Here is a 42,651-nt window from a genome sequence, read left to right on the forward strand (position 1 = left end):
TCAGCTTCACACCCCGCTGTTACCGGCGACGCATGTGAGCGCGGGAACGGATATGGACACTAATCCGGGGTCAGCACATCTCTCCTTCCTTCGCGGCTTTCCCACTTAACGTGTGCGACTTCGTGTCGCACTTTGAGGCGGTTGATGCACCGCTCGACGGTGTTGCGCGGCTTGTAGGCATCGCGGTCGAAGGCCGGTGGCCTGCCGCCCTGGCAACATCTTGGCAGCCGGTGCCCACGTTGGTCCGCCCGGGCGCCGCCGCGCTCCCCCAGCGGGTCCACCGCGCCACCTGGGACGTGATGGTCACGGGTGGGGGGGTACCCGGCCCCCCACCCGCGACGACAGCCCTGCGCACGGTCCCTGGCGGCGGTTGGCCACGCGGACCTGAAGAGACGACGGAAGCGGCACCGACGCTCAAACGCCTCGCCCAGGCTCCGGCGAAGGCGCCATGACCGTCACCGCTGCCGACCCCAGGCGAGTCTTGTCGTGACCTTTACGGAAAGAACCGCCACCAAGAACGCATCACCTTTGGACAATTGGTCCCATGGTCTTCTCAGCTCCCGTACGACTGTGGCTACTTCCCAACGCCGCGCTGCTCGCTGCACTGACCCTCTGGGGCATCGTCCGCTATCCGCACCTGCCGAGCCGGATACCGCAGCACATCGGCACCGACGGGGTGGACGCCTGGACGGACCGGTCGATCGGCAGCGCGTTTGTGCTGGTGTTCGTGTACCTCGGGGTGACGGCACTGCTGACCGCCTGCGCCGAGCTGACCCTGCGGGTGACCCCGCATGCCGAGCTGCCGAAAGAGGTCGCCCCGTTCGGCAACGGACTGGTGAGCGCCTCGCTCAACCGGCCTCGCACCCGCGCCTCGGCGCTTCGCACTGCGCGGGCCGTGCTCGTGCTCAACGCCTGCGTGGGCACTTCGCTCCTGATCGGCTGTAGCGTGCTGTGGCGCTCCACGGCCAATCCGGGGGTCCCCGGCTGGCTGTTCGCCGCGATGCTCCTCCCCGTCCTCGCCGGGACCGCTGTGACAGTGGCGGCCGCGGTACGCGACCGGCAAACGCCCATGGCCTGAGTACGCTGCACGTCCTGCTCGCCGCGCTCACCATCGTCTTCCTCCTCGTGGTCGTCACCGTGCAGCCGATGGCGGCCTATGCTCGACAAGACCGGCACCATCACCCTCGGCAAACGCGAGGCCGTCGCCTTCGTCCGGCTCCTGAACATCGACGAACTCCAGCTCGCGGACACCGCCCAGGTGTCCCCACATGCCGACGAGCCCCCGGAGGCCGCTCCATCGTCGTCCTCGCAAAGGACACCTACGGGCTCCGGGCACCTTCCCAAGGGCAGCTCCAGCACGCCCGGTTCGTGGACTTCAGCGCGCATACCCGGATGAGCGGCGTCGATCCGCGCCGGCCCAGGCGGACGCTCGTGATCTTCGCGCAGGCGAGCGGTCTTGCTGGGATCTCCAGCCTGGGCCGTGCGAACACGCTCAACGAAGTACTGTCGGGGACGCTCGGCATCGTCGTACCAGCCCTGCCGTTCGACGCCGGGTACGTGCTGATCGGACGGCTCAACATCTCACGGGGGATCCGTGGCTGACTCTGCCGAAATCGTCGAACCGACCGCGCCGGCGTCCGGCGCCGCGAGCCCCGGCGGATCCGCCCGATCCGCCGGGCCCGACCGGCCGGCCGCCGTCACCATCGGCGGCGAGGATGTCACCGGCATCAACCCCGTGGCGCCCCGCCGCATCATCGGCTACGCCATCCAGGCCACGGGTCTCTTCCCGCACATGACCGTCACCGAGAACATCGGCTTCGTACCGAAGAGGGCCGGCCGGCCCCGCGCGAAGGTGCGGGACCGGGTCGAGGAGATGAGCAACACGGTGGCCGGCCCGGGGGTCGCCGACCGCCCTCGTGGAGGCGGCGCGCGGCATCGGGAGGTCTCCGCTGCTGATGCTGGGCCGGGTCGAACTGCCCCTGACCGTCCCGCTGATCCTGGCGGGCGTACGGACCGCGCTCAGGCTGAACCTCGGCACCGCGACGTCGGCCGCCTTCGGCGTAGGAGGAGGACTCGCGGACCCGGTCTCCTCCTGCATCACCAACCGGCGGATACCGGTGCCGGTGCTCGGCTCCGCACTGACGGTCGCCGTGGCTCTGATCACGGACTCGCTGGGGACGCTCGTCGAGTTGCCGCTAGGCCCACGCGGCCAGGAGGTGGACGGGTGCGCCTGGCCCAGGTACGGACGGCCCTTGCGGGCGCGGGCGCCCTGCTGCTCGCTGTTGCAGGGCTGAGCGGCTGCGGACTGACCAGCGGCAGCCCGCTGGCCGACTCGGTGCAGCCCGGCTCGATCGGGAAGGGACGACCACTGAAGGGCGCCCAACTGACAGTGACCTCAAAGGAGTTCACCGAGCAGATCATCCTGGGCCAGATCATGGGGCTGGTCTTCAAAGCGGCCGGCGCGGAAGTCCTGGACCGGACGAACATCCAGGGCTCGATCGGCGCCCGCGAGGCGGTCAAGTCCGGTGCGGCGGACGGGATGTACGAGTACACCGGCACGGCCTGGATCACCTACCTCGGTCACACCAAGAGGGTCGTCGACCCGTACGAGCAGTGGGAGGCCGTACGCGAGGAGGACCGCCGCAACGGCGTCACCTGGCTGCCCGCCGCGCCGCTCAACAACACCTACGCGCTGGTCGCGAACCAGGCGAATGCGCAGAAGTACCGGCTGCGCACGCTCTCCGACGTGGCACGTCTGACGAAGAAAGACCCGGGCGCGGCGACGATCTGCGGCGGAAGCGAGTTCTCGGTGCGCGAGGACGGCCTGCCGGGCGTGGCGAAGACGTACGGATTCGCCCTCCGGCGCGGGAACTTCAAAAAGATGGACGACGGCGTCGTCTACGCCCAGGTCGCCGAGGGCGCGGCCTGCGCCCTCGGTGTGGCGGCCACCACCGACGGCCGCATTCCCGAACTCAAGCTGAAGGTGCTGGAGGACGACCGGCACTTCTTCCCCAACTACAACGCGGCACCCGAGATGAACAGCGCCACCATGAGGAAGTACCCCGCCATCGCCGGTCTCCTCGCCCCGATCACCAAGCGGCTGACGGGGGCGGAGGCCCAGCGCCTGAACGCGCGGGTGGACGTGGACGGGGAGGACCCGCACGAGGTGGCGAAGGACTGGCTGGTGCGGGAGGGCTTCATCCGGGACGCGTAGCGGGCCGGCGACACCCACAACCGGCGGAGAGCGACTCTGCATTCACGATAGGGCGAATCCGGACGCTTTTCTCCGGGTAGGTCACCACCCCAGTTCTGGAACGGGGACCCCCACTTCGTCGCGGTCGGCCCGGAAGGCACGGTGCCGGCTGGCCGCGATCTTCAGCGCCTCGGCAGAGGCCTTTGCGGCCTCGATGGCAGCCTTGTTCGCTACCCGGGCCGAGATTCCTGCCTGGTACGCGTAGGTGCCGGCCCGCGAACCAAAGACGACCCTCGGCACCACCCCGCCGGCCACGCCAGCGGTCGCAGCCCGCCCCGCTGCGAGCCGTTCGCGCTGATCACCAGTACAGCAGCGCGGGGCGACATGGTTCGCAAGGGTTGGTGTGGCACGGCAGGGCCGTGCCACACCGGTGTTTCCTTGGCACTTGGCGTGGTGCGTGGCGGTTTTCGCCCTCAGACCGGCGCACCCGTGGTCGTCGCTTGGGGCGAGTTCGCGACCCGGGCGTTCCGTCGGCCGTAGAGGAGGTAGACGGCCAGCCCGATGACCAGCCAGATGCCGAAGCGCAGCCATGTCATGACGTTGAGGTTCATCATCAGGTAGAGGCATCCCACCGCGGTGAGGAGGGGCAGCCACGGAGACAGCGGCACCCGGAACGGCCGGGAGAGCTGCGGTTTGCGGCGCCGTAGCACCGGTACGGCAACCGCGACGATGACGAAGCCGGACAGTGCTCCGATGCTGACCATGTCGGCGAGTGCGGACAGGGGCACGAACCCGGCGAACACCATGATGATCACGGCGCCCGCGATGGTCATACGGTGCGGGGTACCCCACCGAGGATGCACCTTCGACAAAGGTGCCGGCAGCAACCCGTCGCGGCTCATGGCGAAGCCGATGCGGCCGATCGTGACCAGTTGGACCATCATCACCGACGTGAGCCCGGTGACCGCGCTCAGCGAGATGAGCGCGGCGATCCAGGGCGCGCCCACCGACTGGAAGGCGGCGGCAAGCGGGGCTCCCTCGTCGATGTGCCGGTAGTCGACCATCCCGATCAGGACCAGGGCGACGGCTATGTAGAGCACCGTGCAGAGGATGAGGCTGCCGAGGAGACCGACCGGCAGGTCGCGCTTGGGCCGTTTGGTTTCCTCGCCGAGGTTGGCCAGGGCCTCGAACCCGGTGTAGGCGAAGAACACGACCGCCGCAGCAGTGAGTATCCCGCCGACGCCGTACACCGACTGCCCCATGCCCAGCAGTGCCTGCACCAGGGGTTGTTCTGTGACGCTCGCACTGCTCTCGGAGGGCTGTGCGGGCGGTACGAACGGGTGGAGGTTGGCTGCCTTGAAGTAGTACAGACCAGCCACGATGACCAGCACGCAGACCGTGAGCTTCACGACGACCAGTACGTTGGTCACGCGGGACGATTCGCGGATACCGGCCACGGCGACGACGGTGAGTACCGCAACGATGAGGATGGCGCCGACGTTGACGGTGGAGGTCTCACCGAACCACTCGCCAGGAAGGCCGAGCAAATTCGCGAGGTAGCCCGACCAGCCGCGCGCCACCACAGCCGTGCCGAGCACGAACTCCAACAGCAGATCCCAGCCGATCATCCAGGCGAAGACTTCGCCGAGGGTGGCATAGGCGTAGGTGTAGGCGCTGCCCGCCGTGGGCACCGCCGAGGCCAGCTCGGCGTAGCACATCGCGGCCAAGGCCGCGACGATGCCGCCGATGACGAACGAGACAATGACGGCGGGCCCGGCGTGATTCTTGGCCTCGATACCGGTCAGTGTGAAGACGCCGGTGCCGATGATGATGCCGATGCCGAACCCGATCAGGTCCATACCCGAGAGTCTCCGGTTGAGCCCACCACGTTCGCCGCGGGCGAGCACCTCCTCCACCGGCATCGTTCGGAATAGGTTCTTCATTGATACTCCTCTGGCACAGGCCCGAGGGAGCGGGCCGTCGGTGGGGAAGCAGCTGGATGGCTGGACTTGGTGATGCGCGTGCCGGTGAGATGTGGCCGCGCTGTACGGATCGGAATCGAGACCGTCGAAGTGACGGCGCTCAGTTGCGCCGGGAACCGGCCGGACGGCCAGCCGTTGTGGTGAGGGGTTCGCGGATCAGCCGGTCGATCAGTCCGGCCAGCAGGGCCGCGCGGCGGGGCATCGCGGCGATCACGGCGTACTCACCCTCGGCATGGGCATGCGCACCCACCGCGCCCAGCCCGTCGAGGGTCGGCACCCCGATGCTCGCGGTGAGGTTGCCGTCCGATCCGCCGCCGACGCACACCCCGCGCAGCTCGCCGAGTCCGCATGCGGCGGCGACCTCCCGGGCCGCCGCGAGTACCGGCTGTGCCTGGGCGGCCTCCATGGGTGGTGAAGTGGGCCCGCCGTCGACCTCCACCCGCGCACCGGGCAACACCGGGTTCAGGGCAGTGATCCGGGCATGCAGGTCGTCCTGCTGCATACGGGTCGCGGCGCGGACGTCCACCACGAACGACGCCTCGGCGGGCACCGTGTTGGCGGTGGTGCCGGCGGCGGCGACAGTGGGCGTGACGGTCAGCTCACCGGAGCCGAACGAGGCGACGACGCGCACCTGCTCGGCCAGTTCACACAGCGCGTTCACACCGTGTTCCGGCTCCAACCCGGCGTGCGCGGCCTTTCCGTGGATGCGGACGGTGTAGCGGCCGGCGCCTTTCCGGCCGATCTTCAGCGCACCGTCCGCACTGGCCTCCAGCACCAGCACCGTGCCCGCGTCGGCGGCGACTCGTTCGACGACCGGCCGGAACACCGGTGACCCGAGTTCCTCATCGGTGGTCAGCAGCATCCCGCACGCTGCCGGGGAACCGATCGCCGCCATGGCATGGAACCCTTGCACCACGCCGGCTTTCATGTCGAACACGCCCGGCGCGCTGATCACCTCGTCGGTACGCTGCGGATGCACCCAGCCGGCAAGCGTGCCCAGCGGCCACACCGTGTCCAGGTGGCCGAGCAGCAGCACACCACCAGGCGCGGGCTCCCACAGCAGCGCCGGCCGGCCCTGCTCGACGATCCGGACCGGTGCCCGCCCGATGAGCCGCTCGCCGAGTTCGGCCGCTGCGTCAGTGACAGCGGCCAGCGAGGGCACGTCGTCCGACGGCGACTCGATCCGACACAGCGCCAAGGTCTGTTCGACGATCTCATCGGTCCGCCCGACGAGGGTGTCCAGCGGCTTCATGGCTTCACCACCTCACGTCGCACCGCGAGTTCGGCCAGCACATCCGGGATCGGGGTCACGCCGATGCCGGGCCCGGTGGGCACCGGAATCAGCCCGTCCACGACCGTGAACGGCTCGGTGAGATCCTGCTGGTAGTACCGGTCGGAGCCGGAGATGTCCGAGGGCAGGGTGAAATTGGGCAACCCGGCCAGAGCCAGGTTCGCCGCCCGGCCGATCCCGGTCTCCAGCATCCCGCCCGCCCATACCGGCACCCCGACGGCCTGACACACGTCGTGCACCCGGCGGGCCTCCAGGTAGCCGCCGACCCGGCCTGGCTTGATGTTCACGATCGAGCAGGCGCCGAGCCGGATCGCCTCGGCCGCGGCCTGCGCGGAGACCACCGACTCGTCCAGGCAGATCGGGGTATCGAGGGCGGCCGCCCACTGCGCGTGCCCGGCGACATCCTCTTCCGGCAGCGGCTGCTCGATCAGCAGCAGCCCGAACACGTCCAGCGCCCGCAGCCGGCGGAAGTCCGCGCGCGTGTACGCGCAATTGGCGTCCACCTGGAGCGCGATGTGGTCACCGAACCGCTCCCGTACCGCGGCGACCGGCGCGACGTCCCAACCCGGTTCGATCTTCAGCTTGATCCGGGCATACCCGGCGTCCAGGTAGCCGCCGACGGTGTCGAGCAGTTCCGGGATGCTGTCATGGATGCCTACCGACACCCCGGACACGATCTCGCTCCGGGTGGCGCCCAGGTAGTGGGCCAGCGACATGCCGGCCGCACGGAGTTGTGCGTCCAGCACAGCGGTCTCCACCGCCGCCTTCGCCATCCGGTGGCCCTGCACCCCGGACAGCGCCGGCATCACCGACGCGGCGGTGACGTCGCCGCCGAGAAGCCGGGGCAGCAGTTCGTCCGCGACGACCCGGTGCGCGCCCTCGGTGTACTCGCTGGAGTACACCGGGTGCTTGCCTGCCACGCACTCCGCCCAGCCCTCCGCCTCAGGGGTCAGCACCCGGACGAGCAGCACGTCCCGCCGGGTTTGGGTGCCGAACGAGGTGCGGAACGGTGTCACCAGCGGCAGTTCCACTCGCACCAGTTCAACGGACTCGATCTTCATCGGTTCTCCTCCATGGGAAGTTCCGGCAGCTCCTGCGGCTGCCCTTGTGCTCCGGGACGTGGCTCAGCATCCGGCCGTGTCAGCACGCACCAGCCGCCGTCGGACACGGCGGTCCAGCGATGTCCGGCGTCCAGCAGCGGGGCCAGCACCGCGCGCAACGCGTGCCGCCAGGGCACCGCCTGCGCCGGGGGCACCCGTTCGGGCAGCTGCAGCCATACCGGACCCCCGTCGTCCGGGGTGACGCCGTGCCGGGGCTCGCCGTCCGGGCCGACGTCGAGCACCGCGGCTGCGCGCGGGCCGGGCGCCTCCGGACGGCGGTCGGTGCTGAGGTCCCAGCGCAGCAGCATCCGGTCCGTCGGCGGTTCGGCGTCGGAGCCGGCCATCGGCCCATAGAAGTCCGGCAGATACTTCACGCCGATCGCGCCGATCCGGTCGATGTTGAACACCGCGTTGCGCCACGCCAACGGATCGAAAGTCCAGGTGATCTCGGTGATGCCGCGCCGCAGACACCAGTCCCGCTGATACAGCTTCACCGCCCGGCCGACCCCCTTGCCCTGGTGGTCCGGGTCGACCCCGACGATGTGCGAGTGCAGGGACGGCGCGTCCGGGTTGCGGAAGCCGACCGCACCTCCGACCATCCGGTCGCCGACGTACGCCCCGAGCACCATGCCGCCGGCGTGGGACAGCGCGCGCAGCACCGGGAAGGAGATCAGTGGCTCGGGCGAGTTCCAGATCCTGGCCAACAAAGCACGGAGTTCCTCCAGCTCGTCCCGCTGGTCGAGATCACGCACCGTTACTGTTCTGTCCATGGGCGGCAGCGTGCCGGAGCCGATCAGCGGACCGCGTCGTTGCAAACGTCAAGAACGGCACCCGCGGATTGTCGCCACCAACAACCCGATTCGCTTAGCCTGCCGAAATGAACCGTGAGCTGACCGCCCGCACACTGGTGGAGGACCTGGGCAGCACAGTGCTGCGGCTGGCGATCGAGCGCGGCGACCCGGACCAGCCGCTGACCGGGGTGGCCATCCATGACGGCGCGAGCGCCGACCAGCTCGAACCGGGCAGCGTGGTGCTCGGGGTCGGCGTGCACGGGGATACCGCGTTGCGCGAGTTCGCTGCCGACATGGCTGCCGCCGGGGCGCGCGCGGTCGTGGTCAAGGGTCCGCTGCCGGCTGCCTTCGACGACTGTCCGCTGCCGGTGGTCGAAGTCAACCCCGGCGCGTCCTGGCTGCACATCGCGGCCACCGTCCGAGAACGGCTGCTGGACCGGGCCCGCGCGCAACTGCGGTCGGACGACACGGGCGACCTGTTCAGCGTGGCCAACACGATCAGCGACCTGCTCGGCGCCCCGGTCACCATCGAGGACCGCTCCTCGGCGGTGCTGGCCTGGTCGGCCGGTCAGGACCGGACCGACGAGGCTCGGGTGGAAACCATCCTCGGCCGAGCGGTCACACCCCGCGGGCTCGCCGCACTGGAAGCCCGCGGGGTGTTCGCCAGGCTGCACGCCGACCCGGACCCGGTATATGTCGAACCGACCGGCTCGGGGCTGCTGCCACGCGTGGCCATCGCGGTCCGGGCCGGATCGGACGTCCTCGGCTACGTATGGGCCGTGGTCACCGGCCCGCTGTCCGCCGAGCGCTCCCGGGAGCTGCGCGAGCTGATGCCGCTGGTGGCGTTGCACCTGGTCAATGCGCGGATCGACGACACCCGGGCGCGCCAGCACCGCCGGGGGCTGGCGACCGCAGTGCTCGGCGGCGGACCGGCGGGGCTGGAGGCAGCCGGCCAACTGCCACTCGGCGACGGGCCGTTGTGCGTACTGGCCGCCGGCCGCCGCGGGGCTTCTCCGCCGGCTGGGGACGCCGACACGGCGATCGAGCTGCGCCGTTTCGAGGACGCGCTGGAACGCTATCTGGCTGCGGTGCACCCGACCGCGGTGGCGGTGGCGGGCGACTGCGTCGTCTACGGCGTGCTGAGCTGGCCGCGCCGCACCCCGAAGCAGGCGGTGGAGGCGTCCCGCGCACTGGCCCGGGACTTCCTCGGCCGGTCAGCGATCGGACGGGAATACGTGATCGCGCTCGGCGGGCCGGGACGGTCGCTGGCGCAGGTGCCGGCGATCCGCAAGCAGGCCGATGCCACGGTGCGCGCATTGCGGCTGACCGGCGACGGCGAACCAGCGGTCGGCACCCTGGAGGACGCCGCGCTGCCGGTGCTGCTGCTCGGGCTCGCCGACATCGCCGGCAGCCTGGGGCTGCCGGCCGCCACCGGGGCCTTGCGCCGGCTGGACGAGAAGGACGGGCCCCAGGGACTGCTGCGTACCAGCCTGTCCGCCTACCTCGACACCGGCGGGAGCACCGAGGCCGCAGCGGCGAAACTGCAGATCCACGTGAACACCATGCGCTACCGCTTGCGGCGGATCAGGGAAGTCTCCGGATTGGACTTCGCCAACGCCGATGCCGTGCTGCTCGCCCACCTCCAGCTGCGGCTGGCCGCGATGCGGGGCGCTGTGGCCGACGCCCACGACACCGCGCACCACCCCGGATCGTGATCGCACACCACCGCGGGATCCGGTGGGCTCGTCCACCGTCCGTCAGGGCCGTGTGCCCCGCCACTCCAAGGCGATGATCACAGCGGCCGCGTCATAGGGACGCTGTATGTCGAGGCCGGTGTACTTCTCGAAGGCGTTCAGCCGGTTCAGCACGGTGTTGCGGTGACACTTCAGCACGCGGCCCGTGTCGCCCAGGCTTCCCGTCTCCAGATACGTGCTGACGGTTTCCAGGATCTTCCTGCGCTCCAGCTCGGTGCACCGCTCAAGGTACGGAAAGACGATCTGGCCCAGGTCGCATCCCACCCCGGCCAGAAGATGCCGGGTCACCGACCGCCAGCGGTCCGACAAGGTGGCCACGTCCGACGTGTCCATCGGCAGATCGATCATGATCTCCCTGGCGGCCGCCGCGGACTCCCGGACCCGCGCCAGCCCTCTGGCCACCGGTGCGACCGCGACCGCCACGTCGGCGAAGAGGTCCTTCACGGGAGGCGAGAGCCGGCCCAGGGCCACCTCGTCCGTCGGCCAGATGAACAGCGTGTGGTGGCCCATGTCGTAGGCGAAGAAGGTATGGGCGCACCGGGCATCGCCCCGGATCCGCCGGTGCACCACGACTCCGTCGTCCCGGGAGACCGCGGCCACGCAGAAGTTGCCGGACCGGGAGACGCGCAGCGCGCCGGCTATGCGTTCCAGGGCGGCTTCGGTCGGCCTCGTCGGCGCGAACAGCTGGGACAGATACTGGCGTTGGAGATCGGCGTCGGCCAGCTCGATGGCCAGTTGCTCGGCGCGATAGTGCTCCTGCACATGCGCCGCGAACTCGTCCACCGTGCTCCACACGCGCCCGGCGTTGCGCACCAGCAGGGCCGGGTCCGCCCCGCAGGACGGTTCCGCCAGGTGCGCCCACAGCACCGTGAAGTCCAGACGGACGGCCCGCAGAAGACTCTCCAGCGGAACGGCCTGCCGGGCGCGCCGGGTGCCCACCGACTCGGCGATGGAGATCAGTCTGCTGGTGCTCCCGTCCGAGCGCAGACTGTCCAGCAGTGCCGTGAACGACTCTGCGCTGGCCCGCCGCAAATCTTCCGCGGTGAGGCCGGAAGCGGCGTAGGAAGGGTCCGCCATCGTGCGGGCGAGGAATTGTTCCACCATCGCCCCCAAACGACCGCGCGTCCGCTCGATGAGGTCGTCCCACCGCCGTTCCTGCTCATCGGACACGCGTGGCTCCTTCCTTCCCTCGCATGCTCCGGAATTCTACGTCGTCCGCAGGCACCGGGCATCGCCCTCCCTTACCCCGCCTCGTGGGCGCGGCGTTGTGCAGACGCCAAATTTTTGGCTCCGTACGCAGTGCAACTTTTCATTGTCCGTTCACCCGGCCGCTGACAGCCTTCCGGTTGTGCACCTCGCCGCTGGCAAAGGGAGGAAATCGTGACTGTGGAAACGGGCACGGAAAGAACACACCCGGGCGATTCCGATGTGGAATTTCCCGAATACCGTAAGAAGCTTTCCCATCGCCAGATACAGATGATCGGTATCGGCGGCGCCATTGGTACCGGTCTCCTTCTCGGTGCGGGTGGCCGGCTTTCGTCGGCAGGCCCGGCGCTGGCAATTGTCTATGCCTTCTGCGGCGTCTTCGCCTTCTTCATTCTCCGGGCGCTCGGCGAACTTGTTCTGCACCGGCCGGATTCCGGCTCCTTCGTCTCCTACGCACGTGAATTCTTCGGGGAAAAGGCCGCTTTTGTGGCCGGCTGGGTGTACTCGGTCTCCTGGGCGCTCACCGCCATCGTCGACATCACCGCGGTCGCCACGTACTTCCACTACTGGCCGGCGCTCACCAATGTGCCGCAGTGGCTGCTGGCCCTCGCCGCGCTTCTCGTCGTCACGTGCGCCAATCTCGTCTCCGTCCGGCTCTTCGGCGAGATGGAGTTCTGGTTCGCCCTGGTCAAGGTCGCCGCGATCGTGGTCTTCCTCCTCGTCGGGGGCGTCTTCCTCGCCGCCGGATTCCCGGTGGACGGCCACGAAGCGGGCCTGTCGCTGGTGACCGAACACGGCGGCCTCCTGCCGAACGGGCTGCTCCCCGCAGTGATCATCGTGCAGGGCGTCGTCTTCGCCTATGCCGGCATCGACCTGATCGGCGTCGCGGCCGGCGAGACGGCGGACCCGGCCAAGGTGATGCCGCGGGCCGTCAACGCCGTCATCGTGCGCATCGCGGTGTTCTACGTCGGCTCGACCGCCCTGCTGGCCCTGCTGCTTCCGTACGACTCCTACCGGGCCGGTGAGTCACCGTTCGTGACGTTCTTCACCAAGATCGGCGTCCCCGGAGCCGGCGGGGTGATGAACCTGGTGGTGCTGACGGCGGCGCTGTCCAGTCTCAACGCGGGTCTGTACTCCACGGGACGCATCTACCGTTCGATGGCCCGCACCGGGGCCGCGCCCCGGTTCATGAACCGCCTCAGCCGCCACGGTGTGCCGTACGGCGGTGTCCTCTTCACGGCCGCGCTGGCACTGGTCGGCGTGGGGCTCAACGCCGTCGTCCCCGAGAGCGCCTTCGAGATCGCGATCAACGCGACGGCGCTGGCGATCCTCTGCACCTGGGCGACCATCGTGCTCTGCCAGCTGCGCCTCTACCGCTGGTCACAGGAGGGCAGGGTGCCCCGACCCGCGTTCCGCCTGTTCGGCGCCCCCTGGACGTCGTACCTCACGCTCCTCTTCCTGTTCGGCGTCGTCGTCCTCATGCTCTTCGACTACCCCGTCGGGACCTGGACGGTCGGCACGCTCGTCCTCATCGTCCCGGCACTCGTCATCGGCTGGTACGGCGTCCGCGGCCGGGTTCGCACGCTCACGGACGACCGCGCCGCGGCCGGGGCGGCTCTTTCCCCCTCCCCCCATGACTGATTCAACTACTCAGGAGAGAACACACATGCGCAGCGAACACTGCACCACGGGATCCGACGCGGACCTGTTCCTGCGGGACTTCCGCTCATTGAGCGGGATCGGCGAGACGCCTGGTGGAGGCGTCGACCGGCAGGCCGCAACCGTCGCCGACGCCCAGGCGCGGGCCTGGTTCACGACCCTGCTGGGCCAGTACGGCTTCACCGTCGAGACCGACACGATCGGCAACATCTTCGGCCTCCTGGAGTGGAACCCCGGAGCACCCTACGTACTGGTCGGCTCCCACCTCGACAGCCAGCCCCTGGCCGGCAAGTTCGACGGAGCGTACGGTGTCGCGGCCGCCCTGCACGCGGGCCGTCGCCTGGCCCTGGCCCACGGCGCCGGGCACCGGCCCCGGTACAACCTGGCGGTGGTGGACTGGTTCAACGAGGAAGGGTCCCGGTTCGCCCCGTCCATGATGGGCAGCTCCGTCTTCACCGGGAAGATGACGGCGGCGGACGCTCTCGCCACCCGCGACGTGGACGGGGTGACGGTCGCCGAGGCGCTGGGCGCCATCGGGCACACCGGCTCGGGGACCGGGCCGGTGGCCGCTGCGTGCGCCGAGATCCACATCGAGCAGGGACGGTCCCTGGAGGACTCCGGCACGACGATCGGCCTCGTCCACTCCTGCTGGGCGGCGGAGAAGTTCACGGTCACCGTGCACGGCGAGCAGGCACACACCGGATCCACCGTCATCGCCGACCGCCGCGACGCCCTCCTCGGTGCGTCCCGGCTGGTGGTCCTGCTGCGCGAGCTGGCCGACCGTTACCCCGACGGCGCGCTGCACACCTCCGTCGGACAGCTCACCGTGCTGCCCAACTCCCCCGTCGTCGTACCCCGCCAGGTCGACCTGACGATGGATCTTCGCTCCGCCGACGAGGAGGTCCTCGCCGAGTCCAAGCGGTTGCTGGAGCAGGGCATCAAGGTGATCGAGGACGAGGTGAATGTCCGAATCGACGTCGGCGGTTCCCACTCATGGGGTATCCGTCCGTACCCGCCCGCCGGCGTGGACCTGGCCCGCGCGTGCGCGGACTCCCTCGGGCTGAGCAGCCGGCCGGTGCACACGCTGGCCGGACACGACTCCATCAACGTCAACGACGTCGTGCCGACGGTCATGCTGTTCGTCCCGAGCCGCGAGGGGATCAGCCACAATGAGGGCGAGTTCACCGAGGACGCCGACCTGTGTGCCGGCGTTGACGTACTGACCGAGGTGGTACGACGGCTGTGCGAGGGCACGCTCGATGACTGAGCCGGGACGTCTGACGGTGGCGGTCCTGCAGGCCACCGGCGTGGCCGGGGACGCCACCGGCAACCTCTCGACCGTCGAGAGGTTCGCCCAGCAGGCCGCCGCGCGCGGGGCTCAGCTTCTGGTGACGCCGGAGCTGTTCGTCAGCGGTTACGACCCCGCGGCCGTCGCCGAGGACGACGGAGCCCGGCACCGCGAGCGGCTCGCCGACCTCGCCCGGTCCATCGGGGTGGCGCTCGTCGCCTCGACCGTCGACCACGAGGATGGCGAACGCTTCATCAGTGCCTCGCTCTTCGCCCGCACCGGACGTGAACTGACCAGGTACCACAAGACACATCTCTTCGGCGCGGTGGAGAACGCGTACTTCACGCCTGGCCGGCAACGCCCCCGGGTCGTTCCGCTGCACGGTGTCGGGGTGGCGCTCGGCATCTGCTTCGACGTGGAGTTCCCCGAATTCACCCGCACAGTGGCGCTGTCCGGCGCCGAGCTGCTGTGCGTGCCCACCGCGGTTCCGCTCCGCGGACCTGTCGGCGGGCGGCCCGCGCCGTTCGACACCCGTCTCATCCCCGGCATGGTGGTGCCCACCCGGGCGCTGGAGAGCCAGCTCTTCATCGCCTACGCCAACCACGCCGGCCCCGGATTCGCCGGACTGAGCTGCCTCAGCGATCCCTACGGCCGGCGCATCGCGGCGGATGAGACATCCGAGGAACTGGTGGTGGGCGACGTCAGCCGCTCCGTCCTGCGCGCGGCGCGCCGCGACACCGACTACCTCGCCCGGCGCGTCTGACCGGACCGCCTCGAAGCACCACCCCTCACTTCCGTACCACCGACCCGCGCCGGGCCCACTCGGCACGAGCCTTCAGGACATCCCGTGAACACCACCCCGCAGAGCGGCATCAGCATGCTGATGCCGGACTTCCCCTTCCCCTACGACGAGTACCTGGCCCACCCCGACGGGCTCGGCTCGATCCCGGCCCAGCACCACGGTACGGAGGTCGCCGTCGTCGGCGCCGGCATGTCCGGTCTGGTCGCTGCTTACGAGCTGATGAAGCTGGGGCTGAAGCCGGTCGTGTACGAGTCCGCCCAGCTCGGCGGCAGACTGCGTGGTGCCGGCCGGCCCGGCACCGGCCACCCGGTGGCCGACCTCGGCGGCATGCGGTTCCCCCTGTCCAGCCGTGCTCTCTTCCACTACATCGACCTGCTCGGCCTCGACACCAAGCCGTTCCCCAACCCCCTCACCCCGGCGTCCGACAGCACCGTCATCGAGATCGCCGGACGCAAGCACTATGCCGAGACCCCTGCCGACCTGCCGCAGTTGTTCCACGATGTCGCCGCGGCCTGGCAGGACTGCCTTGAGGAACGCTCCCACTTCAGCGCGATGCAGCAGGCGATCGCGGCCCGCGACTACGCCACGGTCAAGAAGCTCTGGAACGAGCTGGTGCCTCGCCTGGACGACATGTCCTTCTCGCACTACCTCGCCACCTCCAAGGCGTTCTCCGCCCTCCCCTTCGCATACCGCGAGGCGTTCGGGCTCGTCGGCTTCGGCACGGGTGGCTGGGACACCAACTTCCCCGACTCGATGCTGGAGATCCTGCGGGTGGTCTACGTAGGCGCCGAGGACGACCAGCAACGCATACTCGGCGGTGCCCAGCGCCTCCCCCAGCTGCTGTGGCAGCACGCTCCGGAGCGGCTCGCGCACTGGCCCGCCGGAACGAGTCTCGCCTCTCTGCACGGCGGCTCGCCCCGCGGCGCGGTGCGGAGCATACGACGGGCCGACGGTGGGAGCAGCCATATCGAGGTCACGGACCGGTGGGGCAGGACCTCGTCCTACCCCGCGGTTGTCGCCACCTGCCAGTCGTGGCTGCTGTCCGCCCGGATCGACACGGACGAATCACTGTTCAGCCACCAGTTGTGGACGGCCATCGAGCGGATGCACTACATGCAGTCGTCCAAGACGTTCGTCGTCGTCGACCGGCCCTTCTGGAAGGACGTCGACCCCGAGACCGGTCAGCATGTGCTCAGCACCACGCTCACGGACCGGCTCACGCGCGGCACGTACCTGCTGGACGACGGGCCCGACAAGCCGGCGCTGATCTGCCTGTCGTACACCTGGAACGACGATGCCCTGAAGTGGCTGCCGCTCGATGTCGACGAACGCGTGCGGCTGATGCTGCACTCCCTGAAGCAGATCTACCCGAACGTCGACATCGCGTCGCACATCATCGGCGAGCCCGTCACCATCTCCTGGGAGGACGACCCGGACTTCATGGGCGCCTTCAGCGACAACCTGCCCGGCCACTACCGCTACCAGGAGCGTCTCTACACCCACTTCATGCAGGACCGCTTCGACCCGGCCCACCGCGGCATCTTCCTCGCGGGCGACGACGTGTCCTGGACCGGCGGCTGGGCCGAAGGTGCGGTCACGACCGGCCTGAACGCCGTCTGGGGTGTCATGACCCAGCTGGGCGGCAAGACCAGCGCGGCCAACCCTGGACCGGGCGACCGCTTCGACGAGCTGAAGCCGATCAGGCTTGCGTAGAGGCTCCGGCCAGGGCGCACCGTGCCCCCTCACCACCGACATGCCGCTGCCCACGGACCTGCACGCCCTCGTCGTCACCACCCGGGACCGGCCTGCCGGGCAGGCGGACAGCGACGCGGCGGTCGTCACGCCCGCCGCGTGCGCGCATGTCGTCGGCTACGCGGCGGTGGTGAGTTCGGCGCGACCGAACAGCAGGGCGTAGCCGGTGGGGAGCTGATGGAGGATGCGGGTGATCAGGTCAGCGCCGGCGTAGGCGGCGACGGCGGAGAAGACGGATCCGGTGTCCCAACGGGTGGTGGCCAGGGAGGCGCCGGTGCGGGCCGCGAGGGCCTTGACGAAGGCCCAGCCGGTCCGCGGCTGGGTGTCAGGGATCTGCGCAGTCAGCACGCGTGCGGCTTCCAAGGGCAGGCAGGCGGCCAGCGCGACGCGTTCGTCGCCGACCACCTGGCGCCCCAGCCCGGCAAGGACCAGGCGGACGGCTTCGTCGGCTCTCTCGCGGGTGGGGTAGGCGCCCTCGTAGCGCACCTTCTCCAGCATCTGCTCGTATGCCGTCCCGTACGGCTGCTGGTGCGGTGCGTGCCGGTCGGAGATCACTGGGGTGGTTGCCTTTCTTGCTGGGGCCGGTGTTCAGCCACCGGGGTGCGGGTTGGTCAGGTGGGCTGGGGACGGCCGAAGAGCAGGCCGTAGCCGGAGCAAGATCTGGCCCAGCAGGTTCTCGCCACGGCGTCGGCGACGGTGGACGCGCAGAGTCGTCTCGGCCGCCACGCGTTCTTCTCCGGACTGCCAAAGGGGTGCGGAGGGCGGGGTGAGGGGGTCAGGTGCCCGTCCTCCGCACCCGTCCGGCGGTGTCAGCCGGAGATCTCCTTGCGGCCGGAGCCGACGCCGATGGAAATCTTGCGGGGCTTGGCGCGCTCGGCGATCGGGATGCGCAGGGTGAGCACGCCCGCGTCGTAGTCGGCCTGGATGTGCTCGGTGTCGAGGGTGTCGGCGAGCACGATCTGGCGGGAGAAGACGCCCAGCGGCCGCTCGGACAGCTCCATCTGCACGTCATCGGCCTTTGTCATCGGCCGCCGCTCGGCCTTGACGGTGAGCATGTTCCGCTCGACGTCGATGTCGATCGCGTCCGCGGCAACACCGGGAAGGTCGAAGGCCACCACGTACTCGTCGCCCTCACGGTAGGCGTCCATCGGCATCGCCGACGGCTTCGACCAGGTACCCGGGCCCATCAGCTGCTGCGCCAGCCGGTCCAGCTCACGGAAAGGGTCAGTGCGCATCAACATTGTGAAAACACCTCCAGCAGGTTCAGGCAGTTGCTGCCAATGCGCCTCACTGACACCGTTGTAACATGTCATCCAATGGATGACAAACATGATGTCGTCGAAATGATGACAACCCGAGGGAGGTGCCCGTGACCGCAGCCGACCCATCGCCCGCGGCCAGCACGAACGCCCACAGTCCGGCGTCGTTCCTCGCCGCCGCGGCGGCCCTCACCGCCATAGACGACGCCCTGCGCAACGCCCAGCGAGACTCCCCGGACGCGCCCGGCGGTCCCAGTCCCGGGCCGGAGCAGGCGCTGGCCTCCCTGTTGCTGCTGCGGCAGGTGCGCGAGCAGCTCGCCGGGTGGGAGACCGGCCTGATCGAAACCGCCCGCGACGCGGGCGCCAGCTGGGCCGACCTCGCCGATCCCCTCGGTGTCGCCAGCCGCCAGGCAGCCGAACGCCGCTATCTGCGCGGCCGGCCCGGCCCCGCCGGGACCACCGGCGAGCAACGCGTCACGGCCACGCGCCAGGCCCGGGCCGCCGAGCGCACCACCGCCACCTGGGCCCGGGCCAACGCCGCCGAACTGCGCCGCCTCGCCGGACAGATCACCGCCCTCACCGACCTCCCCGCCGCTGCCCGCCGCCCGCTCAACAAGCTCCATGCGGCCCTCGCCCACGACGATCCCGCCGACCTCATCGCCCCCCTGACCGCTACCCGCCCCCACCTGGCCGCCGCCCACCCCGGCCTCGCCGCCCGGCTCGACACCCTCGCACCCCCCTGAACCCACCCGTTCCTCCCGGCGCGTGCACGAGATCCCCCTGCGGCACCGGGTCTTCGTGGTGGCGCTCGTGGCGATGCGGTGGGGGCTCAGCGTGCCGTGCCGGAGCACGCGGGCACGCCGGACAGCCATGCGCGCCGGACCCGGGTGATGCGAGGCGGCATTAAAGGCACGTAAAGATTGCCGGAAACCGGCAATGTTTCGAACCGGTCATGCGTGCAACGATCCTTCCTGTTCAAGCGATTTGAGGGAACGGGGAGGGCGTCCAAGATGGCCTGGCTTCTTGGCCTCGGCATAGCAGGCATCGTGCTGCTCGTGCTCTCGCTGGTCTTTGACGGTGTCCTCGAAGGGGCCTTCGGGGGAGTTCTGGACGGGCTCTTCGACGGTCTGCTGTCGCTTCCGGTGATCGCGGGTTTCCTGTCGATGTTCGGTTTCAGCGGCGCGATCTTGCTGGGCGGCACCGGCCTCGGTGCCGGTGCCGCCGCGGGACTCGGCATCGTCGCCGGAGCCGCAGCGGGCTGGCTCGCGTGGAAGTTCAGCCGGGTGCTGATGCGCGATCAGACCGACGCCACCCCGCGCCAAGAGGACCTGATCGGCACGGCAGGGTCGGTAGTGACCGCCATTCCCACCGACGGCTACGGCGAAGTGCTGATTCGTCTCGGGGGCCACCCCGTGAAGCTGGCGGCCAAGAGCGCGGTACCCGTGGCCCGAGGCGCCGAGATCTGGGTGGAGGAGCCGCTCTCGTCCACCTCGGTGGCCGTCCGGCCCGTCGAGCGCTGACCGACCGACACCGCCTCTCAGCCCGCCCTCCTCAACAGGTGACCGGGAACCATAACCGGCCACCGAATACCGACCACCACTCGATCTGCCGACCCCTGGGAAGGCAGGGGGGATCCGATATGAGTCCAGTTATTGCCGCCGTCGTGGGAGTCGTCGTACTCCTCTTCCTGCTCGCCCTCGTCGTCATCACCCGCTACAAGGTCGCAGGGCCCAACGAGGCGTTCATCATCACCGGACGGCGGGGCAAGAAGTCCATCGACCCGGAGACCGGCCAGGTCAGCATCGACAACAGCGGCCAGAAGGTCGTGGTCGGTGGCGGCGTCTTCGTGGTCCCGTTCGTCCAGCAGAAGTTCTCCCTGGATCTGTCCAGCCGGCACATCCCGGTCGCCGTCCGGGGTGCCGTCACCCTGCGCGGGGTGAAGGCCAACCTCGAAGGCGTCGCGATCGTGAAGGTCGGCGGCAGCGAGGACGCGATCCGGGCCGCGGCCCAGCGCTTCCTGCAACAGCAGGACGGCATCGTCGGCTTCACCCAGGAGGTACTCTCCGGCGCGCTGCGGGCCATCGTCGGCCGGATGTCGGTCGAGGACATCATCCGCGACCGGGCCGCCTTCGCCGGGCAGGTCGCGGAGGAGGCCGAGGCGAGCCTGTCCGGACAGGGCCTGATCCTGGACGCGTTCCAGATCCAGGACATCACCACCGAGGGCTCCTATCTGGAGGACCTGGGCCGGCCGGAGGCCGCCCGCGCCCGCCAGGAGGCCGACATCGCCGAGGCGAACGCCAAGCGCGCCTCGGAGCAGGCCCGGCTCAAGGCGGCCGAGGAGATCGCCGTCGCCGAGCGGACGTTCAATCTGAAGCAGGCCGAGATCCGGGTCGAGACCGAGGCCGCGGCCGCCCGGGCCAATGCGGCGGGTCCGCTCGCCGAGGCCGCACGTCAGCAGGAAGTTCTTTCCGAGCAGGAGAAGGTCGCCGAGCGGCAGGCCGCGCTGACCGACCGGGAACTGGACACCAAGGTTCGCAAGCCGGCCGACGCCGCCCGCTACCAGGCCGAGCAGGAGGCCGAGGCCCGGCGCATCGCCCGGGTAAAGGAGGCCGAGGCGGAGGCCCAGCGTGCCCGGCTGACCGGTGAGGGCGAGAAGCTGCACCGTGCGGCGCTCGCCGAGGCGGTGCGGATCGAGGGCGAGGCCGACGCGGCGGCGATCGCGGCGAAGGGCTCGGCGGAGGCCGAAGCGATGCAGAGGAAGGCCGACGCGTTCGCGCAGTACGGCGATGCGGCCATGCTCCAGATGCTGGTCGAGGCGCTGCCGCAGGTCGTGGCCAAGGCCTCCGAACCGCTCAGCGCCGTGGACAAGATGACCGTGATCTCGACGGACGGTGCGAGCCAGCTGTCCCGTACGGTCGCCGACAACGTCGCCCAGGGCATGGAACTGCTCAGCTCCACCACGGGCGTCGACCTCGCCGGGATGCTCAAGGGCCTCACTCACCGCGGCACGGCCACGAAGGCAACCGCATCCGTCCCCCAGCCAGCCGCCGCCAACGGGCAGATCCCGATCACCGACTGACCATCCAACAGGGGAAGGCAGGAGCCCGCCGGCAGATTGCTGTCGGCGGGCTCCTGCCTGTCTCCCCGCCGGTCTCCGCATCGGCGCGCAGCCTCTCCGGCCTGTGTGTTAAGAAAGCGCAAGCAATACGCCAAGGGGTGGGACGAGTGGCACGGCGGGAGATACCCGAGGAGTTCCTGGACGGATACGACCGGATCCTCGACGAAGTGGCACGGACCGGGCGCCTGCTGAACCGTGACGAACTCGCCTCGCGGCGCACGGCCGGTGAGCAGGCGGCCGAGGCGGGCCACAGCTTGCGCTCCCTGATCAACAGCCACCTCACGGTCGCCCGCGGCGCCTGGCCACGCCATGCGTCGGCTCACGCCGACAGTGCCCTCGCCGTCGTCGCGCAGGTCGTCGATGCCCTCGCCGAGGGCTTTGAGCGCGCCCAGCACCTCGCCGTACGTCAAGAAGAGGCCGAACGCCGCGAATTCATCGACGACCTGCTCCATGGAAGCGCCGATCTGGGGCGCCTGGCCGAACGTGCCGAACGCTTCGGTCTGCGCTTCTCCCACGCCCACGCCGTCGCCGTCGCCGAGGGCACCGCCGCCTACTCCGAGGCCGACCCCGTCGCACGCCGCGTGGAACTCGCCCTCCTGGGGCGCTTCGGCGACCGCCAGATACTGCTCACCACCAAGGACGGCCGTCTGATCTGCATCGCGCCCGGGGACCAGACGGACGTCCTGACCTCCTTCGCCAAGCAGGCCCACGCCGCCACGGACGGAGGCCGGGTCGCGGTGGGCCGTACCCACCCCGGCGCCGGCGGCGTCGTCCAGTCCTACCAAGAGGCCCTCAACGCCCTCGGACTGGCGGAGCGCATGAACCTCGACGATCCGGTCCTCCACGCCGCGGACCTCCTCGTCTACCCCGTTCTCACCCGGGACCGCGAGGCCATGGCGGACCTCGTCCGCAGCGCCCTCGGCCCGCTCCGGCAGGCCCGCGGCGGCGCCGAACCCCTGCTGGAGACGCTGACCGCGTACTTCGACTCGGGATGCGTATCCGCGGAAGCCGCCCGGCGCCTGTCCTTGAGCGTCCGGGCGCTGACCTACCGCCTGGGCCGCATCCACCAGCTCACCGGCTCCAATCCGGCCGACCCCGTGCACCGCTACACCCTCCACACCGCCGTCATCGGCGCCCGCCTGCTCGACTGGCCGGCGAAGGAGCTGTAGGCGAGACGGCCGCCGCGTGCCAGCGCGCCGACAGAGGAGCCCAGAATGCCGCTCTCGCCGCCGGTGACGGATACGAGCTGGGCGAAGCTCTGGTTGACCTGGAAGAGGTTGCCGCCGAAGAGGCCAGTCGCAGCGAGCGAGATCGCTCCGTTACGCAGAACCGCCTCCCCAAGATCGAAAGCTCCCGCGACTTCCCTGCCGGGCTCCGGCAACGACAGCGCGCCAGGGATGCGCGCTGGAGACCTGTCAAAATCGCGTAAAGAGCAGGTATGGTTCCCCGCGGTGTGCCGGGAAGTCTGGTCGGCGAGTTGGAGAGAGCTCTCTTACCGATCGGGGACACCATGGTGCTCGTTGCCGTCTTCGGAGTCGCGCTGCTCATCGCGGTGCTGCTCTCCGGGCTCGCCGCCCGTACGGTCCTGTCCACCTCATTGCTCTTCCTCGTCAGCGGAGCGCTGGTCAGCGACGGCTTCCTCGGCCTGATCCACATCACCCCGGACAGCGGCATCGTCTCGGTCACCGCGGACCTCGCCCTGTTCGCGGTGCTGTTCACCGACGGGATGCACGTCTCCTTCCCGAAGCTGCGCGAGAACTGGAAGAACCCGGCCCGTGCGCTGGGCCTCGGCATGCCGCTCGCCTTGCTCGGCACGGCCCTGGTCACGCACTACCTTGTGGGCTGGGACTGGACGACGTCATTCCTCGTCGGAGCAGTGCTCGCGCCCACCGACCCGGTGTTCGCCTCGGCGATCGTCGGGCGCAGAAGTCCCCGCCAAGCTCCGGCAGTTGCTGAATGTGGAAAGCGGCATCAACGACGGCCTCGCGCTGCCGCTCGTCCTCATCCTGATCGCCGCAGCCGGCCCCACGGCCGGCCTTGCGGATGCCTCGCTCGCAAGGATCGGGCTGGAGCTGGGCCTCGGGCTGACCCTCGGCATCCTGCTGCCCCTCCTCGTCAACGGCCTCGTGCGTTTCCGGCTGCTCGGTTCCGAGCCGAAGCTGCAGCCACTGCTGCCGTTGGCCACCGGGATCATCCTGTACGGGCTGTGCCACCTCACCCACGCCAACCCCTACCTCGCCGCCTTCTCCGCCGGTGCCGTGCTCACCGCGGCGTCTCCTGAAACGAAGTGCGCGTTCGAACCGCTCGGCGAGGCACTGGCCGAACTGGCCAAATTCGCCGCGCTGCTGGTCTTCGGCGCCCTGCTCACCCCGCAGCTCTTCGGCGACCTGTCCCCCGGCGGATACGCCGCCGTCATCCTGGCGATCTTCCTCATCCGCCCTGCCTCGCTGCTGCTGTCACTGATCGGGACGCGCTTCGACCGGCGGGAGAAGCTGGTCGCCGCCTGGTTCGGACCGAAGGGCTTCGCGTCCGTCGTCTACGGCCTGCTCGTGCTGCAGTCCGGCATCCCGCAGGGCCACGAGGCGTACACCCTCATCGCGGTCTGCATCGCGGTCTCGATCATCGCCCACAGCAGCACGGACGTCCCGATCGCCCGCCTCTTCCACGTCGAGGACCTCACCGGCATCCCCGCCGAGCGCGACCAGGACGAAGCAACAACGACCCAGGGCAAGGAGACCGGCCATGTCCGCGCATGACCTCTCCGAGCCGTGCACCGCCACCGAGGGAATCCCCATGGCGGCCCGACCTGGATGCCCTGCAGGCGGCAACGCTCATAGCCGCGCGCCGGAACGACTCATCGGAGAACAATGAACGACTGGCAGAGCTGGGCCGCGATCGTCATCTTCGTCGGCGCATACGCCCTGATCATCACCGAGAAGATCCACCGAGTGGCGGCAGCCCTCGGCGGCGCCGGCCTGATGCTGGCCATCGGGGCGACCGACGACAAGTCGGCCTTCCACTCCGAGCACAGCGGCATCGACTGGAACGTCATCTTCCTGCTGATGGGCATGATGATGATCGTCGGCGTCCTGAAGAAGACCGGCCTGTTCGAGTACCTGGCCATCTGGTCCGTGAAGAGAGCGAAAGCCAAGCCCTTCCGCGTGATGGTCATGCTGATAGTGATCACAGCCCTGGCCTCGGCGCTGCTCGACAACGTCACCACCGTGCTGCTCATCGCCCCCGTCACCCTGCTGGTCTGCGAGCGCCTGGCACTTCCCGTCGCGCCGTTCCTGATCGCCGAGGTCCTCGCCTCCAACATCGGCGGCACGGCCACCCTCGTCGGCGACCCGCCGAACATCATCATCGCCAGCCGGGCGGGACTGACCTTCAACGACTTCCTCGTCCACCTCGCTCCCCTGTCCGCCCTGCTGATACTGACCCTCATCGCGCTGTGCCGCGTCCTGTTCCGCAAGTCCTTCCGGTACGACGAGGCGCGGGCCGTCGAGGTGATGGAGCTGGAGGAACGCGAGGCGATCCGTGACCCCCGGCTCCTCGTCCAGGGCCTGATCGTCCTCGCTCTGGTCGTCGCCGGATTCGTCCTGCATCCGGTGCTGCACTACGAGCCCAGCATCGTCGCCCTCCTCGGCGCCGGCCTGCTGGTCGCCGTGTCCACCGCGGAAACCGGCGACGTGCTCAGCGAGGTCGAATGGCCCACGCTCGCCTTCTTCGCAGGGCTGTTCATCATGATCGGCGGCCTCATCGAGGCCGGGGTGATCGGCGAGGTGTCCAAGGCTCTCGCGCAAGCGATCGGCGACGACGAACTGGGCGGGTCCATGGTCCTTCTCGGCGGCTCGGCCGTGCTGTCCGGCGTCATCGACAACATCCCCTACGTCGCCACCATGGCGCCCATCACCAGCGATCTCGTCACGGCGATGGGCGGCTCCGCCGACCACGTCCTGTGGTGGGCCCTGGCCCTCGGCGCGGACCTCGGCGGCAACGCCACCGCCATCGGAGCCAGCGCCAACGTCGTCGTGCTCGGCATCGCCGAACGCAACCGCACCCCCATCTCCTTCTGGCAGTTCACCAAGTACGGCCTCGTCGTCACCGCCGTCACCGTGGCCCTCTCGGCCGTATACGTGTGGCTGCGCTACTTCGCCCTGGCCTGACCGATGACCACATGGGCACAGGCGGCACTCGCTGCCGCACGCCGGGGCAGCGCCAACCGCCCGGTTGCAACGGGAGGGCTGGAGCAGGCGCCGCCGGGGCCGAGCATGCGGCGTAAGCGTCGCGTCAACGTCATCGCCGGGAGCGTGGCGATGGGCGACGCTGGGACGAGGGACACTCCAAGCAGAGGAGGAGCCGACCGTGCGCGCACGAGATCTGGCCGTTGACTACGAAGCAGTGAGCGTCGACAGCGATGCCCTGGTGGCGGCGCGGCTGATGGTCGAGCACAAACTCCCCGGCCTCCTGGTGCTCGACGAACACGGCCGCCCCGGGGCGATCCTCCCGGCCTCGCAGATGATCAAGGTTCTGGTGCCGGCATATGTCATCGAGGATCCGGCCCTCGCCCCGGTCGTCGACGAGAAGCACGCCGACCAGCTCTGCCGGGCCCTGGCCGGACGCAGCGTCGGCGACTGCCTGCCTGTCGACGCACCCCCGCCTCCCACCGCGGACCCCGATGACACCGCGCTGGAAGTGGCGGCACTCATGGCCCGCGTACGCAGTCCACTGATCGCCGTCGCCGATCAGACCGAGGACGGCACGCACCTGCTCGGCGTGATCACCGCCGCCCACTTGCTGCACGAGCTCCTCGAAGCCTTCGGAAGCTGAGGCCGCACCACACTGGTCCAGGCCATGCCCCGGCACCAGACGCCTGCCGCACGGCGACAGAACTGGCCGTTGGTGGCGATCGGTCTCCTGTCGGCCAAGTGCGGCTCACTGATGGGGAGATGACCGCCAACTCCCGCGCGCATTCGTTCGATAGGGCCGCCGCCCAGTACGCGGCCAGCCGGCCTTCGTATCCGCCTGCGCTCTTCGATGCCATCGAGGAGTGCACCGGTGCCCCCTTGGGCGGTACCCGTGTCGCCGATGTCGGCGCGGGCACCGGGATTGCCACCGCGCTACCGCGCGAGGAAGGTGCCGAGGTGATCGCCGTCGAGCCCGGTGAGGCCATGGCCCGCGAGTGCCGCAAGGCGCTTCCGGAGGTGCTGGTCGTGCGTGGAGACGGGAACGCTCATGACGTGCCCTCCGCCACGCCTGACGGCCAAGACGACAACGCCGTCAGGCCACATGGGTGTGGTTCGTTGATCCGCGCATGACGGATCTGGTGGGACGGCTGGTCCTGGAGGGCTCCCGGCGCGGACCGCGCCGACGCCCGGCCAAGCTCCGCGCCGACAACGGCCATGACTGCGACCACCCGCGCCGATCGCTGCGCAAGAGAGGCATCCGCCACCGCATCGCGCGCAAGGGCATCGAGTCCTCGACACGGCTGGGCCGCCACCGCTGGGCCGTCGAGAGGACGGTCACCGGCTCACCGGATGCCGCCGCCCGCACCGCACCTACGCCACTCGGCGGGCCTGGCTCGTTACCGCTTGCCGTGCCGCTCACCGCCCGGCCTCCGCCAGCGAGTTCAGGGTGGTGGTGAAGCGCGAGCCGGGAGGGCAGCAGGCGGCGACCTCGGCGGCGTCGGCGGCGGTGTCCACATCACGCAGCACCGGCAGGTCGCTGACGCTCAGCCCCGCTTCGGCAAGCCGGCGCCGCTGGATCGCCCCGGTGCGGTCGGTGGACATCGGCACACCGCGCACAAGGGCTGCGGCGCGCGCCGGGTCGGCGAAACCCAGCGCCCAGAATCCGCCGTCCGCGGCCGGCCCGAACCAGGCGTCGGAGCCGTCTCGGCCGACCCGCGCAAGGAGGTCCGTGGTCAGTTGGGGGGTATCCATCCCGACCAAGAGGGCCGGTCCACGGTCACAGTGTCCGAAGGCGGCCGCGATCCGCTCGTCCAGGCCGCCGGCGCCCTGGGGCACGACGTCGAATCCGGACGGCAGCCAAGAGCCGGGAACACCGTCGAGAACAAGGACTCGGCGCCGGACGGGGGCCCTGAGCACCGTGTGCAGGGTGTCGGCAAGGGCCGCCTCGGCCAGAGCAGCCGCCTCCCGGGGCGTGTAGGGCGGGGTGAGCCGCGTCTTGACCCGCCCCGGGACCGGTTCTTTGGCGATGACCAGCAGCGTGTCCGTAAGCCGGGCGCTCATCGCCCGGTTCCTGGGGTGGTCGCCGCGGTCACCGGGTCGGTGACGGGCCGCTCGGCGAGGACGGCGCGCATATCCCGTACCGCCTGCCAGGTGCCCCGCCAGGTACCGGTGACCTTCGAGCGGCCCGTGCGCGGGTGATACGGCACATCCGTCTCCGCCACCCGCCAGCCTGCATCGGCGGCGCGGACCACCATCTGGAGCGGGTAGCCGGAGCGTCGGTCGGTCAGGTCCAGAGCGAGCAGGGGCCGGCGGCGGGCGGCGCGCATCGGGCCCAGGTCGTGCAGCCGTAGTCCGGTACGCCGGCGGATCAGACGGGCCAGCTCCAGGTTGGCCAGGCGGGCGTGCAGTGGCCAGGCGCGGCGTGTAACGGGCCTGCGGCGGCCCAGTACGAGGTCGGCGGAACCGTCGAGGACGGGCCCGCCGACAGCGGGCAGAAGTGCGGGATCGAGGGAGGCGTCGCAGTCGCAGAAGCAGACGACATCGGCGGTGGCGGCGGTCAGGCCCGTGTGGCAGGCGGCGCCGAAGCCGCGCCGCGGCTCGTGGACGACATACGCCCCGAGGGCGCGGGCGATGTCCGCCGAGCTGTCGACGGAGCCGTTGTCGACGACGATCGCGCGCCAGCCCGAGGGGATTCGGCCCAGCACCCACGGCAGGGCCTCGGCCTCGTCGAGGCAGGGCAGCACCACGTCCACAGGAGAAGCCGAAGAAGGGGGTCTCTCGGTCATGCCGTTCACCCTATGCAGAGAAAAGCACCAGAAGGGGCAAATGGCATTTAGGGAACTTACGGATCGCTGACATCCTCGCCCGCCCTCTGGCCACCGACCTTCGCCGGCCCCGGGAGAAGCCGACCGAGCCGAACAAACTGGCACCCGCCCGCGTCCGCAGAGGGTTCAGGAACCTACCCGCGAAGACCGGCTCTCCGGCCGTCGCACCGAAACCGTCCCGCCCCGGACCAGGCAGGCCGCCCGGCTCGAAGAACCACCGCCCCGCTACCCGGCACGACGTCGGCAGAGTCCTCGCCACCGGCGAGGCATACAGCCGCCCCGACCATCACAAAGCCGGCGCGAGACCACGGAGAGCCAACACCGATCGTTAAGTGACAAGCTAATTCGGGATGAAACAACGGGAGAAAGCGCCCTCTTACCTGTTCCGCTTGCTTGGAGTGCGCTTCAAGGCCATAGCGTTGAGGGCATGCCTGTATCACTAGGGTCTCGCCGGCGTCCCGGAAGGCTGCCTAACTTCTATACCGGCTCCCCGCTGAACACGAAATAAGTGGGAGCCAGACGATCGATATCCCAGGAGCATCTCTAATGCAACAACGCAAACTAGGGAAGGACCTCGAAGTCTCGGCTCTCGGGCTCGGCTGCATGGGCATGAGTTTCTTCTACGGTCAGCGACAAGACACAGCCGAGATGACGAAGCTGCTGCGGGCGGCCGTTGACCACGGCGTGACTTTCTTCGACACTGCGGAAGTCTACGGCCCGTTCACCAATGAGGATCTGGTCGGTCAGGCGCTGGCACCGGTCCGCGACCAGGTGGTGATCGCCACCAAGTTTGGAATCAAGCACGGCGAGCACGGGCCGACCCCGATGTCCGGGGTCGACAGCAGACCCGAGCAGATCCGCCAAGTGACCGAGGCCTCGCTCAAGCGTCTTCAAACCGAAAGTATCGACCTGCTCTATCAACACCGCGTCGACCCCAACGTGCCCATTGAAGACGTGGCCGGCACGGTCAAGGAGCTGATCGCCGAAGGCAAGGTAAGGCACTTCGGCTTGTCCGAGGCCGGTGCCGCGACGATTCGTCGCGCCCATGCCGTGCAGCCAGTAACGGCACTGCAAAGCGAGTACTCGCTCTGGATGCGCGAGCACGAAACCGAAATCATTCCGACCTTGGAGGAACTGGGCATCGGTCTGGTGCCCTACAGCCCGCTCGGCAAAGGATTTTTGACCGGCAAGATCGATTCCAGCACGTCGCTTGCCGACAACGACCTCCGCCGCCTGCTTCCGCGCTTCAGCCCTGAAGCACGGCAAGCCAACCAGGTGTTGGTCGACCTGCTGCAGCAGATTGCCGACGACAAAGGAGCCACGCCGGCCCAGATCGCTCTCGCCTGGGTGCTGGCGCAGAAGCCGTGGTTCGTGCCGATCCCCGGCACCACCAAGCTGCACCGCCTGGAAGAGAACCTGGGCGCACTCGACGTCGAGCTGACAACCGGCGACCTACATCGGATCGAAGAGGCCGCGGCCAACATCCGGATCCAGGGTGAACGTCTCCCTGAGCAGTTGCAGTCACGGTTCGGCCGCTGAAAACCTGTTCTTCGCCGGAGCCGGCATTCCGCCGTCCCCGCCGCGGCCGGAGGGAACGTCAGCCGGCTCGCAGCGAGGCCGTCGCGAACTCCGCCATTCCCTCCACAAACGCGACCTCCGGCTTCCAGCCCAGTTCGTCACGCAGCCTGCGCGAGGAGGCGGTGATGTGGCGGACGTCGCCGAGCCGGTAGTCCCCGGTGACAACCGGCGTCCGCCCGCCGTGCGCCGCTGCCAGGACGGCGGCCATCTCCCCCACCGTGTGCGGCTCGCCACTGCCGACGTTGTACGCCCGCATGGTCCCCTCCGGGAGACCGGGCAGCCCGTCCAGGGCCGCGAGGTTGGCCCGGGACACGTCCCTGACATGGACGAAGTCCCGCCGCTGGCCACCGTCCTCGAACACCCGGGGTGCCTCACCGCGCTCCAGCGCGGACCGCAACAGCGCGGCGACGCCGGCGTACGGGGTGTCACGCGGCATCCCGGGCCCGTACACGTTGTGGTAACGCAACGCGGTCACCCGCCCGCCGACGGCGCGCGCCCACGCGAAGGCAAGGTGCTCCTGCGCGAGCTTGGTGGCGGCATAGACGTTGCGCGGATCAAGCGGGGCGTCCTCGGTCACCAGGCCGGGCACGAGCGGCTCACCACACCTCGGGCAGGGCGGTTCGAAACGTCCTGCCTCCAAGTCGGCCACCGTGCGCGGCCCCGGCCGTACGACACCGTGCTCCGGGCACTCGTAGCGCCCTTCTCCGTAGACCACCATCGAACTCGCCAGCACGAGACGCCGCACCCTGGCCCCGGCCATCCCGGCCAGCAGCACCGCGGTGCCCAGGTCGTTGCAGCCCACGTAGGCGGGGGCATCGGCGAAGTGCTTGCCGAGCCCGACCATCGCCGCCTGATGGCAGACGGCGTCGACCCCCCGCAGGGCCTCGGCCACGGCCTCCGGGTCGCGGACGTCCGCATGGCTCCAGTCCACCCCGTCGGGGATCGGCGGGGACGTGCGGTGTGCGGCAGGCAACAGCGCGTCGAGCACGCGCACACCGTGCCCGGCGCCGGTGAGGGCGGTGACGACGTGCGAACCGATGAAGCCCGCACCTCCGGTTACCAGGACCAACATGCCACCGACCGTACGGCCCCGGGCCCGCCCGGCGACGGAACGGCGCCGGAACATCAGGAATGCGTAAGCATCCCGCCGCAGCCTGGGCGTCGCCGGGCGGTGCGGCCGCCACCGTCAGCAGGCCGAAGCCCGTGCGGGCAGCGATCCGCTGAAGCCCTCCGGCTCTCGCCGCAGCGGCCTGTTCGGCTGTCGGGGTGGTCGTCGGCGACCGGTCGTGCCGCTGCCGCCGGCTCGGCCGCCGGGCCATCACGATGAGGAGAACACCGCCGGCCGGAGCGAGCCGCCCATACCGCGAACGATGTGATCCGCTGTGTCGAACCGTAAGGTCAGCGAACGGTCAGCCTTCCCGGCTCACGCGGTGACGATGAGTGCGCAGAAGCAGGAGTGCCGACGCGATGTGTGGGCGGTGCTGGCCGCGGTCGTGCTGTTCGCGCTGGCGGTGCTCATCGGAAGACTCCTCAACAGGACCGTTTACGGTTCGGAGGGGATTCTGCGGCTGGGGTGGCCTCCGCTGTATGCGTGGTGGCTGCCGCATGTCGGCCCGGGGACGCCGGCGGCTCTCGCCGTCGCCGCGCTGGTGGTGGTCTACGGCCCGCCGACGGCGCGGCGCCTGTCGTGGCGGGCGCTGGTGCCGGCTGTCTGGGGCGCTGCCCTCGCATGGACGTGGTCGCTGGCGCTCGTGGACGGTTGGGGGCGTGGAGTCGCCGGGCGTCTGACCACTGGTCTGGAATACCTGCAGTCGGTGAACGGCGTGCACGATGTGCCCGCTTTCCTCCGGGACTTCACGCACCACATCCTGGTCGGCTCGCCCCACATCTGGCCGGCGCATGTGGCCGGCCACCCGCCCGGCGCACTGCTGACGTTCGTCGGCCTGGACCGTATCGGGTTGAGCGGCGGCGCCTGGGCGGCAGCCTGGTGCATCACCGTCGGGTCGTCGTTCGCGGCCGCGGTCCTGGTGACCGTGCGGGCGCTGTGTGGTGAGCAACTGGCCCGGCGAGCGGCCCCGTTCCTGGTGCTGGCCCCGGCGGCGGTGTGGATCGGTGTCAGTGCCGACGGCTATTTCGCCGGTGTCTCGTCCTGTGCGGTGGCGCTGCTCGCGCTGGCGGCCACCCGCACCACGCGCGTGCCCGGCCTCGCGGCTGTGGGTGCCGGTCTGCTCATGGGGCTTGCCTGGTACCTCTCCTACGGCCTGACGGTCCTCGTCGTGCTCGGTGCCGCCGTTCTCCTCCTCGCCCGGTCGGCCCGCCCCCTTCCGTTTGTGATCCTGGGAGTGCTGCCATGGGTGGCGGCCTTCACCGCCGCCGGGTTCTGGTGGCCAGACGGCTACACGGCCCTCGTCGAGCGCTACTACCAGGGCGCCGCCAGGGTCCGACCGTACGGCTACTTCGTCTGGGCCAACCTGGCCGCTCAGGTGCTGACAGTGGGCCTGGCCACGGTCGCGGGTCTGTGCCGAGCCGCCGGACCTCTGCGGCCGGCCGTGCGGGGGATGCGGCGTAGGCCACCGGCCGGACGTGGTGCACTGTCGGTGCTGGTCGCCGCGGCGTTGTGCATGATGCTGCTCGCGGATCTGTCCGGAATGAGCAAGGCAGAGACCGAACGGATCTGGCTGACCTTCGCGGTCTGGCTGATCCCCGCCTGCGCGCTGCTGCCACGCCGGGCTCATGCCGGGTGGCTGGCCGCCCAGGCCGTTCTCGCCCTCCTCGTCAACCATCTGTTGCTGACCGGCTGGTGACCGCCGCCCGGCCTGGACCGGGAGCCACCCTCCAGGAACACAGCGCCCGCTGCTGCGACTCCCCTCAGCCTTGATGTCGCGGGTGCGCCGGGTGAGAGCCGGCGCAGCGCTTCAGTTCGAGGAAGTGGCGGTCGCCGACCGACCAGTGTTCGACCGGCTGCCACCCGGTGACCGCTGCCGTGCGACGCAACGCGGCAACGCCGACACGGGCCCAGGGGAAGGGCATTCCAAGGCGGCCACGGCCGTCATCGAAGCGCACACGCAACCGTTCGTCGACGTCCTGCGAGGCCGCCTCCACCAGCAGCAGGCTTCCACGAGGAGACACCAGGCTCCCGATCCGCTCCAGCAAGACCGGCGGGTCGCCGCCGATCCCGATGTTGCCGTCCATGAGCAGCGCCGTATTCCAGATCCCCTCACCGGGAAGCCGTTCGAAGACGGATCGACACAGCGCCGCGCCTCCGGTGTCGGCGGTCCGTGCGACGGCGGCACGGTTGATGTCGATGCCGAGCACGAGGTGGCCGAGCGCCCGGAGGGCGTTGACCAAGCGCCCCGGTCCACAGCCGATATCGAGGACCGCCCCCTTGCACCGCCGCAGGACGCTCATGTCGGCGGGGTCCGGAGCGGCACACCAGCGGTCCACCTCTGACGACAGAACTCCACCGTCCATACGGCGCATGTAGAGGGGGCCGCGGCCGTCCTGCAATGCGTGCGCATACGGGTCCTCGTGCCGGGGGCCGGAGCCCAGCGGCTGCTCTGGCGCATGCTCTTCGGTGCTCACCGGGCAGGTGCCTTCGCGTTGCGGAGCCGATCGCGCTGGGTGGCGCCGGTGGTATCCGCGGGCATCAGGACGTCCCACAGCAGGCCGGGATCCGGTTCGGCCAGGCCGACGGCCCGGAAGCCCGGGGCGGATTGCCTGGCAAGGACGGCCGGTGTGGCTCGTTCAGGTGCGCGGGGCATCGGGATTTCCCTGCCGGCCCTTTCTCGGAACTGGCGGCCTGGTTACGCCTGGTGTCGGCCGGGCGCCTTCGGAGGGGTTTCGTGCGCTCTCGGCCGCGGCGGACGCGCACGCCACACGGCTACCAGCAAACACACTGCGGAGGCTGCGAAGAGGGCAGCCGTGATCAGCAGCCAGCGGCCCCAGAACACGTCGGCCGGCAGGCCGGTGTACGAGGTGAAGCCCGGGACCCGGTTCAGGATGAGCGGATACCAGACGAGGAGCAGCAGGAGGGCCACGCAAGCGGGCACGCGGATGTAGTTGATCCGGCCTGTCAGCGAGTGCGAGCGGTCCGTCGCGTCCCTTCTGCGCCGGAAGACGCCTTGCACCACTCGGTCGGTGACGGTGTAGAGGGGGAGAAAGACCAAGTCGTGCAGGAGCGCGGCGCCCACGAACCAGAGGGCGACGCCGAGCGTGTCTCCGTTCAGCAACCGGAGTCCCGCATAGACGGCCAGCGCGAAGGAACACAGCACGAGCAAGAGGTGCAGCGGGGATGCGCCGTAGCGGGTGCGGAAGCCCTTCACTGTGCTGCTCCGAAGGTGAGGCGAGTGACCCATTTGGTGTTGTGCACACCGGGGTTGGCCGGGACGATGATCCGCGCCGGATAGCCGTGGTCCGGGGAGAGGTCCGCGCCATTGACCCGCAGGGCGAGCAGTGACCTGGGGTCACGCACCTGGTTGTCGCGCAGGTGGGTGGAGCTGAAGGCTCCTCCGCGCTGAGCGGACTCGACGAAGACACCGGGAGGGCTCTGCCGCTGTCCGACCAGGGCTGCCAGGTCGGACAGCCGTACTCCGCTCCAGTGCTGGTCGTCGGTGGACCAGCCCTCCACGCACGCGATCGGCAGGGCTGCCGTGTGCTGCGCCAGCGCCAGCACCTGCGCGCGGGTGAAGAGCCGCTCCCGGCCGGGGCCGCGTACGACCAGGCGCCAGTCGGGCCCGATGTCGCGGGCACGGATACCCAACTCCGCAGCGGTCTTGTTGATCTGGAAGCCATTCGGGCCCTTTCCTGGCTCCTGCCCGTGCGGTGCCAGCAGCGCGGTCTTGCGCAGGGCCCCGCCGATGCTCTGCCCGGCCGTCACGACGAGCAGTGCCAGCGAGCCGGCGCCCACCAGGCCGAGGGCGCCCCGCCGCGACATCGTGGGCGGCGCAGGGTGGGGCGTCACCAGGCCGGTGTCATCCGCCGCTTCGGGCGTCGTGCGTGCGGCGGGGGTACGCAGGACGCCGCGGAAGCTACGGCTGCGCAGCGCCCTTGCCATGGTGGGAATCCGGAAGGCGATATGAACGACGAAGGCGCTGATGAAGACCCAGGCGCCGTAGAAGTGCAGGGTGTAGAAGGACCCGGGGAAGATGTAGTGGAGCTGGATGTTGAGCACACCGGTGACGAATTCGAACAGCACCCCGCCCACGAGGAGCAGCAACGAGAGCCGCTCCAGCGCATGACTCAGTGAACGCACCGGCGGCCAGGTGAACAGCTTGGGGACGACCGACCAGAGCTTCGCCAGCAGGATCGGGATCAGTACCACGCCCAGCGTCACGTGGATCCCCTGGGTGAGGCGGTAGAGCCAGTACGGGCTGGTCGGCCAGGAGAACAGATAGAAGCCGAGCCAGCCCTTCCCCGGTGTCTTGTCATTGCCCGGTGCCAGGTTCGGGTTGTACGCGGCGTAGGACAGCAGTCCGGTCACGAACAGCACGGTGATGCCGACCAGGAGGATCAGCCCGAACACCGACGTCAGCCACGGTCCCCGCAACGGACTTCGCCAGAAGCCCGGCCGAGTGGGGCCCGGCGGCGGAGTGTTCAGCAGTGCGGCGAGGCGTCGGCGGCGACCGGGACGGGGCTTGGCAGCCTTTTCGGTGAGTGGGGAGGCGCCGGCGGCCCGTCGATGTGCGGAACTCCCCCGGCGTGGCGGGCTGCTGTCGGCCGCCTCGTCGGGCTGTCGCTGCGGCCTGTCACGACGAGGCTCGCCATCACGGTCACTACCCTCCACGTCGGTCCCCTCACGGTGGCCGGTGCGACATGATCGCCGCCCAGGGCCCACCGTATGCGGCTCGATGCACAATTCACTCTTTGCCGCACATTATGGGACTCTTTCGGCCCCACGCCGACCTCGCCCCGGCCCAGACGGACTCCCTACGTGCAGAGGCGCCCGCGTGTGATCGGCGATGATCAGTTGCGGGGCGTGGGGCTCGACGAGCCGGGTCAGGCGCTGATTCAGGGCATCGATCTGCCCGGTGAGTTGCTCGGTGCGCTGGGCCCTGGCGGGGGCACCGTCGTGTGTGGCACAGGAGCAACCCTGGGGTCCTGTTCGTCACCCGCTGTCCTCTGCTGTACTGCCCTGCGGCTAATTTGTGTGCAGGACAGGTACGCAGGCCGTGGTGGCAGAGGTGCACGAGGGACGGGAGGTCGGGAAGAGTGTCGCTGCGCGCAGGTGATCCAGCCGAGATCGGCGGTTATCCGCTTGAGGCGCGACTCGGCTCGGGTGGCATGGGCACGGTCTTTCTGGCCCGTACGAGTTCGGGTCGTCCTGTCGCGATCAAACTGATCCATCCACAGTTCGCGGCGGACGACGAGTTCCGCATCCGCTTCCGGCAGGAGGTGGCGGCCGCAAGGCGAGTGAGCGGCGCGTTCACCGCCGCCGTGGTCGACGCTGCTCCTGAGGCCGAGCAGCCGTGGATGGCGACGACCTACATCCAGGGGCACACGCTCGCCCGGCGCATCGCCACGAAAGGCCCGCTGAGCGGAGCGGAGCTGCGGAGGCTCGCCATCGGGCTGGCGGAGGCGCTGCGGGACATCCACCGGGTGGGGGTCGTCCACCGTGACCTGAAGCCCTCGAACGTCGTGCTCTCGCCCGAGGGCCCACGCGTCATCGACTTCGGCATTTCGCGCGCCGTGGACCAGCAGACGCTGACGGTTACAGGGCGGGTCATCGGTACGCCGCCCTTCATGTCGCCGGAGCAGTTGCAGGCGCCGCGCGATGTGGGGCCGCGGTCCGATGTCTTCTCGCTGGGGACGCTGCTGGCATACGCAGCGACGGGCCACGGGCCGTTCGACGCGGACAGCCCATACATAGCTGCCTATCAGGTGGTGCACGAGAAGCCGTCGCTGGAAGATGTGCCGGCGGCCTTGCGCACGGTCGCCGAGTCGTGCCTCGCCAAGGAGTCCAAGGCGCGCCCCTCGGCGGACGAACTCCTCGTACTGCTTCGGGACCTGCCGACCGACCTCGGCCAGATCGAGGCGAGGGGAGCTGGCACGGGCCGCACCCGCGACATGGCCACCGAGCATCACTTCGCGACGCCGGCCACCCCGAAGCCGGCAGCCCCCACCCCGGCCGCCCCGACGCCGGCAGCCCCCACTCCGGCCACCCCGACGCCGGCAGCCCCGACCACCCCGGCCGGTCCCGATACGGGGAGCACCGATACCTCCATCGGCCGCCGATTGCGTCCCCGATGGCGTCCCGTGTTCGCGGCCGCGGTCGCGGTCACGGTGGCAGCGATCGGTGGAGGAGTCGCCGCACTGACGGCGGGCGGCTTCGGAGGGACCAGCGGCGGCGACAAGGGCAACAGCCTTGCAGTGCCGGGTGCCGCACTTCCGGACGGCTTCGAGCCGTGGCACAAGGCCGTGCCCGGCGGTCGCCCGGACATCCCCGACGAACTGCGTTGCGTCGTGCGCGGCGACGCGCTGTTCTGCGGGGGCGGCAGTGTTGTCGCGACCCGTATCAGGGCCAGGGACGGCTCGCGGGTGTGGACGGCGAAGAGCCCCGGTGTCCCCACCAACGGCATGCACCTGGTGGGCGCCACCGACGACACGGTGCTCGGCTACCGCTTCGCCACCCAGGACGCCCCGCAGGACCCTCCGAGCGAGGTGGTGGCCCTCGACGCGAACAACGGACGGGAGCTGTGGTCCGTGCCGTCCGGTGCCCAGTCGACGGCCGTCACGGGTCGGACTCAGGACGCCATTGTGACCGGCTCCGACGTCGTGACGGTCGACGCTTCCAACTCCCGCTTCGAGGCCCGCAACGCGCACAGCGGTCAGGTCACATGGACGTCGCCATTCCCCGCGGGTACGCAGTGCGCTCCCGTCCCGGCGGGCCCACGGCTCGTCGCGATGTGCGCGAAGAATGCGGAGGTGGATGCCTTGGCAGTGCGCCACCCCACCCTGTACGCGGTCGACCGCGCCTCGGGGACACTGGGCAGGCCCATCGCGGTCAACGGCCCCGCCGTGCCGATGGGGGTCGCCAACGGCAGGCTCGTACTCCTGCACGTACACAGGAAGGGAACGGAGCTGGCCGGCTACAACGGGGTGGCACAGGTCGACCCGGCCTCACGGAAAGTCACGTACTCCCGACTGGCCAAGACATACGGGGGGACGCCCGGCATGGCGGACAGCACCGTATACGTGAGCGGGCAGACCGGTCTCGTCACAGCACTCGACCCCGCGACCGGCCGGAAGAAGTGGTCGCGGCAGACCGGCGTGGAGGGCGCGTCGGGTCCTGGTACGGGAGCGGGCGCACTGTATTTCAGCTCGGCCACCGGCCGGGTGGTCGCGCTGTCGCGGGACGATGGCAAAATCCTGTGGACAACAGATCCGCAGGTCGATGGTTTGACGGGCGAGCAGGGCGCAAGCCCACGTGTGACTCTTGCGGGGCGTGCGGTGATCGTGGCCGCGGCAAAGAACACTCTCTTCGCTTTCGACGCGCAGAAGCCACCGAAGTCGGGTTGACCCGGTGTCATACCCCCGCAGGGGTCCTGCCCCTGGTGTCCTACCGGTGTTCGGGGTTTTCGTAGTCGTGGCGACAGCCCGCGTCCCAGGCGGTGCGCTGGTTGCCATAGGCGGGGATGCCGCCGATGTCCTTCAGCGCACGGGCCAGGTGCAGCAGGTTCCAGGTCATGAAGGTGGTGTTGCGGTTGGTGAAGTCGTTTTCCGGGCCGCCGGAGCCGGGGTCGAGGTACGAGGGGCCGGGGCCCGCCTCGCCGATCCAGCCGGCGTCCGCCTGGGGAGGGATCGTGTACCCCAGGTGCTGGAGGCTGTAGAGGACGTTCATCGCGCAGTGTTTGACTCCGTCCTCGTTGCCCGTGATCAGGCAACCGCCGACCCGGCCGTAATAGGCATACTGACCGAAGTCGTTGAGCAGGCTGGAGCAGGCGTAGAGGCGTTCGATCACCTGCTTCGTCACGGAGCTGTTGTCACCCAGCCAGATGGGGCCGGCCAGCACGAGGATGTCGGCGGCCATGACCTGCCGGTAGAGGTCCGGCCAGGCGTCCGTCGCCCAGCCGTGCTCCGTCATGTCGGGCCACACACCCGTGGCGATGTCGTGGTCCACGGCCCGTACGACATCGACGTGCACCCCTTGCCCGTCCATGATCGCGGTACTTCGGTCGATCAGCCCCTGCGTGTTACTCGTCCCGGGCGAACGCTTGAGGGTGCAGTTGATCACCAGAGCGCGCAGGTCGTCGTACCGGGCCGGCGGCGCATCGGTGGCAGGTGGCGAAGCGGTCACACGGTCCTCCCAGGGCCCTGCTGCCGCACGGTGCGCGGCGAGTCGTCCACGTCCGGCTCCAGCGTGCGGGCCGACCGCGGCCGGCGCCACCACAGCACCTCCGAATGGCACCACGCGGTGTTCGCTCAGCCACGGGGCGGTACCCGCCCCCGGCCGGCGGCTGACAGGTGGCCAGGCCGGCAGCGTGTGCCTACGTTCGTCGCATGGGCACCGACGACGCGACCACATCGCGGAACACGGCAGCGGTGGAAGACGTCGCGCACCTGCTGGTGCGTTGCCTGCAGGCGGAGGGCGTGGAGTACGTCTTCGGGATCCCCGGTGAGGAGAACATCCGCTTCGTCGACGCGCTGAAGGGCTCCGGAATCCGGTACGTCCTGGTGCGCCACGAGCAGGCCGCCTCCTTCATGGCGGAGATCTACGGGCGGCTGACCGGCCGGGCCGGGGTGTGTTCGGCCACGCTCGGACCCGGGGCCATCAATCTGCTGCTCGGCACCGCGGATGCCATGACCAACAGCGCGCCGATGGTTGCCCTGGCGGCCCAGGGGTCGCTGCGGCGCATTCACAAGGAGTCGCACCAGGTCATCGACCTGGTGTCGATGTTCGCTCCGGTCACCCAATGGGCGGCCCGTATCGAGTGCCCGGACGCCGTTCCGGAGATGACACGCAAGGCGTTCAAGACCGCGCAGAGCGAGCGCCCCGGGGCCGTCTTCCTGGCCGTTCCGGAGGACATCGAGGCTGAGTGCCCCGCCGGACCGCTGGCGCCCGTGCAGGTCGACGCCGTGCATGCCGATGCGCCCGCGCCCGCGCAGATCGCACGGGCCGCGGAGGTGATCGCCGCCGCGCGGCATCCCGTTGTACTGGCGGGTCACGGTGCCTCCAGGGCCGGGGCATCAGCGGCCCTCGTACGCTTCGCCGAACGGCTGAACGTCCCGGTCGCGACCACCTTCCACGGCAAGGGCGTCTTCCCCGACGATCATCCGAACGCACTCGGCGCGGTCGGCTTCATGCGCCACGACTACGGCAACTTCGGCTTCGACACGGCCGACGTACTCATCTGCGTGGGCTACGAGATCCAGGAGTTCGACCCGGCAAAGATCAACCCGGACCGCGACAAGCGGATCGTGCACCTGCACCGCTTCTCCGCTGAGGTGGACGCCCACTACCCCGTCACGGTGGGCGTCGAAGGAGACCCCTCGCAAGCACTCGACGCACTCGCGGCGGCGCTGCCCGACGGACTCACCTACGACGCGGCGACCAGCGGGAAAATCCGCACGCTGCTCGATGAGGAACTCCAATACGGACGCGACAACAACGCCTTCCCCCTGGTGCCCCAGCGCGTGGTGTCCGATGTCCGCGCCGCCCTGGACCGCCACGACATCGTGCTGGCCGACACCGGGGCCGGAAAAATGTGGATGTCCCGCCTCTATCCCACCTACGAGCCGGACACCTGCCTGGTCTCCAATGGTCTGTCCACCATGGGGTTCGCACTGCCGGGAGCCATCGCCGCCAAGCTGGCGCGACCGGACCGGCGGGTCCTGGCGATGATGGGCGACGGCTCGTTCCTGATGAACTCCCAGGAACTGGAAACCGCCGTCCGCGAATCCGTCCCGCTGGTCGTGCTCGTGCTGGTGGACCAGGAATACGGCCTGATCACCTGGAAGATGGAACTCGAACTCGGCCGTCACAGCCACACCCGCTTCACCAACCCGGACCTGGTCGCCTACGCCGAGAGCTTCGGTGCCCGCGGCTACGCGATCGAGGCCGCCGACCAACTGCTCCCCGCGCTGGGCAACGCCCTCGACGACGAGACGGTCTCCGTGATCGCCTGCCCCGTCGACTACTCGGAGAATCTGCGCCTGACGGACAGACTGGGCAGTCTCCACGGCCCGTTCTGACTTCCGAACGGGGCCGGCCGACCACCGGCACCGCCCCGGACGAACCTCGGGCCGACACGCCGCCCCCGACTCGCTCAGGGGCTGCCGTGATCGCGGGCGTAGGCGGCCAGCACCTGCTGTCGCGGACCCCCCGTGTGCAGGAAGCGCTGGTCGAGCACCGTGGCGAGGTCGTCGAGGGCGGTGGCGAGCACGGCCGCGGCGCTCCGATAACCCGGGTGGCCGGTTCGCAGCTCGGCGAGGTCGGCGGCGTAGCCGAGGGCGAGGGCCAGCGAAATGTCGCCGGGGCCGTCGTGGAAGTAGTAGGACTCGGGGTACTGGAGGAAGTCCACGCAGGTGCGTGCGATGTCGGCAGCGAGTTGACCGAGGACGGCCGCCCCCGCGTCAGCGGCCGGTCGGCCGGCCGCCAGATCGGCGCGGCTCAGCTGGGAGATGCGCAGTGCCAGCGCCCGTCGCCGGGCCAGGGCCGGATAGATGCCAAGGATCCAGGAGACAGTGGCGGTCAACAGCGCGAAGCCGACCAGCGCCTCCAGCGGTGCGACGATGCGCAGCCAGTCGGCGGAGGGGGCGATGTCGCCAAGGCCGAGCGTGGCGACGGTCACCAGTGAGAGGTACAGGGCGTCCACCGGCCCGGAGTGCTCGGACGGCTCCAGCGTGCCGGAGAAGGAGAACGCTTCCGGCATGTGCGGCCAGTACACCAGAGCCCAGCCCACGGCCACGGCGCAGGCCCACGTAGCCACCACGGTCACCATGCCGACAGGCCCGGCCAGCCCAGCGGTCCTGCTGCTCTTGCGGCCCCGGGTGGACAGCCGCCACAACAGCGTCATGACCACCCTGCTCAGGCCCCCGTGCCGGGTCGGGTGCCAAAGGGTGTGAAAGACGTCCCGCAGGATGATCAGCACCATCGCCGCGCCGATCAGCGTGATCAGCCACTCCAATGAAACCTCCCAGCTCACCGCCTCACGTCCAGAATGGGGCATTCGCTCAACGGATACGATCACGCGCCACGCCCGGTCCACCGTGCGCCAGCCGATCGGGCCGGAGTAGTGGTCATCGGCGCCCTCAGTCAGCGAACACAGCCGGCCCGACGCCCCGACATCGGTGAAGTGCCGATGCTCTGGCACGGCCTGCCGGAGCGTGCACTTCGCACTGACTTCGCCGCGCTCGAAGCCTTCGCCCCCGGCGAGCCGGTGGGTCACTGCGGGAGAGGCGGCGACCAGAATCCAGCGGTTGCGCGCGGGACGGCACGCAGCCTGGTCCGCGAAGTGCCCCACGGCCGCTGTCCGGCGTGCTCTCCGCACAGCGGAGGGACGATGACGCGTCCGGCCTCGTAGCTGGGCTGTTCCCGCACGTCACTGACTGGCCGTTCGGCACCGCCGACGAGCTTCCGCCTCCTTGCCTCGAACCGGGAAGGCGGCCGCGTACGGACCGCAGCCACTGATTACCCGCGAGTAACTTGGCGTACAGTGCTGTCAGTTGCGGGCAGTCGGCCCGCCGCCTGTCTGCAGGACAGACAGCCACCGCACGGCACACGGGCTGCCACCAGCCTGTGCAACGGAAAGGACCGTCCTCATGGCCGCCCCACGTCCGCTTCGCATACTGCTGCCGCTGGCTCTGATCGTCTCCGCAGCCACCCTGGGCACCGGAGCCGCAATGGGCGCGGTCTCGGAGGACTCGTCCTC

The 42,651-nt window shown here is 69.7% G+C and carries 34 protein-coding genes and 7 pseudogenes; 24 read left to right on the forward strand and 17 right to left on the reverse strand.

Annotated elements, in window-relative coordinates; all coding sequences use genetic code 11:
- Positions 1 to 131: 131 nt before the first annotated feature.
- A pseudogene (locus ACFW5B_RS31440) lies at positions 132 to 248 on the reverse strand (IS5/IS1182 family transposase); the annotation flags it as partial.
- Positions 249 to 544: 296 nt separating this feature from the next.
- On the opposite strand from ACFW5B_RS31440, the gene ACFW5B_RS31445 reads away from it, so the two are divergent.
- From ACFW5B_RS31445 to ACFW5B_RS31465, 5 genes and pseudogenes are all read left to right on the forward strand, one after another.
- Positions 545 to 1,078 (forward strand): DUF1648 domain-containing protein, encoded by a 534-nt coding sequence (locus ACFW5B_RS31445; protein WP_386447139.1) that lies wholly within the window; start codon positions 545 to 547, stop codon positions 1,076 to 1,078.
- A 78-nt stretch (positions 1,079 to 1,156) separates the two neighbouring features.
- Positions 1,157 to 1,407, forward strand: a pseudogene (locus ACFW5B_RS31450) (potassium-transporting ATPase subunit B); the annotation flags it as partial.
- Positions 1,408 to 1,461: 54 nt separating this feature from the next.
- Positions 1,462 to 1,602 (forward strand): annotated as a pseudogene (locus ACFW5B_RS31455) (ABC transporter permease); the annotation flags it as partial.
- Between the two features lie 314 nt (positions 1,603 to 1,916).
- Positions 1,917 to 2,294, forward strand: coding sequence for a hypothetical protein (locus tag ACFW5B_RS31460; RefSeq protein ID WP_386447142.1), 378 nt, complete (start codon positions 1,917 to 1,919; stop codon positions 2,292 to 2,294).
- Positions 2,225 to 3,214 (forward strand): glycine betaine ABC transporter substrate-binding protein, encoded by a 990-nt coding sequence (locus tag ACFW5B_RS31465; RefSeq protein ID WP_386447144.1) that lies wholly within the window; start codon positions 2,225 to 2,227, stop codon positions 3,212 to 3,214. The genes ACFW5B_RS31460 and ACFW5B_RS31465 overlap by 70 nt, the downstream gene beginning before the upstream one ends.
- Positions 3,215 to 3,666: 452 nt before the next feature.
- On the opposite strand, the gene ACFW5B_RS31470 is transcribed toward ACFW5B_RS31465, so the two are convergent.
- The 4 genes from ACFW5B_RS31470 to ACFW5B_RS31485 all read right to left on the reverse strand — a co-directional run bounded on the left by ACFW5B_RS31470 (position 3,667) and on the right by ACFW5B_RS31485 (position 8,336).
- A complete protein-coding gene (locus ACFW5B_RS31470; RefSeq protein WP_386447147.1) occupies positions 3,667 to 5,136 on the reverse strand; it encodes an amino acid permease in 1,470 nt (489 codons plus the stop codon).
- A gap of 139 nt (positions 5,137 to 5,275) precedes the next feature.
- Positions 5,276 to 6,427, reverse strand: a complete 1,152-nt coding sequence (locus ACFW5B_RS31475; protein ID WP_386447150.1) for a M20/M25/M40 family metallo-hydrolase — start codon at positions 6,425 to 6,427, stop codon at positions 5,276 to 5,278.
- Complete coding sequence (gene menC, locus ACFW5B_RS31480; RefSeq protein ID WP_386447153.1) at positions 6,424 to 7,527, reverse strand: o-succinylbenzoate synthase; 1,104 nt, start codon at positions 7,525 to 7,527, stop codon at positions 6,424 to 6,426. Before menC ends, ACFW5B_RS31475 begins: the two co-directional genes overlap by 4 nt.
- Complete coding sequence (locus ACFW5B_RS31485) at positions 7,524 to 8,336, reverse strand: GNAT family N-acetyltransferase (protein ID WP_386447156.1); 813 nt, start codon at positions 8,334 to 8,336, stop codon at positions 7,524 to 7,526. The genes menC and ACFW5B_RS31485 overlap by 4 nt, the downstream gene beginning before the upstream one ends.
- Positions 8,337 to 8,443: 107 nt before the next feature.
- On the opposite strand from ACFW5B_RS31485, the gene ACFW5B_RS31490 reads away from it, so the two are divergent.
- The gene (locus ACFW5B_RS31490; RefSeq protein ID WP_386447159.1) at positions 8,444 to 10,072 is read left to right on the forward strand and encodes a PucR family transcriptional regulator; all 1,629 of its coding nucleotides are present in this window, start codon (positions 8,444 to 8,446) and stop codon (positions 10,070 to 10,072) included.
- 42 nt (positions 10,073 to 10,114) lie between these two features.
- Here the strand turns inward: ACFW5B_RS31490 and ACFW5B_RS31495 are convergent, their stop codons facing one another.
- A complete protein-coding gene (locus tag ACFW5B_RS31495) occupies positions 10,115 to 11,281 on the reverse strand; it encodes a helix-turn-helix domain-containing protein (protein ID WP_386447162.1) in 1,167 nt (388 codons plus the stop codon).
- A 216-nt stretch (positions 11,282 to 11,497) separates the two neighbouring features.
- Here ACFW5B_RS31495 and ACFW5B_RS31500 point away from each other — a divergent pair, with 216 nt between their 5' ends.
- From ACFW5B_RS31500 to ACFW5B_RS31515, 4 genes are all read left to right on the forward strand, one after another.
- Positions 11,498 to 12,958, forward strand: a complete 1,461-nt coding sequence (locus tag ACFW5B_RS31500; RefSeq protein WP_386447223.1) for an amino acid permease — start codon at positions 11,498 to 11,500, stop codon at positions 12,956 to 12,958.
- Positions 12,959 to 12,983: 25 nt separating this feature from the next.
- The gene (locus ACFW5B_RS31505) at positions 12,984 to 14,243 is read left to right on the forward strand and encodes a M20 family metallo-hydrolase (RefSeq protein ID WP_386447165.1); all 1,260 of its coding nucleotides are present in this window, start codon (positions 12,984 to 12,986) and stop codon (positions 14,241 to 14,243) included.
- Complete coding sequence (locus ACFW5B_RS31510) at positions 14,236 to 15,027, forward strand: nitrilase-related carbon-nitrogen hydrolase (RefSeq protein WP_386447168.1); 792 nt, start codon at positions 14,236 to 14,238, stop codon at positions 15,025 to 15,027. The genes ACFW5B_RS31505 and ACFW5B_RS31510 overlap by 8 nt, the downstream gene beginning before the upstream one ends.
- A 114-nt stretch (positions 15,028 to 15,141) precedes the next feature.
- On the forward strand, positions 15,142 to 16,779 hold the full coding sequence (locus ACFW5B_RS31515; protein ID WP_386447226.1) for a flavin monoamine oxidase family protein: 1,638 nt from the start codon (positions 15,142 to 15,144) through the stop codon (positions 16,777 to 16,779).
- A gap of 156 nt (positions 16,780 to 16,935) precedes the next feature.
- Here ACFW5B_RS31515 and ACFW5B_RS31520 read toward each other — a convergent pair whose 3' ends face one another.
- Positions 16,936 to 17,373, reverse strand: a complete 438-nt coding sequence (locus tag ACFW5B_RS31520; protein WP_386447171.1) for a DUF2267 domain-containing protein — start codon at positions 17,371 to 17,373, stop codon at positions 16,936 to 16,938.
- A gap of 254 nt (positions 17,374 to 17,627) precedes the next feature.
- On the reverse strand, positions 17,628 to 18,059 hold the full coding sequence (locus ACFW5B_RS31525; protein ID WP_386447174.1) for an Hsp20/alpha crystallin family protein: 432 nt from the start codon (positions 18,057 to 18,059) through the stop codon (positions 17,628 to 17,630).
- A 128-nt stretch (positions 18,060 to 18,187) separates the two neighbouring features.
- On the opposite strand from ACFW5B_RS31525, the gene ACFW5B_RS31530 reads away from it, so the two are divergent.
- The 9 genes and pseudogenes from ACFW5B_RS31530 to ACFW5B_RS31570 all read left to right on the forward strand — a co-directional run.
- Positions 18,188 to 18,820, forward strand: a complete 633-nt coding sequence (locus ACFW5B_RS31530; protein WP_386447177.1) for a type III effector protein — start codon at positions 18,188 to 18,190, stop codon at positions 18,818 to 18,820.
- A 267-nt stretch (positions 18,821 to 19,087) separates the two neighbouring features.
- Complete coding sequence (locus ACFW5B_RS31535; protein WP_386447228.1) at positions 19,088 to 19,597, forward strand: hypothetical protein; 510 nt, start codon at positions 19,088 to 19,090, stop codon at positions 19,595 to 19,597.
- A 119-nt stretch (positions 19,598 to 19,716) separates the two neighbouring features.
- Positions 19,717 to 21,156, forward strand: a complete 1,440-nt coding sequence (locus tag ACFW5B_RS31540; RefSeq protein WP_386447180.1) for a flotillin family protein — start codon at positions 19,717 to 19,719, stop codon at positions 21,154 to 21,156.
- Positions 21,157 to 21,302: 146 nt separating this feature from the next.
- A complete protein-coding gene (locus ACFW5B_RS31545) occupies positions 21,303 to 22,364 on the forward strand; it encodes a PucR family transcriptional regulator (protein WP_386447182.1) in 1,062 nt (353 codons plus the stop codon).
- A 341-nt stretch (positions 22,365 to 22,705) separates the two neighbouring features.
- Positions 22,706 to 23,951: pseudogene (locus tag ACFW5B_RS31550) on the forward strand (cation:proton antiporter).
- A 111-nt stretch (positions 23,952 to 24,062) separates the two neighbouring features.
- Complete coding sequence (locus ACFW5B_RS31555) at positions 24,063 to 25,361, forward strand: SLC13 family permease (protein WP_386447185.1); 1,299 nt, start codon at positions 24,063 to 24,065, stop codon at positions 25,359 to 25,361.
- A 199-nt stretch (positions 25,362 to 25,560) separates the two neighbouring features.
- On the forward strand, positions 25,561 to 26,025 hold the full coding sequence (locus ACFW5B_RS31560; RefSeq protein WP_386447188.1) for a CBS domain-containing protein: 465 nt from the start codon (positions 25,561 to 25,563) through the stop codon (positions 26,023 to 26,025).
- A 119-nt stretch (positions 26,026 to 26,144) separates the two neighbouring features.
- Positions 26,145 to 26,456, forward strand: a pseudogene (locus tag ACFW5B_RS31565) (class I SAM-dependent methyltransferase); the annotation flags it as partial.
- A gap of 101 nt (positions 26,457 to 26,557) precedes the next feature.
- A pseudogene (locus ACFW5B_RS31570) lies at positions 26,558 to 26,719 on the forward strand (IS5/IS1182 family transposase); the annotation flags it as partial.
- 79 nt (positions 26,720 to 26,798) lie between these two features.
- Here ACFW5B_RS31570 and ACFW5B_RS31575 read toward each other — a convergent pair.
- Together ACFW5B_RS31575 and ACFW5B_RS31580 are read right to left on the reverse strand one after the other, a co-directional pair.
- Positions 26,799 to 27,443, reverse strand: a complete 645-nt coding sequence (locus tag ACFW5B_RS31575) for a DUF2064 domain-containing protein (RefSeq protein WP_386447191.1) — start codon at positions 27,441 to 27,443, stop codon at positions 26,799 to 26,801.
- Positions 27,440 to 28,168, reverse strand: coding sequence for a glycosyltransferase family 2 protein (locus ACFW5B_RS31580; protein ID WP_386447194.1), 729 nt, complete (start codon positions 28,166 to 28,168; stop codon positions 27,440 to 27,442). The genes ACFW5B_RS31575 and ACFW5B_RS31580 overlap by 4 nt, the downstream gene beginning before the upstream one ends.
- Before the next feature lie 74 nt (positions 28,169 to 28,242).
- Between ACFW5B_RS31580 and ACFW5B_RS31585 the strand changes: the two are divergent.
- A pseudogene (locus ACFW5B_RS31585) lies at positions 28,243 to 28,539 on the forward strand (transposase); the annotation flags it as partial.
- Between the two features lie 214 nt (positions 28,540 to 28,753).
- Complete coding sequence (locus ACFW5B_RS31590) at positions 28,754 to 29,746, forward strand: aldo/keto reductase (RefSeq protein ID WP_361136510.1); 993 nt, start codon at positions 28,754 to 28,756, stop codon at positions 29,744 to 29,746.
- A 58-nt stretch (positions 29,747 to 29,804) separates the two neighbouring features.
- Here ACFW5B_RS31590 and ACFW5B_RS31595 read toward each other — a convergent pair whose 3' ends face one another.
- Complete coding sequence (locus ACFW5B_RS31595; protein WP_386447197.1) at positions 29,805 to 30,857, reverse strand: NAD-dependent epimerase/dehydratase family protein; 1,053 nt, start codon at positions 30,855 to 30,857, stop codon at positions 29,805 to 29,807.
- A 364-nt stretch (positions 30,858 to 31,221) separates the two neighbouring features.
- Here ACFW5B_RS31595 and ACFW5B_RS31600 point away from each other — a divergent pair, with 364 nt between their 5' ends.
- Positions 31,222 to 32,589, forward strand: a complete 1,368-nt coding sequence (locus ACFW5B_RS31600) for a hypothetical protein (RefSeq protein WP_386447200.1) — start codon at positions 31,222 to 31,224, stop codon at positions 32,587 to 32,589.
- A 64-nt stretch (positions 32,590 to 32,653) separates the two neighbouring features.
- Here the strand turns inward: ACFW5B_RS31600 and ACFW5B_RS31605 are convergent, their stop codons facing one another.
- The 4 genes from ACFW5B_RS31605 to ACFW5B_RS31620 all read right to left on the reverse strand — a co-directional run bounded on the left by ACFW5B_RS31605 (position 32,654) and on the right by ACFW5B_RS31620 (position 35,384).
- Positions 32,654 to 33,193, reverse strand: a complete 540-nt coding sequence (locus ACFW5B_RS31605; RefSeq protein ID WP_386447203.1) for a methyltransferase domain-containing protein — start codon at positions 33,191 to 33,193, stop codon at positions 32,654 to 32,656.
- Between the two features lie 170 nt (positions 33,194 to 33,363).
- Positions 33,364 to 33,546 (reverse strand): hypothetical protein, encoded by a 183-nt coding sequence (locus tag ACFW5B_RS31610; protein ID WP_386447206.1) that lies wholly within the window; start codon positions 33,544 to 33,546, stop codon positions 33,364 to 33,366.
- A gap of 42 nt (positions 33,547 to 33,588) precedes the next feature.
- Entirely contained in the window at positions 33,589 to 34,107 is a 519-nt protein-coding gene (locus ACFW5B_RS31615) for a hypothetical protein (RefSeq protein WP_386447209.1), read from the reverse strand.
- On the reverse strand, positions 34,104 to 35,384 hold the full coding sequence (locus tag ACFW5B_RS31620; protein WP_386447231.1) for a molybdopterin-dependent oxidoreductase: 1,281 nt from the start codon (positions 35,382 to 35,384) through the stop codon (positions 34,104 to 34,106). The genes ACFW5B_RS31615 and ACFW5B_RS31620 overlap by 4 nt, the downstream gene beginning before the upstream one ends.
- 608 nt (positions 35,385 to 35,992) lie before the next feature.
- Between ACFW5B_RS31620 and ACFW5B_RS31625 the strand changes: the two genes are divergently transcribed.
- A complete protein-coding gene (locus tag ACFW5B_RS31625) occupies positions 35,993 to 38,299 on the forward strand; it encodes a PQQ-binding-like beta-propeller repeat protein (RefSeq protein ID WP_386447211.1) in 2,307 nt (768 codons plus the stop codon).
- A gap of 40 nt (positions 38,300 to 38,339) precedes the next feature.
- On the opposite strand, the gene ACFW5B_RS31630 is transcribed toward ACFW5B_RS31625, so the two are convergent.
- Positions 38,340 to 39,077 (reverse strand): flavodoxin family protein, encoded by a 738-nt coding sequence (locus tag ACFW5B_RS31630; RefSeq protein WP_386447214.1) that lies wholly within the window; start codon positions 39,075 to 39,077, stop codon positions 38,340 to 38,342.
- A 203-nt stretch (positions 39,078 to 39,280) separates the two neighbouring features.
- Between ACFW5B_RS31630 and ACFW5B_RS31635 the strand changes: the two genes are divergently transcribed.
- On the forward strand, positions 39,281 to 40,972 hold the full coding sequence (locus ACFW5B_RS31635; protein WP_386447217.1) for an acetolactate synthase large subunit: 1,692 nt from the start codon (positions 39,281 to 39,283) through the stop codon (positions 40,970 to 40,972).
- Positions 40,973 to 41,046: 74 nt separating this feature from the next.
- Here ACFW5B_RS31635 and ACFW5B_RS31640 read toward each other — a convergent pair whose 3' ends face one another.
- Positions 41,047 to 41,907 (reverse strand): potassium channel family protein, encoded by an 861-nt coding sequence (locus ACFW5B_RS31640; RefSeq protein WP_386447220.1) that lies wholly within the window; start codon positions 41,905 to 41,907, stop codon positions 41,047 to 41,049.
- Between the last annotated feature and the right edge of the window lie 744 nt (positions 41,908 to 42,651).

Source organism: Streptomyces sp. NPDC058773, from assembly GCF_042746015.1.
Taxonomy (GTDB): Bacteria; Actinomycetota; Actinomycetes; order Streptomycetales; family Streptomycetaceae; genus Streptomyces.

Bases quoted from the DNA above. Each gene is read 5' to 3' on its own strand.
- ACFW5B_RS31445 (WP_386447139.1), top strand. From the start codon at position 545: ATGGTCTTCTCAGCTCCCGTACGACTGTGGCTACTTCCCAACGCCGCG.
- ACFW5B_RS31470 (WP_386447147.1), bottom strand. From the start codon at position 5,136: ATGAAGAACCTATTCCGAACGATGCCGGTGGAGGAGGTGCTCGCCCGC.
- ACFW5B_RS31475 (WP_386447150.1), bottom strand. From the start codon at position 6,427: ATGAAGCCGCTGGACACCCTCGTCGGGCGGACCGATGAGATCGTCGAA.
- menC (WP_386447153.1), bottom strand. From the start codon at position 7,527: ATGAAGATCGAGTCCGTTGAACTGGTGCGAGTGGAACTGCCGCTGGTG.
- ACFW5B_RS31485 (WP_386447156.1), bottom strand. From the start codon at position 8,336: ATGGACAGAACAGTAACGGTGCGTGATCTCGACCAGCGGGACGAGCTG.
- ACFW5B_RS31490 (WP_386447159.1), top strand. From the start codon at position 8,444: ATGAACCGTGAGCTGACCGCCCGCACACTGGTGGAGGACCTGGGCAGC.
- ACFW5B_RS31505 (WP_386447165.1), top strand. From the start codon at position 12,984: ATGCGCAGCGAACACTGCACCACGGGATCCGACGCGGACCTGTTCCTG.
- ACFW5B_RS31510 (WP_386447168.1), top strand. From the start codon at position 14,236: ATGACTGAGCCGGGACGTCTGACGGTGGCGGTCCTGCAGGCCACCGGC.
- ACFW5B_RS31515 (WP_386447226.1), top strand. From the start codon at position 15,142: ATGCTGATGCCGGACTTCCCCTTCCCCTACGACGAGTACCTGGCCCAC.
- ACFW5B_RS31525 (WP_386447174.1), bottom strand. From the start codon at position 18,059: ATGTTGATGCGCACTGACCCTTTCCGTGAGCTGGACCGGCTGGCGCAG.
- ACFW5B_RS31535 (WP_386447228.1), top strand. From the start codon at position 19,088: ATGGCCTGGCTTCTTGGCCTCGGCATAGCAGGCATCGTGCTGCTCGTG.
- ACFW5B_RS31540 (WP_386447180.1), top strand. From the start codon at position 19,717: ATGAGTCCAGTTATTGCCGCCGTCGTGGGAGTCGTCGTACTCCTCTTC.
- ACFW5B_RS31555 (WP_386447185.1), top strand. From the start codon at position 24,063: ATGAACGACTGGCAGAGCTGGGCCGCGATCGTCATCTTCGTCGGCGCA.
- ACFW5B_RS31575 (WP_386447191.1), bottom strand. From the start codon at position 27,443: ATGAGCGCCCGGCTTACGGACACGCTGCTGGTCATCGCCAAAGAACCG.
- ACFW5B_RS31580 (WP_386447194.1), bottom strand. From the start codon at position 28,168: ATGACCGAGAGACCCCCTTCTTCGGCTTCTCCTGTGGACGTGGTGCTG.
- ACFW5B_RS31590 (WP_361136510.1), top strand. From the start codon at position 28,754: ATGCAACAACGCAAACTAGGGAAGGACCTCGAAGTCTCGGCTCTCGGG.
- ACFW5B_RS31595 (WP_386447197.1), bottom strand. From the start codon at position 30,857: ATGTTGGTCCTGGTAACCGGAGGTGCGGGCTTCATCGGTTCGCACGTC.
- ACFW5B_RS31600 (WP_386447200.1), top strand. From the start codon at position 31,222: ATGAGTGCGCAGAAGCAGGAGTGCCGACGCGATGTGTGGGCGGTGCTG.
- ACFW5B_RS31605 (WP_386447203.1), bottom strand. From the start codon at position 33,193: ATGAGCGTCCTGCGGCGGTGCAAGGGGGCGGTCCTCGATATCGGCTGT.
- ACFW5B_RS31610 (WP_386447206.1), bottom strand. From the start codon at position 33,546: ATGCCCCGCGCACCTGAACGAGCCACACCGGCCGTCCTTGCCAGGCAA.
- ACFW5B_RS31635 (WP_386447217.1), top strand. From the start codon at position 39,281: ATGGGCACCGACGACGCGACCACATCGCGGAACACGGCAGCGGTGGAA.